Origin of the sequence: Cupriavidus sp. KK10, from assembly GCF_018223725.1 — a bacterium.
Lineage (GTDB): Bacteria > Pseudomonadota > Gammaproteobacteria > Burkholderiales > Burkholderiaceae > Cupriavidus > Cupriavidus necator.
Genome location: NZ_CP073677.1, coordinates 4,633,999 through 4,691,669 on the forward strand (window position 1 = coordinate 4,633,999; position 57,671 = coordinate 4,691,669).

The window sequence follows — 57,671 nt, forward strand, 5'->3', positions numbered from 1 at the left end:
GCAGCAGCTTCAAGACGCCAGCCGGCGAGCCCGGCGCAGGCCGCAGCAGGCTGTGGAATATCAGGGGGTGGGCGCCGGGGCGCGGCTGCGCCACGACTGGCGCGCCGGCAGCGAAGCCATGACCTCGGCGCGCTCTGCGTCGGTCATCTGCGCCCAGCGGCCGATCTCGACCGCAGTCCTGCCGCAGCCCTGGCAATACTTGCCAGCGAGGTCCATGCGGCAGATGTTCAGGCATGGATTGATGACGGAGAGGGGCGGGTTCATGGCTTGCAAGGTAAGTTGGACGACGGTGCGGCGGCAGGCGCTTGCGCCCGCTGCCGCACCGGTGCGCGCGTCAGGCCGCGCGCAGGGGCAGGTTCTTCTGGCCGGCCTTGCGGTTCGGCGCCATGCCGTGCGCGGCCAGGGTTTCGTCGGCGCTGTCGTACCAGGTGCCGATGCGGTAGATCTCGCGGGCTTCCTTGCCCGAGGCGATCTCGCGGCCCAGTTCCTTGGCCACGCGCACGCACTGCTCGATCTGCTGCACGGAAGTCATGCGGTTGCCGTGCTGGTCGATGATGGTGTCCTCGATGCCGCAGCGCGGGTGCAGGCCCATTGACATCGCCATCATGTTGAACGGAAGCACGTTCTTCAGCAGCGATTCCGCGGTCAGCGTGCAACCGTCCGGCGCGCGGTGCACGAAGTTGAAGAAGTTGAACGGGTTGGGACCGTCAAAGCCGCCGCCGATGCCGATCCAGGTCAGGTTCAACGGACCCTTGTAGTGGCCTGCGCGCACCATGCGCTCCAGCGTTTCCATGGCATGGATGCCGGTGAGCTGGAAGTGCGGCTGGATGCCTGCGTTGCTCAGGCGGCGCAGGTGCTCTTCCACCCAGCCCGGCCCGGCCGGCACCGTCATTTCGCGGTAGGCAGCCTGGTAGGCGGGATGCTCCAGCGAGGTACCCTTCAGGTATTCGGGGTATAGCAGCTCCATGATGTTCATCTGCGTGGTGTTGATCGCCACGGTCACCTGGTCCGGCTTCGGGTCCAGTTCAGCCAGCATGTGGCGGGTATCGTCCGACAGCCACTTGGCCGCCTGGCCGTCGTCTTCCGGCGCGAAGGAGATGGAGCCGCCCACCTGGATGATCATGTCCGGCACCGCGGCGCGCACGCCGGCGATCAGTTCGTTGAACTTGGACAGGCGCTTGGAGCCCTTGCCGTCCAGTTCGCGCACGTGTAGGTGCAGCACGGTGGCGCCGGCGTTGTAGCAATCCACGGCCTTTTGGATTTGATCTTCCATCGTCACCGGAATATCTTCCGGGAAATCCGCGGGCATCCACTCGGGGCCGTACGGCGCCACGGTGATGACCACCTTGTCCTGGTTTTCGGGGTGCAGGGAATCGTCGAGGAATTGCACAGTTGCTCCTGGTATGTTGTGGGCGGACCGCCTGGATTTCCGCCTGCCTGGCGGCACCTGACGGTCGCGTTTGCGGTATCAAGTTCAGTGGCTGAAGTATCGTGTATCGACACGCGGCGATTTGACGATCCGGGACGAACGATTTACATTTCGGGACAGTCAGGGAAAACACGATGTCCTACTACCTTCGCAGCGCCAGCCTCACCAATTATGTGGAAGTCGCCCGCGCGGTAGGGCTCGACCCGCACCAGCAACTGCGCGCGGCCAGGATCGGCCGCGACGTCCTGCTGGACCCCGATATCCGCATCCCGGCGGGGCTGGTGGGCCGCTTGCTGGATGCGTCGGCGCGCGCTTCGCAGGCGGACGACTTCGGCCTGCGCATGGCGGAGTTGCGCCAGTTCTCCAACCTCGGGCCGCTGGCCTTCGTGGTGCGCGAGCAGCCCACGCTGCGCCGGGCGCTGGAGTCCATGGTGCTTTACATGGGCCTGCAGAATGAGGCGCTCGCGATGCGCCTGGAAGAGGCCGAAGGCCTGGTGATGATCCGGCTGCAGATCCTGAGCGAGCAGCCCGGCACGCTGCGCCAGGCCACTGACCTGGCCGTCGGGGTGATGTACCGCATGCTCAGCCTGTTTCTCGGGCCGAGCTGGCGGCCGCGCAGCATCTGCTTCACGCATGCCGCGCCCGCCAGCCTGGCTACCTTGGCGCGCGTGTTCGGCATGCCGGCGTTGTTCAACCAGGACTTTGACGGCATCGTCTGCGTGGCATCGGACCTGGACGCCCCGCTGCCTTCCTATGACCCGGTGATGGCGGGGCAGGTGCAGCGTTATCTCGGCACCTTGCTCGCGCAGGCAAACAGCACCATGGCGGACAAGGTGCGCAAGCTGGTCTACGTGCTGCTGCCGGGCGGCATGTGCTCGGTTGATCGCGTGGCGCAGCATCTTGGCGTGGACCGCCGCACGGTACACCGGCGCCTGTTGCAGGAGGGCACCACGTATTCGCAGATCCTCAATGAGGCGCGCGCGGGGCTGGTGATCGGCTATATCGAAAACCCGGAGCGGCCGCTTTCGGAAGTGGCCACGCTGCTGGGATTTTCTTCGCTGAGTGCGTTTTCGCGCTGGTTCAGCGGGCAGTTCGGCTGCAGCGTGTCGAAGTGGCGCACGCAGCAGCAGGCGCAGGAGCGTGTGACGGACATCGCGGAGCCGGCGCAAGGACTGCTCTAGGCATCGATCCGCATTTCCATCGCGCACACGCTGTGACAGAATGCGCCGTCACCTTCTCTCCGGCATGCACTGCCTGCGCCCCGCGTGAACGGCCTATCCGCTACCGTCCCAATCTCTGTCGTCAATGGCTTCCTGGCCGGCGCCGATCCCATGGCGATCGCGCGGCTGGCCGAGTGCTCAGGCATTGCCGGTGAGTTGCTGGCCGAGCCGGCCGCACGCGTCACGCAGGAACAGTTTTCTACGCTGTACCGCCTGCTCGCCAAGGAGGCCGACGATGAGATGCCGGGCATCTTCAGCCGGCCGCTGCGCAATGGCACGCTCAAGTACCTGTGCCTGAGCTTGCTGGATGCGCCAAGGCTGGAGGTGGCGCTGCATCGCTTCGGCCAGTTCTTCCACCTGATCCTCGATGACTTCCGCATCGAGTCGCGGCGCGATGGTGGGTCAGGCTATGTGGAGCTGGTAGACAACCCGGCCGGCCCCGCCGTCAGCGTGCTGGGGCGGGAACTGATGCTGAAGCTCGTGCATGGCGTGGCGTCGTGGCTGATCCGCCAAAAGATCCCGCTGCAGGCAGTGGAGTTCCAGTTTCATCACTCGCCGCTGGCCGGCGACCATCTCTACCTGTTTCCCGGCCCGGTGCATTTCGGTTGCCGCCAAAACCGCATCGGCTTCGATGCGGCTTACCTGGACATGCCGGTGCGCCAGCGCAAGCCGGATCTGGAGAAGTTCCTGTCGCGCGCGCCCGAGGACTGGATCTTCGTTTCCTTTGCCGAGCAGATGAGCTCCCACCGGGTCAGGCAATACGTGGCCGAGTGCCTGCCGGTGTCGCCCACCATCGAGGCGGTGGCCCATGCGTTGCACTGTTCGGTGCGCACGCTGTGCCGGCGCCTGTCGGCGGAAGGCACTTCCTTCCAGGCGATCAAGGACGACGTGCGGCGCGATATCGCCATCCAGCGCCTGACGCGCTCCGAGGATCCCATCGCGGCCATTGCCTTCGATGTGGGCTTCGACAATCCCACCGCGTTCCATCGCGCCTTCCGCCACTGGACCGGCAGCACCCCCAACGCCTACCGGCGCGCGCTATAGGCCCGCCTGCACGGCTGGCAAAGCTGGACGGCGACTGACAAATCTGGCCACATTACCTGGCTCTTGCGACGCACGGCGGGTGCGCAGGGCTGCTGCCGCGCAAAGCGGCAGGATTTGTCAGTGAATGGGCAGGTTTGGGTATCAGCCTTTGTGCGTGCCGCTACTACGATCGGCACATAACGTTGCAGTGCCACCGGTTAGTGAATCGGATGCCGGCGCTGTGAACATCGCACAGAGGCCGAGAATGAGCTACACCGCACCTACCAAAGACATCCTGTTCGTCATCCGTGAACTGGCCGGACTGACAAAGATTGCCAGCCTGCCTGGCTATGAAGACGCCACCCCCGACACCGTCGAAGCCGTGATCGGCGAAGCCGCAAAGTTCCACGGCGAGGTGATCGCCCCCCTCAACGTTGCCGGCGACAAGCAACCCAGCAGCTGGCATGACGGCGAAGTCAGGACCACCCCCGGCTTCGCGGAAGGGTTCCGCCAGTTCGGCGAGGGCGGCTGGCAGGGCATCGTGCACCCGGTCGAGTTTGGTGGCCAGGGCCTGCCCAAGCTGGTCGGCACGCCGTGCATGGAAATGATGAACGCGGCCAACCTGTCGTTCGCGCTGTGCGCCATGCTGACCGACGGCGCGATCGAAGCGCTGCTCACCGCTGGCTCCGACGAGCTGAAGCAGCGCTTCCTGCCGCGCCTGATCGCCGGCGAGTGGACCGGCACCATGAACCTGACCGAGCCCCAGGCCGGTTCCGACCTGGCGCTGCTGCGCACGCGCGCCGAGCCGCAGGCTGACGGCAGCTACAAGGTCTTTGGCACCAAGATCTTCATCACCTACGGCGAGCACGACATGGCGGACAACATCGTCCACCTGGTGCTGGCGCGCACGCCGGGCGCGCCCGAGGGCGTGAAGGGCATCTCGCTGTTCGTGGTGCCGAAGTTCCTGGTCAACGACGACGGCTCGCTGGGGGCGCGCAATGACGTGCAGTGCGTGTCGATCGAACACAAGCTCGGCATCAAGGCCAGCCCGACCGCGGTGCTGCAGTTTGGCGACCATGGCGGTGCCATCGGTTACCTGGTCGGCGAGGAGAACCGCGGCCTGGAGTACATGTTCGTGATGATGAACGCAGCGCGCTTCGGCGTGGGCGTGCAGGGTATTGCCATCTCCGACCGTGCCTACCAGCAGGCGGTGGCCTATGCGAAGGATCGCGTGCAAAGCCGCCCGGTCGATGGCTCGTCGCGCGAGGCGGTGGCCATCATCCATCATCCCGACGTGCGCCGCATGCTGACCGAGATGCGCGCGCTGACTGAAGGCGCGCGAGCACTGTCGCTGGTGGCGGCTGCGTACTCGGATCTTGCCCACCACGCACCGGATGCCTATACGCGGGCGCAGTTCAAGTCAGCCTACGAGTTCCTGGTGCCCGTCATCAAGGGCTGGAGCACGGAGATGTCGCTGGACGTGACCAGCCTGGGCGTGCAGGTGCACGGCGGCATGGGCTTTATCGAGGAGACCGGTGCCGCCCAGCATTTCCGCGACGCCCGCATCCTGCCGATCTACGAGGGCACTACCGCCATCCAGGCCAACGACTTGGTGGGCCGCAAGACCGTCCGCGATGGCGGCCTGGCCGCGCGCGCCATCCTGGCCGAAGTCGACCAGACCATCGATGCGCTCAGGGACTGCGCCGGTAGCGGCGCGGATGCGGCATGCAGCGCCATGTTCGTGCAACTCGGCTACGCGCGCATGGCGCTGGGCCGGGCCGTCGACTTTGTGCTGGAGAACGCGGCCAAGGAGCCGAACGCGGTGTTTGGCGCAAGCGTGGCCTACCTCAAGCTGGCCGGCATCGTGCTGACGGGCTGGCAGATGGCGCGCGCGCTGGTCGTGGCGACGCACAAGCGCAGCGAGGACGAAGCGTTCTACGCCGCCAAGATCGCCACCGCTGAGTTCTTCGCCAAGCAGATCCTGCCGCGCGCCGCGGCGCTGGAAGCGGCCATTACCGGTGCGTCGGGCGAGGACGGTTTCCTGAACCTGGACGAATCCCGGTTTTGAAACCCAAACTGTGGCGCAACGCGGCACGGGCAAAAAGATCAATCAATGTAGGAGGCCGTATGGCAATCGAGAACTACCGCATGGCGACGCTCAACGCGTTCGTCGGCAAGGAACTGGGCGTGTCCGACTGGGTGGAAGTGGACCAGGCGCGCATCGACGCATTCGCGCAATGCACCAACGATAAGCAGTGGATCCACGTTGACGTGGAGCGTGCCGGCAAGGAAAGTCCGTTCGGCGGCACCATCGCCCACGGCTACCTGACGCTGTCGCTGGTGGCAGGCCAAATGCAAGAGATGGGCGTGATCCCGGCCGATGCCAGCGCCGCAGTCAACTACGGACTGGAAAAGACGCGCTTCCTGGCGCCGGTGAAGGCGGGCTCGCGCGTGCGCAATCGCGTCAGCCTGTTGGCTGCAGACAACAAGGGCGGCGGCCGCGTGCTGCTGCGCACGGAAAACACGATCGAGATCGAAGGCGAGGCCAAGCCCGCGCTGGTGGCGGAAGCCCTGGCGCTGCTGGTCGCCTGAAGCAATGAGCAAGACAGTAGTAGCAAGGAATAAGGCGGGAGACGCAGGATGACGAGGGTCAGCAGTACGAGAGAGCAGGGCAGCAAGGGCGGCAGGGCCGGCAGGGCGAAGGTCGTTATGGCCAAGATCGATAGCGCCAAGGTCGATAGGGACGATAGTGCGGATCAGGCTGCAGCCGTGAGCGCGGCCACCGCGGTGGCGTCCATCGAACGCATGCCGGACATGATGGCCGGCCCCAACCCCTTCGTGGGCCTGCGCCTGGAAGACCTGGTCAGCACTGCGCAGCAGATCGGCGCGCAGTGCCTGCAGGAGCCGGTGCTGGTGCTTGAGCAGCAGGCGCAGCTGGCGCAGGACCTGGTCAGCGTGCTGGACGGCTCGGCCCCGTTGCCGTCGGCGCGCGACCGGCGCTTTGGCGACCCGGTCTGGCAGGACAACCCGCTGTACCGCATGTCGCTGCAGGGCTACGAGACCTGGCGCAATTTCATCAGCGGCTTTGTCCGGCGCTCGGTCATGGACGAGCGCAGCAAGCACCGCGCGGAGTACTTCACCTCGCTGGTTGCCGATGCGCTGGCACCGACCAACACGCTGCTGGGCAACCCGGCGGCGCTCAGGAAAACTGTGGAGTCAGGCGGCATGAACCTGATCAGCGGGTTGACCAACCTGGTCACCGACACCCTGACCAACCGCGGCATGCCCGCCCAGGTGGACAAGGAAGCGTTCAGTGTTGGCAAGAACCTGGCCACCACGCCGGGCGTGGTGGTGTTCCGCAACGATGTGCTGGAACTGATCCAGTACACGCCGTCCACCGAGAAGGTGCACGCGCGGCCGCAGCTCATCGTGCCGCCGCAGGTCAACAAGTTCTACGTGTTCGACCTGGCGCAGGGCAAGAGCATGGTGGAGTACCTGCTGGCCCAGGAACTGCAGGTATTCATCGTGAGCTGGCGCAACCCCACGGCAGCGCATCGCGACTGGGACATGGATACCTATGTCCGTGCGCTGGTCGAAGCCATCCACGCCATCCGCGACATCACCGGCAGCCCTGACGTGAACCTGCACGGCGCCTGCTCGGGCGCCATGACGATGTCGGCGCTGATGGGCTACTGCGCCGCGAGCGGCGAGAAGCTGGTGCATGCGGCCACGCTGATGGTGTCGGTGTTCGGGCTGGATGCCCAGTCCCAGCTTGGCCTGTTCAGCACGCCCGAAGCCGTCACGGCCGCCCGGCAGGGCAGCCAGGCGCGCGGCGTGCTCGACGGCGAGGAGCTGGGTCGGGTCTTTGCCTGGTTGCGCCCCAATGACCTGGTGTGGAACTACTGGGTCAACAACTACCTGCTGGGCAATGCGCCGCCGGCCTTCGATGTCCTCTACTGGAACAACGACACCACGCGGCTGCCGGCCGGCCTGCATGGCCAGTTCCTCGACATGCTCACACTGAACCAGCTGGCCACGCCGCGCACGCTGCGCGTGCTGGGCCACGCCATCGACCTGTCCGAAGTCCAGTGCGACAAATACGTGCTGGCCGGCATGACCGACCACATCACGCCGTGGAAGGCCGTGTACCGCTCGGTGCGCGCCTTTGGCGGACGCACGGAGTTCGTGCTCAGCTCCAGCGGGCATGTCCAGAGCCTGATCAACCCGCCCGGCAACCCCAAGGCGAAGTTCTTCCGCAACGACGCCACCGAGGCGGACCCGGAGACCTGGCTGAAAGGCGCCACGGCCACCCAGGACTCGTGGTGGCAGCACTGGAGCCAGTGGCTGAAGAAGCGCTCCGGGCCGAAGTGCAACGCACCGGCCAGCCCCGGCAGCCTGCAATACGCGCCTTGCGGCGAGGCCCCTGGCCTTTACGTGTCTGAAGCGTAGTCCACCGGCCCCACGGGGCCATCGTTTTCTACAACCCAACCTGTCAGGAGAAATAAAGATGGAATCGACCAACACCGCGGGCACGTCGTCCGCACACACCGCCCCGCACAAGAAGCTGTTTGACTTCGTCAAGCAGAACCGCCTGGACCCGGCGGCTATCCTAGAATCGCGCCGCAAGGACATCGAGGCCCTGGCCGGCGTGAATATCGCGCTGCTGGCCGGCCTGCAGTCGCTGGTGCGCCAGCAGGGCGAATACCTCTGCGAGACCGCCGCCGACCTGCAGGCGCTGGCCCGTGGCGGCAAGGATGCCGACGGCCAGGCGGCCAAGGTCTCTGAAGTGCTGCCGCGCTCGCTGCACAAGGCCGTGAACGGCCTGCGCGGCCTGACCGACACCGTGTACAAGACCCAGGCCGACAGCATTGCCGCAGTAGGCCGGCGCATCGCCGAGAACGTCGAGGAAGTGAAGGGCATCCTGCGACCCAGGCAGTAAGCACCGGGGTGCACGGCCGCGATCGCAGCGATCGTGGCCGTGCCTTAGCGCCAACGACTCCAGGACAGCTTGATGACAATAAGCAATGCCGGCATCAGGGCCGGCCACATGCAGGTCCAGACTGTAGATCTGGACGGGCAGCAACTCAGGGTCGGCATCCGGCCCGGCAGCGGCGCGGGTCCGCCGCTGCTCATCTTCAACGGCATCGGCGCCAACCTCGAACTGATCGAGCCCTTCGTCGATGCGCTGGTGGGCGTGGAAGTCATCATCTTCGACGTTCCCGGCGCCGGCGGCTCCCCCGCGCCGCTGATGCCTTACCGCTTCTCCAACCTTTGCGTGCTTGCCGACAGGCTGCTGTCGCACCTTGGCTATGCGGGCCAGGTCGATACGCTCGGCGTGTCGTGGGGTGGTGCGCTCGCGCAGGAATTCGCGCGGCTCTATCCGCAGCGTTGCCGCCGCCTGGTGCTGGCGGCAACGTCGCCCGGCGTGCTCATGGTGCCGGGCAGGCTGTCGGTGCTGTCGAAGATGATCGGCGTGCGCCGCTACAGCGATCCGGAGTACCTGCGACGCGTTGGCGCCGACCTCTACGGCGGCGCCTTCCGCGACGATCCTGCACTGCTCGACGAACATGGACGGCACATGCAACCGCCACGGGGACGTGGCTACCTCTACCAGCTGCTGGCGGCCTGGGGCTGGAGCAGCCTGCCGTGGCTGGGCGCGGTCAGGCAGCCCACGCTGGTGATGCACGGCGCCGACGATCCCATCGTGCCGCTGGTCAATGCCAGGATCCTCGCCGCCCGCATCCCCAATGCGGAATTGCACGTACTCGACGACGGGCATCTCTTCCTCGTGACCGGCGCGGAGAACACCGCGCGCGTCGTCGGCGCCTTCCTGCGCCGCTAGACCCTTACTCAAGCCGCGGCACGTCCGCGGCTTTTTCTTGCTCCTCGAAACGAAAAAGAACGGCCGCGCGGGGGAATCCCCCGGGCGGCCGCAAACGAGCATATTGCCCGGTGTCGATCCGATGACCGGATCGCCTGGTCAGAACTTATGGCGAATGCCGACGGCGGCTCCGAACATATTGCTCTGGCCATTGCCCAGCGCGTAGCTGTTGCCCAGCGACAGGCTGTTGGCGTAGACCGTTGCCAGCGATTCCATCATCAGGCCGGCGTTCTTGGCGTAGGCGGTCGTCAGGTAGACGTCGGTGCGCTTGGAGAACGCATAGTTCGCCACGAAAGCGATCTGCCAGGGATTGGCGACGTTGGTATTGCCGAACAGGCTCTTGACGTCGTCGTAGTTGTATTCCAGCGTCAGGCCAATGGCTGACGTGACCTGGTAGTTGGCGCCGATCCAGTAGAAGTCATCACGCTGGATCACGACATCCGCCGCGTTCTTGTTCTGGCCCCAGCGGTAGCCGCCCATGATCTTGGCCGGCCCGATGCTGTAGCTGGCGCCCACCACGGCCTTCTTGGCAGTGCCATTGCTGGTGCCGATGGTCGGGTTCCACTGATCGTAGCCAGCGGTCACGCCAAACGGGCCGCCCTGGTACGCAACCGCGGCGCCATAGGCGGTATCGCGCCGGAACTGGCCGGGGACCTCGCCGTTGCCACCGATCGGCGTGGCGATGCCCACGGTGGCCGGCAAGGCCAGGCCCGTGCCAAACGACCAGTGCGCCAGCGCCGTGACCGGGCCGAACTTGCCGGTGTACTTGACCGTGTTGTCCTCACGGAAGTTCGGGCCAGACTGCAGCACCACCGGTTCGTATTGCGTGGCATAGGCCGTGGGCGAGAAATTGGCCAGTGCCTCGAACATCGACGTGTACTGGCGGCCCAGGCTGACCATGCCGATGCCGGGCTTCTGCACGCCCACGTACGCCTGGCGCCCGAACAGCCTGCCGCTTTGCTGCGAGGTGCCGCTGTCGACGTTGAAGCCGCTTTCCAGCACGAACAGCGCCTGCAGTCCGCCACCGAGGTCCTCGCTGCCGCGAAGGCCCCAGCGCGAGCCGGAGACGCCGCCGGAGTTCATGCGGTAGACGTCGTTGGCCGGGCCGCGGTTGAACTGGTTGGCGGCAGTCGGGACCGCGCCGACGTGATTGGCATACTCCACATTGATGTCCGCCACGCCGTACAGCGTAACGTTCGACTGGGCGAAGGCGCCCCCCGAACAGGCGAGCAGCGCGGCCGCGGCCATGCTCCTGAGCTTCATTGGTATTTCTCCTCTTTTCCTTTGGTTGCGATGCGGATGAATCCGTCTCTGTGAGTACTACGGGTACTGCAATCTCTGTGGCGGCGTTGCGCTACGCGAAGGCTATTGCCGCTCAGTTGGCGCGCAGCAGCTTTTCCAGCAACTCGGTCGCGCGCGGCCACGGGCCATATCCGGCCGCCGGGTTCAGGTGGCCGACTTCGCCGAGGTCGACCAGGCGGCTGCCCCAGTCGCTGGCCATCTGCGCGGCGCGCTCATAGCTGGCCAGCGGATCGTTGCGGCTGGCGGCGAGGAGGCTGGGGAAGGGCAGTTGTGCCCGGGGCACGGGCAGCCAGCCGTTCCCGGCCAGCGTGGCGTGGTCCGGATAGCCGGCCGGCATCGGCGTTTCAAGATCAGCAGGCGTGGCCAGCAGCGCGCCGCGGATCTTGCGGTGGTGCTGCGCGGCCCAATGCACGGTGATCATCACGCCGGCGCTATGCGCCACCAGCACCACCGGGCCGTCGATATCGGCCAGGGCAGCGTCCAGCGCGGTCACGCGGGCATCACGGCTGAGCTTGTCGTGCTCCAGCGGCGCCACCGAACGGGCGTTCGGCAGCTCGGCCTGCAGCAGGGTCTGCCAGTGTTCCGCCACGTGATCGCGCAGGCCGGGAACCATCAGGAAGGTGGTATCAGCGGGAAGGTTCATCAGTCGTCCAGGTAATCAGTCAGAAGATCAGGCCTTGTTCGGGTCTGCCTCACGCTGGTTTTCCAGGCGAAGCAGGTCGGCCATGTAGGTGCGGCGTCCCACCAGGAAGCACAGCGCGGCAAGCACGCCTGCCAGCGGGATCAGTTGAAGGGCGCCGAGCAGGCCAATGCGGTCGGCGATCAGGCCAGTGACAAAGGGTCCGGGCGCCAGGCCCAACAGGTTGTTTGCCAGCGTGAGCGTGGCAAAGGCGGTGGCATGGATGGCCGGATGGGTCAGGTTTGCAACCGCGGCACTGGCCGGGCCGGCCGTGCCACCGACAAACAGCATGCCGGCACCGATCAGCACCAGTTGCGCGGTGCCGGCGGGCAGGTAGAACGCAGTGAGCAGCAGCGCGCAGCAGGTCACGCTGTAGGCCACGGCCATCAGCCACTTGCGCCCGGGGGCGTGGCGAGCCGCCCAGTCCGTCAGCGCGCCGCACAGGACCATCCCTGCGCCACCCGCCAGTACGAATGCCGCGGCGGTCACGCCGGCACGGTCCGTCGCCATGCCGTAGTAGCGCGCCAGGAAGCTCGGCATCCAGGTGAGCAGGGCGCCCATGACCAGCAACTGCAGCGCACTGCCCACATACGCGCAGAGGATCGAACGCGCCGAAAAGAGGGCAGACAGCAGCGGGCGCAGTGAGACGCTCTCGCGCCGAGCGGCACTGTCCGATTCCTCGCCCAGCGCACGGCGTTGCGCCTGCAGGCGCGGCTCGGTAATGAAGAGACGATAGAACCCGACCAGCACAAGCCCGAAGATCGCCATGCCGGCAAAGGCCCAACGCCAGCCAAAGTGAGCGGACAGGGCACCCCCCGCCGCCATCCCCAGCACGGAGCCAAACGCCCCGCCAGCGATGAACGCCGAACTCAGGCTGGCACGCAGATGGCGCGGAAACACCGAAAGCACCACGGCAATGCCGACGCTGCCATAGGCCGCCTCACCAATCCCCACGCACAGCCGCGCCACGAACATCTGCCCGAAATTGTTGGCCAGCGCGCAGCCCAGCGTGGCCAGGCTCCACAGCGCCGCCATCAGGATCAAGCTCCTGACCCGGCCCCAGCGGTCAGCCAGGATGGACAGCGGAAACGTCAGCAGGCCAACCATCAAGGCCACGATCCCGCCCAGCGCACCGAGCTCGGTGTCGCTCAGCGACCATTCCACCTTCAGCAGCGGAAAGACGGCGTTGAGCACCTGCCGGGACATGTAGTCCGACAGCAACAAGCCAAAGCTCAGCGCAAAGACGAGCCAGGCGTAAGAACGCGACGAACTCGCACCGGCCGCGCCGGCTGAGATGGGGGAATGCGTGGTGGTTTGCCCGAGCATGAAAAGCCTTTTCCTGGATGCGCTTGACTGCGTCATGGCTACGCATGCAGGGGACAAAACCCTCCTTTCAAACGCTGGCCACAGTCCTGTCGCGACCGGCGAAGTATCTAGGATTGGCTATCAGCAGTTTGACTAGCGGGGACAACTTGTTTGCAATTTGGGACAGTCGGGGAAAACGAGGAGTGGGTTGGGCGGGGGGTGGCTCCGAAGATGAGGCGCGCGCGTTTGTAGCTACGCAATACCCCAATGCAAAGACGACCCGCGCGGGCGGCGGCACGCCACCGAAGAGTGGTAATCAATGGCGCCCGTGGTTGCAGGAACAAGTATGGACTAGAGCACTGAATGAACCCGTATGCCCAATCATTGCCGGGCGTGGCACCATCGTCACGTTCGATCAGGATCGGTAGATACGCGTTGGGCGACTCCAGGGAGCTTGGTGATATTTTTGTTATGCGCCATAACAATTTAACATAATATACATTCTGCGAAATTCGTTTGTTAGGCCCAAATAGTAATGTCGTACCCCTTACCAAAACTGGCCAGCTGTCGGCCTTCTTCCCGTGGCCACGCCCGTGACACCATAGACTGGCTGTTATATGCTCCAATCCACACTTGCCTCCCAGTCCGGCCAAACAAGAACAAGGCACCAGCCAAACCTGCATGTTCAAATTCATCGGGCGTTTTCGACAGCGGCTGCGCTACCTGGACCTGAGCCTGAAGGCCAGCCGGTCCGTCCGGATCCGAGTCGTCGAGCGGCCCGGCCTGTGGATGGACGCGCAGCAGCTCGAAGCCATGCTGGCCGAGATGCGCGGCATCGTCCAGCGGGGAATCGGCAAGGATCTCGATTACGGGGTGCTTTCCGGCGACCCTGAAAGACTGCGGCGGGCCGTGATCACGCTGCTTTATGACCGGGACAGCGGCCAGGCGATTGCGTTCAATGCGCTGTCGGTCATGCCGATCGAGATCAAGGGCCGGCCGGCTGAGGCGATTCACCTAGGGCTGGTGATGGTCGATCCGGGCTATCGCACGCAAGGACTGTCCTGGGTGCTGTACGGGCTGACCTGCATCCTGCTTTTCTTCCGCCGCGGCCTGCGCCCGATCTGGATCAGCAATGTGACCCAGGTGCCGGCCATTATTGGCAAGGTTGCCGAGGTCTTTGTCACGGCCTATCCCAATCCCTTTGAGCCGTCGCGGCGCAGCTTTGAACACCTGAGCGTGGCCCGCGAGATCATGAAATCGCATCGGCATGTCTTTGGGGTTGACCGGGCGGCGGGATTTGACGAAGCGCGCTTCGTGATTACCGATGCCTATACGGGCGGCTCGGACAATCTCAAGAAGACGTTCGACCAGGCGCCGAAGCATCGGGACGAGCGCGCCAACGAACTTTGCCAGCGGGAACTTGACTACCAGCGCGGCGACGATTTCCTGCAGATCGCCTGCCTGGACCTGGCCAGCGCACGGAAATACCTGTTACGGGAAGTGCCTCGGGACTCCCTGCCCGCCATCCTTTATCAGATTGCGTTCCTGGCTGTCGGGCGGATCGTCCTGCCATTGTTCCACTGGCTGAATCCGCGCGAGCCGATGGGAGTCCTGCGCGCAAGGAAAAGCCAATGATTCCACCCTTTTCATACGAGGAATTCACCACCCGCAACATCGGCTTCGTCACCGACGCGGAACAGCAGCAATTGCGCAGTGCACGGGTGCTGATCTGCGGTGTCGGCGGCATGGGCGGCGCCTGCCTGCAGGCGCTGGCACGGGTGGGCATTGGCGGCTTCGCGCTGGCGGACTTCGATGCGTTCGACGTGTCGAATCTGAGCCGCCAGGTGTTTGCCAGCCTGGATACCGTTGGCGTGAACAAGGTCGAGGCCACCGTGGCGCAGATCCGGCGCATCAACCCGGAACTTGCCATCGAGACCTTCGGCGCGGAGTGGACCGACAAGCTCGATGAACTGCTGAGCCGATACAAGATCGTGGTCAACGGCATGGATGACATGGCCGCGGGCATCGCGCTCTATCGCAAGGCGCGGGAGCATGGTGCGACCGTTATCGACGCCTATACCGCTCCCCTGCCCTCCGTCACGGTCGTCCGGCCGCAAGATCCCCGGCCCGAGGAGCGTCTTGCCTATCCCACGGCCGGCATGGACTGGAAGTCCCTGACGGCGGAGGTCAGGCAGGAATGCCTGGGCAAGGAACTGGAATATGTGATGGTCAACTCGAGTTCCGTCCGGCATGTGGAGCTTGGCATCGCTAAGGATCTGCTGACCGGCAAGCGCAAGCGCATGTCGTTTGCGCCGATGGTGATCACCACCGGCAATCTGATGGCGTTCGAAGCGATCAAGCTGGTGCTCGGCCGGCCGCAGCTGGCCGGTGTGCGCGGCTATTTCTTCAATCCCTGGAGCATGCGTGTCGAAACGCCGCGCAATGTGCTGACGGCATGGGCCGTGCGCGCGCTGGTACGGCGCTTCATGGCGAGGTTGATGCGAGATGAGGGCTGACGCGTGATTGACGCCCTGGCAAGCGATGTGGCCGTTACCTGGCTCGGCGCGGTGGGCTGCGGGCTCTACCTGCATTTCCTTTGGTCGCGGCGCGAGGCCGGGGCCGGCACGGGCCTGTTCCTGTTCGGGGTGCTGACGGCGCTGCTGGCAGTCCGGGGCTTTTCCTGGCTGTTTGGCGGTACGCTGCTGGCGCAGCTGGTGTTTGCGGCGGCAACCTTGCTGCCCATTGCCATGACCCTGTTTGCCGAGCACCTGGTGCGGCGCCACCACCCGTTGGGGCTGAAGCTGCTGGCGCTGGGCGTATCGGTGGTGTTCTTCGTCATCAATCTCTTTACCGATCTGTCGAACAATACGCCGCTGTTGCTGGCGTTCCTTGGGTGCTTCGCCGTGGTCACGGCAAGCAATGGCTGGTTCCTGCTGTGGCTGCGCGATGCCGAGCTGTCCGACAACGAGGAACGCCTGGCCCGGGCGGTGGTGGTGGTCGTGGCCCTGGCCGTCCCGCTCGCGGCCACAGACTTCCGCGAGGAGCTCGGCCATGTGCCGGTTCGCCTGGGGGCGCTTGGGGCGTTGGCATTCGTCTATGTGTTCCTGAAGCTGTCGGAATCGCAGCGGGTCGTGCGCGGGCTGCTCGCGCATATCGCAGCCGCCCTGCTCTTCGCCGTCGTGCTGGCCAGCGTGATGGCGCTGGCTTCGCGCGGGCCCGGCCCGGGCTTCGCCGAGGCTGGCCTGCGCGGCATGCCAGTTGCCATCGCCTGGGTGCTGCTGACCGCCATTTTTGTCCGCATTCGCGCCGTTTCACTGGCGGGCGATGGCAATGCCTTCTTGCGCTGGCTGCTCCATGCCCGGCTGGATACGCCAGAGGGTTTCCTGCATTCGCTCAGGCGCCTGCCGCAGACCGCAGACCATGTGGTGCTCGGCAACGCGGAGCTTGCTGATTACGCCCTGGGCGCGCTGTTCGACCTGGCAGGAAGACGGCGTGAGCCCGTGTCGATCGGCGACGCCCGCGCGTGGGCCAGGCTCCGGGAAGGCGATCGGGTCGAGGCAGCGGAGCAACTGGTAGACCTGCTCGAGCGCCACGAAATGACCCATGCCCTGCTGATCGCGCGCCAGCCCGCGCAGGTGGTGCTGCTGAACCTGCCGCAAGGCGCCAACGCGGCCATCGGCGAGCTGCGCGCGGCGGTGATCCTGCGGCTGGCGCGCCATCTCGGGCAGCGGGAGGCCGCATGACAACAGTGCTGCGTGAAGGCGATTTCGACGCGTTCTTCGAGGCGCCCTTCGCCTGCTATGGCCGTGATACCCATTTTGTCTCGCCGATGAAGGGGGATCTTGCGCGCGCGCTGGACCCGGCGAAGAACCCGCTGTTCCGGCAGTTTGCGCGCCGCACCTGGTTCACCGCCCATCGGGACGGACGGATCGTGGGCCGTATCCTGGCCCATATCCATGATGCATTCAATCAGCAATACGGCCAGAAGCGCGGCTACTTCGGCATGTTCGACTGCGTCGATGACGTGGAGGTCGCGCAAGCGCTGCTCGACGCGGCGGCGGGCTGGGTGAAGCACAACGGCTGTGACGAACTAGCTGGCAGTTTCAACCTGACGATCACGCAGATGATCGGCATCGTCACCGAGGGCTTCGAGCATCCGCCATACACCTACCAGGAATATACGCCGCCGCATATTGCCAGGCTGCTCCAGGCATGCGGCTTCGAGCCGTTCTTTCCGATGCGCACGTTCGAGCTCGACGTGCGCAGCTACGATCCGCAGCAGTTGATCGGGAGCAAGCAACGCGCGCTGCTGGATGATCCCGCCTGGCAATTCGAGCCGATCCGGCGGCGCGGCTTTGACCGGCGCCTGCTGGAAGCATGCGCTGTGCTGAACGATGGCTTTGCCAGCAACCCGATGTTCGTGCCGCTGACGGAGGAGGAATTCCTGTTTCCCTGCGCCGGCATGATGTGGATCATCGACGAGCGCCTGTCCTATACCGCTTATTTCAACGGGGAACCGATCGGGGTACTGCTGTGCGTGCCGGACCTCAATCCGTTTCTGCGCGCCACCGGCTTCCGCCTGAAGCTGTCCACGCTCTGGCATCTGATCAGGTTCCGCGCCAGCCGCAAGCGTGCGGCGATCATCTTTTTTTCCGTGCGCAGGGACTACCACAGCCGCGGCGTCAACGGCGTCATGCTGCACCATCTGCTCAAGGCGATGCGGGGTGCCGGATACTCGCATCTGGGCATCAGCTGGGTGTCGGACTCGAACGGCGCCAGCCTGAAGCAAATGGAGAAGATGGGGGCCACGGTACTGCATCAACTGCATCTCTTCAGGAAAGCCATCTAGCGATATGCTTACGCGCGATCAGCAACTCACCCTCGTTGCGCAGGCTGGCCGCGCTCCCAGCGCGCACAATATCCAGCCCGCTCGCTGGCGCTTTGCCGGCGACAAGGTTGAACTGTTTGAAGACCCTGCTCGATGGCTAGCCGTGGGCGACCCCACCGGGCGGGACAACCAGATCGCCCTGGGCATGGCCTGGGAAGGCATGGCCATCGCGCTGTCCACGCTTGGGTTGGGGCTTACGCAGCCAGAGGTCTCCGGCCTGCCCTACCCGCCCGCTACCCAGGGCCTGCGCCCGGCCGCATCTGGCCTGATCACATCAGGTGCGAGCCCGGATCCCCTTGACGCCTTCGTGGACGCACGCCGCGCCTATCGAGGCAAGTTTCTCCGTGCGACCCCGCCGCAGGTCAAGTCGTTGGGCGAATGCGCTGCGGCCCACGCGGAGTTCGTCACGCTGGCGAGCGAGAACAGCACGGCGCAAATCGCCAATTGGTATGACGACGCCGCGGCTGCGGGATTGAATGACTCACGGTTTGCGGAGGAGCTCCATCACTGGCTGCGCTTGTCACCGCACGATCCGGGCTGGCCGCGCGACGGGCTTTCGGCTGAATGCATGGCACTGTCGCGGTGGGAAGCCTGGGGTGCGTCGATTGCGCTGAGACCCCGTGTGGTCCGGCTGCTCTCGGCGCTTTCGCTGACCCGCCTGCTGACATCGGAAAGCGCAAAAGTGAAAAGCGCGGCCCGGATCGTCCTGATTCATGCCCCACCCGACGTCACGAGTTTTGACATCGGGCGCCGCTGGTACCGGTTCTGGCTGGCCATGACCGCCAGGGGCTTTGCCGGCGTGCCGATGTCGGCGCTGGCCGATTCACCTGGCCATGCCGCCATGCTTGCCGAAAGCCAGCGCTTGCCGCGCGGAAACCGGCTCGTGAACATCATGCGCTTTGGGCCGGTGCCGGTCCGGGGCATCCCGCGAAGCGCAAGACTCCCCGCCGCAGAGTTGGTGCAAGCATCCTGAACCAACGACGCTTGCGGCCCTTACCCGGGGCGCGGTCCTGGCTATGTGTGTTCGCGCACCTCGGCGAAAGCGCGGACGGGGAAAGCCGCCGCGTCTCGCGCCTTCAGGGGGATGGAAAAGAAGCGAAACGGCACGCCATGCAAGCGCGACAGTCCGGTGAGGTTCTCGACGATCAGGATGCCTCGTCCCAGCAACCGGGTATGGGCCGGGCGTTCCGGGTCCTGGGTGGAGTCGACGTTCGCGCAATCCACCCCGAACATGGAAATGCCCGCATCGCAGAGCCGGTCTATCACGTCGCGTGAGACAAACGGGTGCGATCGATAGATCTCCGTTCCCCAATGGCGATCCCAGTCGAAATTCACCAACACAGCCCGGCCTGCGAGGAGCTCGGGAAACTGCAGGTCATTCCACGCCAGTTGTTGCCCGGGGGTCGCGTGGCGGGCATCGATGACCACGCCGTCAAGCACCAGCCGGCTGAGATCGAGGGCAGCAATGTCTTCCGCGCCTTCGAAGCGGTGACGGGGCGCATCCAGCTTGGTGCCGACGGATGTCTGGAACGCCACCTCGGAAATCTCGAACGAGGCTTTGCCCTCGTAGTGCCAGCCTGATTGCGCATGCGTCATGAACGGCCGGATATGCGCGGTCAACTCGACCGCTTCACCGGTTTCGCGCTTGAAGAGGACGCCAGGCATCCCGTCGTGGAACACATGAGAGAGATCGACAATCATCTTCTGCGCTCCATCCTGGTTGCGCTGAGCTGATGCTACTGCCGGGCCTTCAGCCGGGTCAAGCTGACGAAGGGGGCATCGTAAGCCGTTCAGTCTGACCCGGGCAACGCACAAGGCTAAAGCAGCTTCAGGAATTCCAGCAGCGCATCCTTGTCGCTTTCGGCAAGGGTCGAGAACGCCTGTTCATGGCCGCGATTGTCGCGCCCCGCTGTCGCCGTGTCGTAGAGCACGGGTTTCGACCACGGCTGGTAGCTGCCCGGATAGGCCCAGGTGCCGTTCGCATCGAGCTTGCCGGCGATGCCCAGCTTGCCGTAGTCCAGTGCATGACCGCCGACCCAGAAGCGCCTGGGCCGCGCCTGCGGATGCATCAGATGCCAGAGCGTGGGCACGGAGCCGTTATGGAGGTACGGGGCCGTCGCCCACACGCCGGAGAGAATGGGCGCGACATAACCCCCGGTGTTTGCCGCGTCGATATGCTTGCCCAGCTCGGAGCGCGAGATGGCTTGCAGCAGGCCGGGATCGATCGCTTGCCAGCGCGTCGGGTCAGTACCGATATCCGCCTGTGCCACCAACCGGTTGGGGAAGCTTACAAGGCGCGGGCGCTCCGTGTCCTGGCTGTAGCTGCCGTGGCACTGGGCACAATGGGCATCAAAGACGGCGCGGCCGCGCGCGGCGCGGGGGCGGTCAATCGGGCCCGGAAACGGCGGCGGCGTGTAGCCCGCCATGAATCGCATGACGTCTTCCACCTGCGGAATGGCGCGGCCGGCGCGATCCGGCGGCATTCCCATGGTCGGCACGGTGAAGAAGGCCACGATATGCGCCAGCCGCCCGGCATCATCGGCGGCACCGGGCGCTACCGGCGCAAAGCGCGGCGCGCCCTTGCTGGTATAGACGCCGTCGTAGAGCAGCGATGAGCGCAGCCTGCGGTAGCCCAGTTCCGGAATCGAGGTGGAACCACTGGCGGCCGTGCCCGCTGAGAGCAGATGAAACTGGAACTTGAGTGCCGCGACGCCATTGGTGCTGCCAGCCGCGCCGTTGCTGAACGGCAGTGGCTCGTCACCGCTGGCTTCGAGTTCCGCCACCCGTTTCACCAGCCGCGGCCAGACGAATCTCCGGATGGTATCCAGTTCCTCCTTGCTGGTGTCGGGGTAAAGCTGGTGGATGGCTGAGAGGAGCGTTTCCGGATCGGATTTCACCCGCTTGACCGCCTGATAGACCGCGGCGACGAAGGCATCGAGGTTGAGCGAGGTATTCGGCAGCCCCAGCCAGACATCGTTGGTGGGATGCCCGTCCTTGCCGTAGGTGATGCCCGCATGACACGATGCACATCCCAGGTTGGACACCTCCAGGCGGATCTTCGGGATATCCCGGCCGATCATTCCGCTGACCACGCCCAGGGGCTTGTCGAACCTGGGCTGTTGCTGGCGCGGCCAGTTGCGGACCGCATCGGGATAGATAAAGCCGAACTCGTGCAGCGCCCGGCGCAAGGCGTCCTGGGTGACCGGAACGCCGGGGCCGCCGGCCAGCAGCAGCGCGGTCGTTGCCAGCTTCCACGGCAGCGCATTGGTTTCCAGTGTATCGGTGCTCAGGCCGCCGAAGTCATCGAAGACAAAGCGTGCCGCGCCGAGGTCGTCGGCTCGATCCCCGGCCCTGAAGTCCCGCATGACCGCGGATTCGCCTTCAGCATAGCCGCGCAGGAAATCGCATCCCGACAGCGAACCTAAGAGCAGACCGATCGCGAGCACGCGTCGTACAAGGGGCATCGTAGTCATCGTCCGACAGTGCGCGCCAGGGAATCCGGACCGCGCCGCGCTGATGGTAGCCGACGATCCATGCTGTCTCAAGCCAACCGCTGCAGCCAGGGCACCGCCCGGGTGGCGCCGCGGCGAACTGCCGGGGCAGCTTTACCCGGCGGGCGCCGTTACCATCACCACGTGCGCCTGCATCGGCACGGCCAGTGGACCCCCGCCGTAAGCCTTCAGGAATGCCTGTTCGCAGTGGTCGGTTGCCCGGCCGAGCGCATCCGGCCCGCGCCGCTCCAGGTCGGCGCGCAACGGCGTGCCCTGGCAGAATGCCACCGCCGGGATGCGGGCGGCGCTGGCGCGGCTGGTTGCCGCGACGGTTTCAAAGACCGGGGATGACTGGAATCCGCCCAGGCGTAGATCCTGCTCGATGGTGGCCTGGCTGTGGTAACCATGCGGGACGCGGGCCATGAACTCGGGCGGCGCGTCGGGAAACAGCGTGGCGAGTGCCCCGGTGACATCGCGGGCAAAGGCGTTGAATTCCAGCCGGTCCCAGACATTGAAGATCAGCGTGCCGCCCGGCACCAGCACGCGGCGGGCTTCGGCGAAGGCGCGGCCCTTGTCCGGGAAGAACATCACGCCAAACTGGCAGGCGACCATGTCGAAGCTGGCATCGGCAAACGGCAGCGCCATGGCGTCGGCCTCGCGCCACTGCACCGGGCGGCTGGTGCCGGCCTGCTCCGCCCGCGCCAGCATCGGCGCGTTGAGGTCGGTGGCAACGATCATGGTATCGGCCGGCAGCTGCCCGGCGATTTCCCGGGTCAGCACGCCGGTGCCGGCGGCCAGTTCCAGCACCCGCCGGGGGTGCAGCGCGGCGATGCGGGCAGCCATGTCGGCAGCGTATGGCGCAAAGATCATCGGCACCATCAAGGCCTCATAGACTTCGGGAATCGCGCCCGCGAAGACTTTGTCCGAGTGTTGCAAGTCCATGAAACCCCCTGCCCTGGCGTGGAAGTTGCCGGCATCGCCTGACTGGGTGTAGGACACATTGCGGAGAAAGTAAACCGTGGCGGCCAGAACGTCTTATGCCCGGGAGGCTGCTTCCTTCAGCTGGTCACTGGCAGAAGTCAGCATGCGCAGTGTCTCTTCGAACACCGGCAGCGCGTCCTCGCGGCCTGGCGCGTCCTGCGGCATGCCATCCCGGTCGGCCGTGACGCCGCGGATGAGTTGATCGAGGAACCCGGGCCGGGTCATCTCGGTGCGCTGCAGCAGCATGTGCAGCAGGTAGCAGCAGGCACCAAGGCGCGGATCTTGCGGGGTTGGCATGGCTTGGTCTCCTTTGGGTTGGTCGGGTTTGCGCGTCGCGGCCCTAATCGCGGATGCGCGGCATCCAGCCGCTGCCGCGCGTGCGCGGATCCACCGGCAGCTGGCGCTGCAGCGCGGCCTTGGCCAGCATGTGGGCGCTGATCGGCGCGGTCAGGAACAGGAAGGCGGTCACCAGCAGCTCATGCAGGCTGGCATCGCCCCGGAAGCTGAAGTACGCCACCGAGGCCAGCACCACCCCGCCCACGCCCAGCGTGGTCGACTTGGTCGGCCCATGCAGCCGCATGAAGAAGTCCGGCAGCCGGAACAGCCCGATCGCCCCGACCAGCATGAACACGCTGCCCACCAGCAGCAGCGCGCACACGATGAATTCCGCAACAGGATGCAGCATCTGGCGCTCCCTAGTATTCGATGATGTCGCCGCGCTGCAGGTACTTGGACAGCGCCACGGTGCCGACGAAGCCCATCACCGCGATCAGCAGCGCGGCCTCGAAGAACAGTGCCGAATCCAGGCTGATGCCGAGCACCACGATCAGCGCGATGGCGTTGATATTCAGCGTGTCCAGCGCCACGATGCGGTCCGGCAGGCTGGGTCCGCGCAGCAGCCGCGCCAGGGTCAGCAGGAAGGCGAGGCCCAGGATCACCAGGCAGACCGGTATCACGATGGCAAGCATTGGAAGATCTCCTTGAGCGGGGTTTCATAGCGCGACTTGATGAGCTCGACCAGCGCGGCCTCTTCCTCAAGGTCCAGCACGTGCACGAGCAAGGCGCGGCGGTCATCGCTCAGCTCTGCGCACAGCGTGCCGGGGCTGAGCGAGACGATGCTGATCAGTGCGGTGGTGGCGAGTTCGTGCTCGACATCGAGCGGCACCACGATAAAGGCGGGGCGCAGGCGCGCGGTGGGGCCCAGCACCATGATGGCCACTTCCACGTTGGCTTTCACGATATCGAACAGCACATGGATGCTGAGCCGCAGGATCAGGTCGGGCCGCGACAGGCGGAACGCGCCCAGCACCAGCCAGCGGTCGGCCAGCCGGCCGATGGCCCAGCCCAGCAGTGCCCCCAGCAGCCAGTGCCCGGGGGCCAGGCTGTTGGTCAGCAGCAGCCACATGATCATCAGGATCAGGCTCAGCCAGGGATGGGGAAGCAGGCGCTGCAGCATGGCTTACCCCGGCTGCCCGGGCAGCACTGCCCGGAGATAGGCGGCGCGGTCCAGCAGCTGCGCCGCCGCGTCGGCCACATAGTCGCTGACCGGCCGCGCGCATACCGTCAGCGCGACATTGCCCGCCAGCAGCAGTGCGCAGCAGGCCAGCTTGCGCGCGTCGGGCCGCACGCGCACGCGTGCCGCGCCGGGATGGTCTTCGTCGAGGTATTCATCCCCTTCCGGCACGCGCTCCGCATCATGCGGCAGCCGCCACAGCAGCCGCGTGCCGGTGCGGGACACGGCAATCAGCAGCAGCAGGCCCGACACCAGCACCGCGGGCCACAGCGCCGGCACCCACGGCGCCGGGGTCGCGCGCAGGACCATGAGCTTGCCGAGGAAGCCCGACAGCGGCGGCAGCCCCACCGCTGCCACCACGCCCACCAGGTACAGCAGCCCGGCCAGCCGCGAGGCACTGACCGGGGGCCCGTCCTCGCGCGCCGGCTCCGGCTCCAGCGCGTCGGCCAGCAGGAACAGCGCGGCGGTACACAGCGTGGTGCTGAGCAGGTAGAACATCGCCGCGGCCCAGCCGGCTTGCGTCTGCATCGATACGCAGGCGGCCAGCAACCCGACCGATGTCACCACCAGGTAGCTGGTCATCGCGCGCAGCGTGCCGGCAGCGACCGCGCCCAGCGCGCCGACCGCCAGCGTGACCAGCGCCAGCACGAACACCCAGTCATGCAGGAATGGCCCCAGCAGCCCCTGCGGGCCGCCGAAGATCAGCGCATCGCAACGCAGCATCGCGTAGATGCCGACCTTGGTCATGATGGCAAACAGCGCTGCAACCGGGCCGGTGGCGCTGGCGTAGGCGCGCGGCAGCCAGAAATACAGCGGGAACAACGCCGCCTTCAGCGCAAAGACCAGCATCAGCATGGCGCCGGCAGCCACCGCCAGCGGCAGGTCCTGGGCCGGCAGGCCGGCCAGGCGCAGGCCGAGGTGCGCCATGTTCAGCGTGCCCGACAGCCCGTACAGCACGCCGACCGCCACCAGGAAGAACGACGACGCCACCAGGTTCAGGATCACATAGTGCAGCCCGGCGCCGATGCGCGCCCGCCCTGCCCCATGCACCAGCAGTGCATAGGACGCGATCAGCAGGATCTCGAAGAAGACGAACAGGTTGAACAGGTCGCCCGCCAGGAAGGCGCCGTTCAGGCCCATCAGCTGGAACTGGAACAGCGCATGGAAATGCCGGCCCTGCCGGGCGGTGCCCTCTCCCGCCGCCGCCAGCGCGGCGACGGCCAGCACCACGGTCAGGGCCAGCATCATCGCGCCGGTGCGGTCCATCTGCAGCACGATGCCGAACGGGGCGGACCAGTTGCCCATCGCATAGACCGCAATCTCGCCGGTAGCCGCCTGGCGCAGCAGGTGCACCGCCACTGGCGCCAGCAAGAGCGTGGCCACGGCGCAGACGATGCGCTGCGCGCGCAGCCGCTGGGCCGGCATCGCGGTCAACAGCGCACCGGCAAACATGGGGATCAGGATGGGCAGCAGCACGGCGTGGTTCATGGCCGCGGCTCCTGATTGCCGCCATCGGGATCGCGCCCCTCCGGCTGGCCGGCGGCGTCGACATGGTCGCTGCCGGTCAGCCCCAGCGAGCGCAGCGCCAGCACCACCGCGAACGCCGTCATGCCGAACGCGATCACGATGGCGGTCAGCACCAGCGCCTGGGGCAAAGGGTCGGCGTAGCTGGCGCCCGCCACGATCACCGGCGGCCGGCCGATCGACAGGCGCCCCATGCCCAGCAGGAACAGGCTGACCGCATACGACAGCAGCGTCAGCCCCAGCACCACGGTGAAGACGCGCTCGCGCAGCAGCAGGTAGATGCCGCCCGCGGCCAGGATGCCGATGGTGATGGCGTAGAGCGCGGCCATCAGGCGTCCTCCGCGGCCTGTGCCGGCGGCAGGTTGCGCACACCCAGGTGCGATACGATCACCAGCGTGGTTCCCGTCACAGTGCAGAAGACTCCCAGGTCAAAGATCATCGCCGTGGCCAGCTCCACCTCGCCGATGCCAGGTATGTGGAAATGCCCGAAGGCAGTGGTCAGGAACGGATAGCCGAAGGCCAGGCTGCCCAGCCCGGTCAGGCCCGCCAGCAGGATGCCCGCGCCGGCAATGGCGCGATAGTCCGGCGCAATGCGCGCTTCGGTCCAGCGCACGCCGCTGGCAACGTACTGCAGCAGCAGCGCCACCGAGGTGATTAGCGCCGCGACAAAGCCGCCGCCCGGCAGGTTGTGCCCGCGCAGCAGGATATAGACCGCCACCAGCAGCGTCAGCGGCAGCATCAGCCGCGCCAGCATGGCCAGCAGCAGCGGATGCGCCTGGCTGGTCCACGGCAGGCCATCGGGCGCTGCCGACGGCGTGTCCAGCCGCATGCCCTTGAGCAGCGCCTGCACCGCCAGCCCTGCGATCAGCAGCACGCAGATCTCGCCCATGGTGTCGAAGCCCCGGAAATCCACCAGCAGCACGTTGACCACGTTGTGCCCGCCGCCGCCCGGCACGGACTGGTCGATGTAGAAGGCAGACACCGGGTCATAGGGCCGCGTCATCACGGCGTAGGCCGCCATCGCCAGCAAGGTGCCGCCGCCAAGCGCCAGCACCAAATCCCGCCCGCGGCGCGCCGCCCCGGCGCGCTCCGGCGTCTCGCGCGGCAGGTAGAACAGCGCCAGCACCAGCAGCAGGATCGTCACCACCTCCACCGAGATCTGCGTCAGCGCCAGGTCCGGTGCGGAGAACCGCAGGAATGCCATCGACACCATCAACCCGCAGCCGCCCAGCAGCACCAGCGCGAACAGCCGCTGGCGGTGCGTCACCACCACGCCCACCGCGCACAGCCCGAGCAGCGCCAGCGTGGCGGCGCCGATCAGGTCGATGGCGCCCGCCGGCACGCTGCCACCGAGCCATTCCAGGTCAGCCAGGAAGTATGCCGGCACGGCCAGCAGCGCCAGCAGCATCCAGGCGACATAGGTCTGCAGCGAGCCGTTCTCCAGCCAGCGCGTGACGGCCGCGGCAAAGCGTTCCAGCGCATGCATGCCATGCTCGAATGACTGGCGCGCGCTCAGGTGGCTGATCGCGTGTTGCAGGCGCCGCAGCGCGTCGCGGCGCAGGAAGAACAGCGCCGCGCCCCCGCCCATCGACACCAGGCTCATCAGCAGCGGCAGGTTGACCCCGTGCCACAGGTTCAGGCTGTACTCCGGCAGGGGCGCGCGCAGCGTGGCCAGCGAAGCCGCCGCCAGCAGGTCGCCCACCGTATAGGCCGGCACCAGACCGACCACCAGGCAGATCACCACCAGGAACTCCACCGGCACCTTCATGAAGCGCGGCGGCTCGTGCGGCGGGTAGTGGGGCACGTCGGGCTGCCGGGCGCCGAAGAACACGCCGTAGATAAAGCGCAGCGAATAGGCCATCGTCAGCGCCCCCGCCAGCGTCGCCGCGGTCGGGATCACCCAGTTGAAGTCGCCCAGCAGGCCCTGCGCCAGGGTCTCGCCGAAGAACATTTCCTTGCTGAGGAAGCCGTTGAACAACGGCACCCCCGCCATCGACAGCGATGCCACGATCGCCAGCACCGCGGTGTGCGGCATATAGCGCGCCAGCCCGTGCAGGCGGTCCAGGTCGCGCGTGCCGGTTTCATGGTCGATGATGCCGGCCGCCATGAACAGCGACGCCTTGAACACCGCGTGGTTGATGATATGGAAGATGGCCGCCACCGTGCTGAGCTGGGTATCGAGCCCGAACAGCAGCGTGATCAGGCCCAGGTGGCTGATGGTGGAATAAGCCAGCAGCCCTTTCAGGTCCCGCTGCAGCAGCGCCAGGCCAGCGCCTACGATCAGCGTGGCCAGCCCCGTCATGCTGACCAGGTAGAACCAGCTGTTGGTGCCGTCCAGCACCGGATAGAGCCGCGCCAGCAGGAACACGCCGGCCTTGACCATGGTGGCCGAGTGCAGGTAAGCCGAGACCGGCGTGGGCGCTGCCATGGCATGGGGCAGCCAGAAGCTGAACGGGAACTGCGCTGACTTGGTGAAGACCGCCAGCAGGACCAGCACCAGCATCGGCAGGTATAGCGGGTGGTGCTGCACCTTGCCGGCCTGCGCGAGCACCTCGGACAGCTCGAAGCTGCCGCAGATATGGCCCAGCAGCAGCACCCCAGCCAGCAGCGCCAGCCCGCCGCCGCCCGTGACCGCCAGCGCCATGCGCGCGCCCTGGCGCGCATCGGTGCGCCATGACCAGAAGCCGATCAGCAGGAACGAGAGGATGCTGGTCAGCTCCCAGAACACCACCAGCAACAGCAGGTTGCCGGCCAGCACCACGCCCAGCATGGCCGCCATGAACAGCAGCAGCAGGCAGAAGAAGCGCACCGCGGATTCATTGCGCGCGAGGTAGTAGCGCGCGTACAGGATCACCAGCAGGCCCACGCCCAGCACCAGCAGCGCAAACAGGAACGACAGGCCATCCAGCCGCAGCGACAGGTCCAGCCCGAGCTGCGGCAGCCACGCCACGCGCCAGTCCAGCGCATGTCCCGGCGGTTCGAAGACCGCGCCGCGCAGGCTCAGCAGCAGCACCAGCGCTGCCAGCGGCAAACCGATGACGACAGGCGCCAGCAAGCGCGCGGTCCGCATGCCGATCAACCACGCCAGCGCCGCGGCCAGCAGGGGCAGCGCGATCAGCAGCACCAGCGCCATGCGCCCCCCTCAGCCGTTGCCCGGGATCACGGCCGGCCTGTGCCGGCCGTCGATGCGCCGGGCGGCAAGCCGGGCCGATGGTGCTTGTCTTGCAAATGGGGCGGTGGTCATGGGCCAGGTCCTCTATGCGGGCAGTCTTGCCCCCTACTTTCCGGATTCTGCCGGCATTGCGCAAGTCATGCTTGCCTTATTACGCGGCGCACGAAAGAATTCATCGCTTTGCTGGAAGAATCTGAATACGCGCGGCGATGGCGCGTGCTGCGCAGCAGCGAGGGCGCGTAGTACCCGTACCCTTCGACAATGCATGGCTGACAGGACACCCATGAAGCGGCCTTTGTTCCTTGCGATGGCAGTGATACTCGCGTTTGCCGCGGCCGTCTTGCCGATTGCGGCCAGCATGCGCGTGGCCGAAGAGGAGGTCGCCCGGCGCGAGGTGGCGCAACTGCAGATGTTTGCCAATGCTGCCGTCGCCCGCATGGAGATGGTCATGGCAGACGCCACTGGCGCGCTGCACGAAATGGAAGGCCTGCCCGACGCGCCCTGCTCCGACGGCAACCTGGCCAGCCTGCGGCGCATCACCTTCACCTTCCACCACCTGCGCGATACCGGGCGCTATGCCGGCAATTACCGCTTGTGCTCGGCACTGCTGGGCGACGTCTTCCGGCGGCATATGACATTGCCCGAGCCGGACTGGCGCGACACTCAGGGCTTCGAATACTGGTTCGACCTCGACAACCCGTTTGGCGCGCCCGGCCCTTCCATGCTGGTAGGGCGCCACGGCCATTACGTATCGGTCGACCCCAAGTCATTCGTCGACATCGTCGAGCTCGATGGCCGGTACATAGGCGCAGTCAATACTGCCACGGGCGTCTTCATCGCCACCACCACCGGCTCCGACGTGGCGCAGATGGCGCGCGAATACCAGCGCAATGCCAACGGCGCCGACGAACTCGACAATCCCGGCAGTTCCGTGCGCCGTTCCCCTCGGATTCCGTTCGCGGCCGTGGCCCTGGCACCGCCCACCGGGCTGCTGGCCACCTGGCCGATGCTGGTAGGCTCTTTCGTCGTGGCGGGGCTGGCGATCGGCGTGCTGCTGGCCGCGCTGGTGTTTCGCGCCATGTCGCGCCGCCTGACCATGGAGGGCGCGCTGCGCAACGCCGTGCGCCGCCGCCGGCTGGAGGTGCACTACCAGCCGATCGTCGCGCTGGAAGATGGCCGCTGCGTGGGCGCGGAGGCGCTGCTGCGCTGGAAGCGCGACGGCCAGCCGGTGCCGCCCGACCTGCTGATCACGCTGGCGGAGCAGACCGGGCTGATGCCGCAGATCACTGACCACGTGCTCGACCGCGCCATCGCGGAGCTGGGCCCGCTGCTGCGCGCCAGGCCCGGCTTCTATGTGTCGATCAATGTTTGCGCGGACGATGTCAGCTCGCCGCGTTTTCTCGACGTGCTTACCGCGCGCCTGCAGGGCACCGGGATCGCGCCCCGGCAGATCCGCATCGAGATCACTGAACGCAGCTTCCTGCACGCCGAGACCGCGCTCGAAGTGATCCAGGCCTTCCGCGATGCCGGGCATCCGATCTACATCGACGACTTCGGCACCGGCTACTCCAGCCTGTCCTACCTGCAGGTATTCAAGGTCGATGTGTTGAAGATCGACAAGTCCTTCATCGACACCATCGGCCGCGAGGCAGCATCCAGCACCGTGGCGCCGCACATCATCGCCATGGCCGAGGCGCTGGGCTTCGAGGTCGTGGCCGAGGGCATCGAGCATGAAGACCAGGCGCGCTTCCTGCGCGAGCGCGGCGCGCAGTTCGGCCAGGGGTGGCTGTATTCACGCGCCTTGCCGGCAGACGGCCTGCAGGCGTACCTGGCATCCCGGCGTGCCCCTGAGCGGTGACGCGCCGCGAGACGACGGCAGTGCATCCCTGATGCTTGCCGAACGCTTCCTCGCCGATGGCACCTCGCGGCGATAATCCCCGCGTGCCCGGGCCGGTTGTAATATGCCTGTTCCAGCTTATCGCCATCACGCCTGCGCGCGCCGAAGCCGGCACGCGCAGCCATCTTCAGGAGACGCCCGTCCAATGAGCGAAGCGCTTTGTCTTGCCAGCGCCGCCGAGCTGCAGCAGCGCATCCGGCGCAAGGAAATCTCGCCGGTGGAACTGACCGCCGCGGTGCTGGCGCGCGCCGAGCGGCTGCAGCCGGTGCTGAACTGCTTTATCACGCTGTGCGCGGACGAGGCCATGGCCGCGGCGCGCGCGGCGGAAGCGGAAGTGATGTCCGGCCGGCCGCTGCCCCCGCTGCATGGCATTCCTTTCACCGCCAAGGACATCGTCAACACGCGCGGCGTGCGCACCACCTTTGGCGCCGTGCCGATGCGAGACAACGTGCCGGCCGAAGACGCCGTGGCGGTGGCGCGGCTGCGCGCGCAGGGGGCGATCCTGGTCGGCAAGACCACCACGCCGGAATTCGGCTCCAAATGCCTGACCGATTCGCCGCTATTCGGGCGCACCCGCAATGCCTGGCACGCCGCACGCACCAGTGGCGGCTCCAGCGGCGGCGCCGCGGTGGCGGTGGCCAGCGGCATCGCGCCGCTGGCGGTGGCAACCGATGGCGGCGGCTCCACGCGCATTCCTGCCGCCTGCAATGGCGTGGTGGGCATCAAGCAGAGCCAGGGGGTGATTCCGCACAGCCAGGCGCAGGATCTGTTCGGCAACCAGACCTACGTGACGCCGACCACGCGCACGGTGGCCGACACCGGCCTGATGCTGCAGGCCATGGCCGGCGAGCATGTGTGCGACCCGTGGTCGATCGGCGTGCCCGCCGCCGACTACGTGGCCGCCGCGCAGCCGCAGGGCGACTTGCGTGGCCGGCGCATCCTGTATTGCCTGGCGCCGCCGGGCCGCCCAGTGTCGGCGGACGTGGCGCGCGCGTTCGAGGCCAGCCTGGACAAGCTGCGCGCGCTAGGCGCCGAACTGGTGCCGTTCGGCGGCGAAGGGTTCGACGTCGAACCCATCTGGCGTGCGATCAACCACACGGTCTGGCGCACGCGCTTTGCGCCGATCGTGGCGCAGCACCGCGAGGCGCTGAGCCCGACCTTCGTGCGCCAGGTGGAATCGGCCGCCGCCTTCACCGCCGTGGAATACCAGCAGGCGATGTTCGAGCGCTCGCAGCTGTTCCTGCGCGTGCAGGCGCTGCTGGGGCGCGCCGACCTGCTCGCCATGCCCACCATCACACGCACCGCACTGCCACTGGAGCAAGACCTGTTCGGCCAGATCGAAATCGATGGCCAGGACTATCCCGATGTGCGCGCGAACTGGTTCCCCTGGACCATGCCGTTCAATATGACGGGACATCCGGCCATCAGCCTGCCCTGCGGCTTTGGCAGCGACGGGCTGCCGATCGGGCTGCAGCTGGTCGGGCAGTTCCGCGGTGACGCGCAGCTGCTGCGTGCGGCGGCCTTGTACGAATCGGTCCATGACCTCACGGGCCAGTGGCCCACCCTGCCCTGACACCCTCTCAACATCGTTCCCTGACTGCCATGACTCATCAAGTCCGATTGACGCGCCGGCTGCTGGCCATGACCGCTGTCGCCGCCGCCACCTTCGCCATGACCGCGCCGGCCGGCGCGGCCGATGCCGAGCCGATGCATATCATTGTCGGCTACGCCCCGGGCGGCGCCGCCGACAGCCTGGCGCGCCTGTATGCCGAGCAACTGCGCCAGGACGGCCACGGCACGGTGGTGGTCGAAAACCGCCCCGGAGCCTCGGCGCGCCTGGCGCTCGACTACGTGAAGCGTGCCAGGCCCGATGGCAAGACCGTGTTCATCGGCCCCTCGCCCCTGTTCACCATCTTTCCGCTGACCTACAAGAAGCTGTCATACGACGCCGACAAGGATCTGGTGCCCGCGGCGGTGCTGACCGATGTGCCGACCGCGGTCGCGACCGGCGTGCAGCAGCCTTACCAGAACATGAAGGAATACGTGAGCTGGGCCAGGCGCAACCCGGGCGGCGCCAGCCTGGGCCTGGCCACCATCGGCAGCGCCGGCCACCTGGGCACGGTGGCACTGGGCAAGGCCGAAGGCATCGCCATCACGCCCGCGCCGTATCGCGGCGCGTCGCCGATGCTGGTGGATGTGGTCAGCGGCAATGTGTCGATCGGCTGGGATGCCGTAGCCAGCATGATGCCGCTGTACAAGGGCGGCAAGCTGCGCTTCCTTGGGGTGAGCGGTACGCGCCGCGCCAAGGCGCTGCCCGAAGTGCCCACCATGAAGGAACAGGGCTTCAGCCAGTATGACCACGCCACCAGCTGGTACGGCGTGTTCGTGCCTGCTGGCACGCAGCCTGACGTGGTGGCGCAGGTGGAAAAGATGTTCCTCGCCGCCTCGGCCAACGCCGCCACCGTGGCCAAGCTGGAAGCGCTGGGCCTGGAAGTGGTGGCGCGCCCCGGCCAGGAAGGCCGCCGCCGCATCCAGCTGGAACGCGCCGCGTGGAAGCCGATCGTGGAGGCGACCGGCTTCCAGGCCGAGGACTGAGGCCCGGCCCAGCCCTCAGGGCTTGGGCCGCACCGCGTCAGCGGTTCCCTGGATAAAGGCCTTGATCTTCTCGACGTCGTCCGGCGTCAGCTTGCCGGTAAAGTCCGGCATGCCGCGCGCCATCGCCGGCCCCTTGAAGACCACCTTGTCCAGGTTCTCGATATAGGCCGCATCAATATAGCCCAGGTTAGGGATATTGCCGCCGCGGTCCACGCCGGGCACGCCGTGGCACAGGGCGCAGTTGCTGACGTACAGGCCGGTGCCCGCCTTGACCTGCGCCGGGTCATATTTCACGCCCTGCAGCAGCCTGGCGGCGCGGTACTCGGCAAAGGCCGGCAGCGGCGCCTTGCCGCCGAGGGCGAAGGTGTAGACCGTGCCCGGCCCCTGCCGGTTGGTGGCGCGCTGGGCCTGCCCGTAGACCCCGCCCCAACCCACTGCCACCGACACATACTGCTTGCCGTTCAACTCGAAGCTGACCGGCGCCGCCACCACGCCGGTGCCGGTGGGCGACTCCCACAGCTTGTCGCCGCTGCGCGCGTCATAGGCGACAAAGCGGCCGTCGGCGGTGCCCTGGAACACCAGGTTGCCGGCGGTGGTCAGCGTGCCGCCGTTCCACGGCGACACATGCTCCTGCGTCCACGCCGCCTTCTGCTGCACCGGATCCCAGGCGATCAGCCGGCCAAAGGGCTTGCTCTTGGGCGGCTCGGCGTTCAGGAACTTGGCGGTGTTCCAGCCCACGTTGCCATGCGGGGTGCCGGGCTTGCCTTCATTGAAGTTCCAGGTCTTGTCGTCCATCAGGTTGATCGGCACGTTCTGCGCCGGCAGGTAGACCAGCCCGGTCTGCGGGTTGAACGACATCGGATGCCAGTTGTGCGCGCCGTACGGCCCGGGGACCGAGTCATAGGGCTTGTCGGTGGCGCGCGCCTCGGGTCGCTCGATGGGGCGGCCATTGGCGTCATAGCCGGTGGCCCAGTTCACGTCGACAAAGTTCTTTGCCGAGATGAACTTGCCGTTGGTGCGGTCGATGACGAAGAAGAAGCCGTTCTTGGGCGCGTGCAGGATGACCTTGCGCATCTGCCCGTCGAGCTTCAGGTCGGCCAGGATCATCGGCTGCGCCGAGGTGTAGTCCCAGTTGTCGCCCGGGGTCTCCTGGTAGTGCCAGACATACTTGCCGGTATCCGGGTTGAGCGCGACGATCGAGGCCAGGTACAGGTTGTCGCCGCCGGCCGGACTGCGCTTGCTGTGCGACCACGGCGCGCCGTTGCCGGTGCCCACGTACATCAGGTTCAGTTCGGGGTCGAAGGCCAGCGTGTCCCAGGCCGTGCCGCCGCCGCCCGCCTCCCAGTACTTGCCGCTGGGGTCCCAGGTCTTGGCCGCCGCGGCCATCGACTCATCCTCGAACGGCCTGGAGGGGTCGCCCGGCACCGTGAACCAGCGCCACTTCTGCTCGCCGGTGCCGGCGTCATAGGCGGTGATGTAGCCGCGCACGCCGTATTCGGCGCCGCCGTTGCCGATGATGACCTTGCCCTTGAACACGCGCGGCGCGCCGGTGATGGTGTACGAGTACTTGCGGTCGATGATGGTGTCCTTCTCCCACTGCTTGCGGCCACTGGCGGCATCCAGCGCGATCAGCCGGCCATCGTAGGCGGCCACGAACACCTTGCCCTGGTACAGCGCCACGCCGCGGTTGACCACGTCGCAGCAGCCGCGATAGCCGAGCGAGCGGTCCACCTTGGGGTCGAAAGTCCAGAGCCGCTTGCCGGTGCGCGCATCGACCGCATGCACCACGCTCCATGACGCGGTGACGTACATCACGCCGTCCACCACCAGCGGGGTTGCCTCCACGCCGCGGGTCGACTCCAGGTTGTAGGTCCACACCAGGCCCAGGTCGCGCACGTTCGCGGCATCGATCTGCCTGAGCCGGCTGAAGCGGGTCTCGGCATAGTCCAGGCCATGGCTGGGCCAGTCGCGGGCGGTGCTGGCGTTGGCACTGATGAAGGCGCCGTCAACCTTGGCTGCCGCATTGCGCGGCGCCGCGGCGCCGGCGGGCAAGACCTGCACCACCAGCGCCAGGGCCGCTGCCAGGAGGCCTGTGGCGCGCCTCATGGTGCGGCGGGTGTGCATTGCAACATCGGGGGCAACGGGGTCCGTCGCCTGCTTCAACGCATGGCTCATGTCGTCTCCTGTAGAGCATTCTTGTTGGAATTCGGGACTGCAGGATTACGGAACTGCGCGATGCCGGTCGGTGGCCGGGGCCTATAGATAATCGGTGAGCGATTCGATTATGGGTACAGGGATTACCCGCGGAAAGTCGTGCAGCCGGCGCAAGGCGGCTGGCGTCCCGAGCCTGTCGGGCGATATGTGCCGGATATTACTGATGAAGAAATGAATATTGGACGGTGTAGGCACGCCTCGCTTAGCCTTGGCGCCAAGGCAGGCAGCCAGCCAGCCAGCCAGCCCACATCCCCGTATCCGGAGACACCACCATGAGCAACTTCCTTCTCTACGAGCAGCAGGACCACATCGTCACGCTGACGATGAACGAGCCCGAGCGCCGCAACCCGCTGACCGGCAATACCGCCGTGGCGGAGTTCCTGGCCGCGATCGACCGCATCCACGGCGACCGCAGCGTGCGCGCGGTGGTCATCACCGGCGCGGGCACGGCGTTCTCGTCGGGCGGCAATATCAAGGACATGGAACGCCAGGCCTCCGGCGCAGTGCCGGGCATGGAAATCCGCCAGGACTACCGCTGCGGCATCCAGCGGCTGCCGCTGGCGCTGTTCAACCTGGAAGTGCCGGTCATCGCCGCGGTCAATGGCGCGGCCATGGGCGCGGGGCTGGACCTGGCCTGCATGTGCGACATCCGCATTGCCTCGGAGCGCGCGCAGTTTGCCGAGTCCTTCGTCAAGCTCGGCATCATCCCCGGCGATGGCGGCGCGTGGCTGCTGCCGCGCGTGATCGGCCTGTCGCGGGCGGCCGAGATGACCTTCACCGGCCAGCCGATCGATGCCAGGCTGGCGCTGGAATGGAACCTGGTGTCGCGCGTGGTCGCGCCCGAGGCGCTGCTGCCCACGGCATATGAGCTGGCCGGCCGCATCGCCGCCAACCCGCCGCACGCGGTGCGACTGGCCAAGCGCCTGATGCGCGAGGCCATGCATACCCGCCTGGATACGCTGCTGGAACTGTCCGCCGGCTTCCAGGCGCTGTCGCACCAGACTGCCGACCACCGTGAGGCGGTGCAAGCGTTCCTGGATAAGCGCACGCCGGTTTTCACGGGGAACTGAGCTGCAGCAGCCAGGCAGACTGCTGTGCCGCTCAGCCTGCCACGCCCAGCGCTCCCTCTACATTGCGCACCAGGCTCACCAGGCGCGGGCCGATGTCCTCCTCCATCTGCTTGCTCTGCTGGCTGAACACCGGCACCGAGGCGGCAAAGATCCACGCCTCGCCGTCGCGGCGGGTGCGCATCGGTACGGCAACCGATTCCACCTCGCGGTGCAGGTCGCGGTGGCCGCGGCAGAAGCCGTGTTCTTGTAGGTCGCTGGCGGCGTCAGCCAGGCGCTCCTGCAGCCAGTCAGCGCGCTGCGGATCGGCGGCGCGGAGCTGGGCGAGATAGGCCTCGCGCTCGGCCTCGCTCAACAGCATCAGGTAGCCGCGTCCGGACCCTGTGCGCGAGACCGACACGCGCGTGCCGACCTCGGGCCGGAACACATGGCTGCCCACGCCCTGGGCGATCTCGACGTAGGTCAGCGCATTGCCGCTGCCGACGATCAGCTCGACCTGCCCGGCGATATGGTCGGCCAGCTCCTGCATGGCCGGTCGCGCCAGCTGGCGGATCGTCATGCGTGCCAGCGCGGGCGCGGCCAGGTTGATCAGCCCGACCCCGGGCACGTAGCGCGACAGGCGCTCTGAATAATGCAGCAGGCCCAGCTCGCACAGGGTATCGAGCAGCCGGAACAGGGTCGGCTTGGCCAGGCCGGTGCGCTCCATCAGCTCGCGGCTGCTCAACTCCTGCACCGTTGGGGAAAAGCAGTTGAGGATCGAAATGCCACGCGCCAGCGCGCTGACAAGGCGCGCTTCGCCGTCGGCATCGGCGGGCGGCGGGGCCAGGGAGCCGTGTGGTGCATTCGTCATGTTATTGCCTGAATTCAAGGTTTTTTGATACGAGCGTCTCAAAACCCGGATGTTGCCCTTCGTTTTTTCCAAAGTCAAACCGGGTTATTTGGGTTTACACGACGCTTTTCCGAAGACAGAATCCCAATTCATCGTATTGGACGATCACATTTCGGTACGGACGTCTCAATATCCCAGCCACGACTCGCAACGCTCAGCTTTTTCAGGAGACACCCCATGCAACAAGCCGTCATCGTCGACGCCATCCGCAGCCCGATGGGCCGCTCCAAGCCAAGCTCGGCCTTCACCGAACTCCATGCCACCGAGTTGCTGGCGCAGGTGCTCAAGGGCCTGGTCGAGCGCAACAAGCTGGACCCGGGTTTGGTCGACGACGTCATCACCGGCTGCGTGACCCAGGCGGGCGAGCAGTCCGCCGGCCCGGGCCGGGTGGCGTGGCTGGCGGCAGGCTTTCCTGACCACGTGCCGGCCACCACCATCGACCGCAAGTGCGGCTCCAGCCAGCAGGCGGTGCATTTCGCCGCGCAGGGCATCATGGCCGGCGCCTATGACATCGTCATCGCCTGCGGCATCGAGTCGATGAGCCGCGTGCCGATGGGCTCGGCCCGCATCGGCCAGAACCCGTACGGCCCGTCGATGGAAGCGCGCTATGCGCCGGGGCTGGTCTCGCAGGGTGTCGCGGCCGAGCTGGTGGCCGCCAAGTACGAACTGTCGCGCCACGACATGGACAGCTACTCGGCCCACTCGCACGAGCTGGCCGCAGCCGCGCGCGAAAGCGGCGCCTTCCGCCGCGAGATCCTGGGCATCAGCACGCCCAACGGGCTGGTCGAGCAGGATGAAACCATCCGCCCGGGCACCTCGGTGGAGAAACTGGGCACGCTGCAGGCCTCGTTCCGCAACGACGAACTCAGCGCGCGCTTCCCGCAAATCGGCTGGAACGTGACCGCGGGCAATGCCTCGCAGATCAGTGACGGCGCCTCCGCCATGCTGCTGATGAGCGAGTCGATGGCGCAGCGCCTGGGCCTGAAGCCGCGTGCGCGCTTTGTCGCTTTCGACGTGTGCGGCGACGATCCGGTCATGATGCTGACCGCCCCGATCCCCGCCAGCCAGCGCGCGATCAAGAAGAGCGGCCTGAAGCTCGACCAGATCGACCACTACGAGATCAACGAAGCCTTTGCCTGCGTGCCGCTGGCCTGGCAGCGCGCGCTCGGCGCCGACCCGGCACGCCTGAACCCGCGCGGCGGCGCCATTGCGCTGGGCCATCCGCTGGGTGCCTCCGGCGTGCGGCTGATGACCACCATGCTGCATGCACTGGAAGACAGCGGCCAGCGCTATGGCCTGCAGTCGATGTGCGAGGCCGGCGGCATGGCCAACGCCACCATCATCGAGCGCCTGTAAGCGGCGCCTCCTACCGAACAACGTATCCAGTCAAGGAGACAAAGCATGAAACTGACCAATATGTCCGCCGTCGTGACCGGCGGCGCTTCCGGCCTGGGCCTGGCCTGCGTGCGGCGCCTGGTGGAACGCGGCGTCGACGTCGTGATCGCCGACCTGTCGGAAGAGCGCGGCAATGCCGCCGTCGACGAGTTCGGCGGCAAGGTCCGCTTCCTCAAGGCCGACGTGACCGACACCGACCAGATGAACGCCGTCTATGACGCCGCCGAAGCCATTGCCCCGCTGCGCGCGCTGATCCATTGCGCCGGCCTGGGCGGCCCGGTGCGCGTGGTCGAGAAGGACGGCTCGCCGGGGTCGCTGGAAAAATACGAGTCGATCGTGCGCATCAACCTGATCGGCACCTTCAACGCGCTGCGCCTGGGTGCCGCGCGCATGGCCAAGAACGAACTGATCGACGGTGAGCGCGGCGCGTGCGTGCTGACCGCGTCGGTGGCCGCCTACGAAGGCCAGATCGGCCAGATCCCTTATGCATCGGCCAAGGCCGGTATCGTCGGCATGACCCTGGTGGCCGCACGCGACCTGGCACAGCGCGCGATCCGCGTCTGCACCATCGCCCCGGGGCTGTTCGACACCCCGCTGCTGGCCAAGCTGCCGGAGAACGTGCGCGCCTCGCTCGGCGCCATGGTGCCGCACCCGCCCCGCCTGGGCGCACCGGATGAATACGCGTCCACCGCGCTGCACATCCTGGAGAACCCCATGCTCAACGGCGAAACCATCCGCCTAGACGGCGCCATCCGCATGGCACCGCGCTGAGCTGTGCGCTGCACCGATACCGACTTCTGACAAGGAAACCGCATGAGCGACACGCTGCAACTGGAAACCCACGGCAATACGCTGCTGATCACCATGAACCGGCCCCAGGCGAAAAATGCCATGGACTTCGAGACCGCGACCGCGCTGGCCGCCGCCATCGACCAGCTGGAAAGCCGCGACGACCTGAGCGTGGCCATCCTGACCGGCGCGGGCGGCACCTTCTGCTCGGGCATGGACCTGAAGGGCTTCCTGGAAGGCAAGCGCCCCAGCCTGCCTGGCCGCGGCTTTGGCGGGCTGACCGAGAAGCCGCCGCGCAAGGTGCTGATCGCCGCGGTGGAAGGCTATGCGCTGGCCGGCGGCTTCGAGCTGGCGCTGGCGTGCGACCTGATCGTGTCGTCGAAGGCGGCCAAGTTCGGCCTGCCTGAAGTCAAGCGGGGGCTGGTGGCCGGCGCCGGCGGCCTGATGCGCCTGCCGCGCCGCGTGCCGTACCACATCGCCATGGAATACGCGCTGACCGGCAATATGCTGGGCGCCGAGCAGGCTCACGCCTATGGGCTGATCAACCGCCTGACCGAAGCGGGCCAGGCGCTGGCAGGCGCGCTGGCGCTGGCCGACGAGATCGGCGCCAACGGCCCGCTGGCGGTTGCGGTCAGCAAGCAGATCGTGGCCGAGTCCGCCGACTGGAGCGCCGAGGAGATGTTCGAGCGCCAGCGCCCGCTGCTGGCGCCGGTGTTCACCTCGGCCGATGCCCGCGAGGGTGCCGCCGCATTCGCCGAGAAGCGCAAGCCGGTGTGGACGGGCAAGTGATGGCGCACGCCAGGCGGAGGGCATCGATGTCATCCGTCCTGCGCTAGTGGACTACAGAACGGCCGGCCGCAAGCCGGCCGTTCGCACATTCCAAGCAGCACGCAGACCAGAACATGGAGGAGACCCATGAAACACAAGCTGCCAGAATCGCTGTTCAACACGTCCGCGGCCCTGCTGCTGGCAACCGCCGCCGCCATGCTGCCGCTGGCGGCCAGCGCCGCGGCCTGGCCTGAGCGCCCCATCACCATCATCGTGCCCGGCGCGCCGGGGGGCACCACCGATATTCCGACACGGCTGGTGGCGCAGAAGCTGTCGGCCATCCTGGGCCAGCCGGTGGTGGTCGACAACAAGCCCGGCAGCGGCGGCATCATTGGCACGCAGGCCTTCATGCGCGCGGCGCCGGACGGCTACACGCTGCTGGTCGGCAATACCGGCTCGCACGCGATCAACTACAGCGCCTACAAGCAGTTGTCCTACCAGCCGCAGGATTTCCTGCCGCTGACGGACCTGATCTCGTTTGCCAACGTGCTGGTGGTCGGCGCGCAGTCGCCGGTACGCAGCGTGGCCGAGCTGATGGCGCAGCTCAAGCAGTCCCCGGGCAAATATTCCTATGCTTCGGCCGGCATCGGGCAGACCACGCACCTGACGGCGGAGCTATTCCGGCTGCGCACGGGCACCGAAGTGATTCACGTGCCGTACAAGGGGTCGACACCAGCCACGACCTCCGTGCTGGCGGGCGAAACCACCTTCATGTTCGACAACCTGACGCAGGCGCTGCCGCAAATCCGCGCCGGCAAGCTGCGCGCGCTTGCGGTGACCAGCGCCGAGCGCCTGCCGGCCCTGCCGGACGTGCCGACGATGGCGCAGGCCGGCGTGAAGGATTTCGTGGTAATGGGCTGGCTGGGCTTCTTTGCGCCGGCCAAGACCCCGCCGGCCGTTGCCGCCACCCTGCAGGAAGCGCTGGGCAAGGCCATGCGCGACCCCGAGGTGGTGGCCAGGTTCCGCGACATGGGCGGCATTCCGGGCGGCGAACCGCAGCCGAAGTTCGCCGCGCTGGTCAGCGGCGACATCAAGCGCTGGGGCGAGACCATCCGGGCATCCAAGGTCAGCCTGGACTAGCCAGGCGCGGGGCCGCCTTCGGCAAAGCGGAAGGCGGACCCGCCCAAAGCCAAATTGACACGGTGGGACCCGGGGCATACCCTCGCCCTACCCTGCGGTATATTCAGCGCACGCTTAAATGTAAAGACATGGAAAGCGCCCCGGGGCTCACAACGATAACGACAACGACGAGACCACACCGTGCCCACCCCCACCGCGCCTTCCCGCTACGAAGCCCTGCGCCCGGCCTTGCCGATCCTGATCGGCGCCTCCTTGATGCTCAGCCTGGCCATGGGCCTGCGCCAGAGCCTTGGCATCTTCATGCCGCCGCTGACGCGGGACCTCGGCATCTCGGTATCGGATTTCACCATCGCCATCGCGGTACAGAACCTGGCGTGGGGCCTGCTGCAGCCGCTGGCCGGGGCCTGGGCCACGCGGATCGGCTTCCGGCCGCTGATGCTGGCCGGCTCGCTGCTCTATGTGACCGGACTGGTGCTGCTGGCGACCGCGCACAGCATGGTCGGCGTCACGCTGCGCGCGGGCGTGGCCATTGGCGCATCGATGGCCTGCACCGGCAGCGCCCTGGCGATGGCGGTGGCGGCGCGGCCGGTGTCGGCGGCGCTGCGCAGCACGGTGCTGGGGCTGGTGTCTGGCGCGGGCTCGCTGGGTGCGCTGCTGGCGGCGCCGATCGGGCAGATGGTGACGCAGGCCTACGGCTGGCGCACCGGGCTGGCAGCGTTCGTGCTGCTGGCGCTGGTGATGCTGCCCGCGGCGTGGTTTGCCGGGCGCGTGGACCGGCTGCCGCTGGTGTCGCCCGCAGGGCGCGGCCAGGACAGCGCGCGTGAAGCGCTGGGCACCGCGCTGCGGCATGCGCCGTTCGTGGTGATGGCGCTGGCGTATTTCGTCTGCGGCATGCAACTGGTGTTCCTGACCACGCACCTGCCGTCGTATCTGGACGTATGCGGCATGGACCCGATGCTCAGCGCGCAGGCGTTGGGCGTGATCGGCGGCTTCAACGTGCTGGGCAGCATCTTCTTCGGCTGGGCCGGCGGCCGCTTCAACAAGCTGATGCTGCTGGGCGGCATCTATACGATTCGCTCGCTGGCGCTGACCTGGTACTTCTCGTCGGCGCCCACGCCGCAAAGCACGCTGGTGTTCGCCGCGGTGATGGGCTTCCTGTGGCTGGGCGTGGCGCCGCTGGTATCGGGCTGGATCGCCGAGACCTTCGGCCTGCGCTGGCAGGCCATGCTGGGCGGCGTGGCGTTCTTCAGCCACCAGATCGGCAGCTTTCTCGGCGCCTTCGGCGGTGGGCTGGTCTACGACGCGCTGGGTTCCTACACCGTGGCGTGGCAGGTCGGCGTGACCCTGGGGCTGGCCGCGGGTCTGGCGCAAATTGCATTTGCCGTGGCCACGCGGCGGCAGCCGCCGCTGATGGCCACGTCCTGAAACACTGTGCCGGGCCGCCCCGAACGGGGGATGCGGAGGGCGCGCTTAGCACCTAGCATGGATCCTGAGTGGTCCGGTCTTGGATCCTCAGGCCTTTTCAAGCCCGCCCCGCGCGGGTCTTTTTATGGTGCTTCGCTGAATTGGGTGGCACGCGCGCCAAGCCCTTCCCCGGCCCATACCAATATGCGCCCCCCGCCGGCGCCACAGACAGCCCCCAACACGTACAATCTCGGCTTTCCTTCCCGTCCCACCCGCTGCCATGACCACCCTCGGAACGCCTCTCTCCCCCTCTGCCACCAAAGTGATGCTGCTCGGCTCCGGCGAGCTGGGCAAGGAAGTGCTGATTGCACTGCAGCGCCTGGGTGTGGAAACCATCGCCGTCGACCGCTATGACAATGCACCCGGCCAGCAGGTAGCCCACCACGCGCGCACCATCGCCATGAGCGACCCGGACCAGCTCAAGGCGCTGATCGAGGCGGAAAAGCCGCACCTGGTCGTGCCCGAGATCGAGGCCATCGCCACGCCCATGCTCGAAACCTTGGAAGCCGCCGGCACCGTGCGCGTGATCCCCACCGCCCGCGCCGCGCGCCTGACCATGGACCGCGAAGGCATCCGCCGCCTGGCCGCCGAATCGCTCGGCCTGCCGACCAGCCCGTACAAGTTCTGCGATTCGCTGGATGAACTGCAGGCTGCCATCGACGGCGGCATCGGCTACCCGTGCGTGGTCAAGCCGGTGATGAGCAGCTCCGGCAAGGGCCAGAGCAAGATCGACGGTCCCGATGGCGTCAAGGCGGCCTGGGACTACGCAATGGCCGGCGGCCGCGTCAGCCACGGCCGCGTGATCGTGGAAGGCTTTATCGATTTCGACTACGAGATCACGCTGCTGACCGTGCGCGCCATGGGCGCCAGCGGCCAGGTGGAAACGCAGTTCTGCGCCCCGATTGGCCACGTCCAGGTCAGCGGCGACTACGTCGAGAGCTGGCAGCCGCAGCCGATGCACCCCGCCGCGCTGGAAACCGCCCAGCGCATTGCGCAGGCGGTCACGGCAGACTTGGGCGGCATGGGCCTGTTCGGCGTGGAGCTGTTCGTCAAGGGTGAGCAGGTCTGGTTCAGCGAGGTCAGCCCGCGTCCGCACGACACCGGCATGGTCACCATGGCCACGCAATGGCAGAACGAGTTCGAACTGCATGCCCGCGCCATCCTGGGCCTGCCGGTCGACACCACGCTGCGCAGCCCCGGCGCCAGCGCCGTGATCTACGGCGGCGTGGATGCCCAGGGGGTGGTCTTCGATGGCGTGGACCAGGCACTAAGCGTGCCTCAGACCGAGGTGCGCCTGTTCGGCAAGCCCGAGAGCTTCATCAAGCGCCGCATGGGTGTGGCGCTGGCCTACGCGGACGATGTCGACACCGCCCGCACCCGCGCCAAGGAAGCCGCCAGCCGCGTGCGTCCGCGCGCGGTCGGCTGAGCGTCAGGCGCAGCTCAGATCGGATGGCTGCCCGCGGCGGCGCCGTGGGCAGGGGCATGATGGACGGTGGCCTGTGCCGCCGCCACCTGCGCCGCGGCCAGCACCGGCGAGATGCGCACGCCGGTCAGATCCGCGCCTGACGGCGCCTGGTACAGGCGCAGGCCCAGCTCGGGCAGGATCGCCAGCAGGTGGTCGAAGACATCGCCCTGGATGCGCTCATAGTCCATCCACGCAGTCAGCGCGGTAAAGCAGTAGATCTCCACCGGGATGCCCTGCGAATCGGGCTCCATCATGCGCACGTTCAGCAGCAGGTCGTGGTGGATCTCCGGGTGCGCCTTCAGGTAGGCAATGCCATAGGCGCGGAAGGTGCCGACATTGGTCAGCCGGCGCCGGTTGACCGGGTCATTGCCGGCGGCAATCAGCAGGCGGTTGGCCTCGTCGACCTCGGCCTGCTTCTCCTCCAGGTAGTCGTGCAGCAGCCGGAAGCGCATCAGCGCCTGCACTTCCCGGTCCTCCAGAAAGCGCACGCTGCCCGCATCCAGCCGCAACGTGCGCTTGATGCGCCGCGCGCCGGATTCGAACATCTGCCGGTAGTTGCGGTAGCTCTCGGAGAACAGCTTGTAGGTCGGCACCGTGGTCACGGTGTTGTCCCAGTTCTGCACCTTGACCGTATGCAGGGCGATGTCCTTGACGTAGCCGTCGGCATTGCACTGGGGCATCTCGATCCAGTCGCCGATGCGCAGCATGTCGTTCGAGGTCAGCTGGGTACTGGCCACCAGCGACAACAGCGTGTCCTTGAACACCAGCAGCAGCACCGCCGACAGCGCACCCAGGCCGGACAGCATCCACAGCGGCGAGCGGTTGATCAGGATCGACAGCACCAGCACCGAGCACACCAGCCCCAGCCCGAGCCGCCCCACCTGGATATAGCCCTTGATCGAGCGCGTCTGTGCCTCGCGGCTGCTGGCGTATACGTCCTGCCAGGCGCTCAGCACGCCGCCTAGCATCAGGAAAAAGCAGATCCACAGGCCGGCATGGGCCAGGCGCTCGATGGCCAGCGCATAGCGGCCCATGTGCGGCACTTCGCCAATGCCGACGGTGATCACCGCGAACCCGACCGCATAGCCGAAGCGCCGATAGGCACGATAACGCGTCAGCGCCTTGCTCCAGGGGGCCTTGCCCCATACCGTCAGCAAGCGATGGGCGATACGCGACATCACGTGGCCGAACAGCCACTGAGCCACCACGGCGATCAGCACCAGCACCAGCAGGTACGAGGCAATCTGGGCCCATGGATGGGCTGGAATACGTTGCTGGAACAGCGCCAGCAGGACATCGAAACTCATGGAGGGGCGACTTTATAGCCAGTGGCTTGGCCAGATAGTGTACAGAACGTGTCCGCCACACCCCGAATCCGAAACGGATTCCCCCCAAGGTCCTACGCCGGCAGCAGCTTCAGCCCGCCAATCCCGACAAAGATCAGCCCGATCAACACCAGCCGCATCGGCGCCGCGCTTTCGCCCAGGAACAGGATGCCGATCACCGTCACCCCGATCGCCCCGATCCCGGTCCAGATTGCGTAAGCCGTCCCGACCGGCAAGTGCCGCAGCGCCGCGCTGAGCAGGAAGATACTGGCCAGCGCCGCCCCGATGCCCAGTGCTGTCGGCCCGGGCCGCGTCCAGCCGTCGGTATGTTTGAGCGCCAGCGCCATCACGATCTCGATCAGGCCCGCCAGCACCAGCAGCATCCACGCCATTGCCATGTCTTTCATCCAGGTGTGCCGCCCGACACCCATTGCCGGGCACGCGACGCCACTGTAGGCTGTGCAGATCAGCACGAAAACTGGCGAATTCTGCAAAGGGGCTATGCAAACATGCAGGAAGCAGACTGGGACGACCTGAAGTATTTCCTTGCCGTGGGCCAGTCCGGCTCGCTCGCAGGCGCCGCGCGCGCCCTGCACGTCAACCATTCCACAGTCCTGCGCCGGCTGGCGCGGCTGGAAGAGACCCTGGGCACCCTGCTGTTCGAACGCCATGCCACCGGCTACGCCATGACCGCCGCAGGCGAGGCCCTGGCGCACCGGCTGGCCGGCGTCGGCGAGCAGATCGATGCTGCCCAGCGCCAGCTGTCCGGCCTCGACAGCCAGCTGAGCGGGCCATTGCGCGTGACCACGACCGACACGCTGCTGGGTGGACTGCTGATGCCCTTGTTTGCAGAATTCCGGTCGATGCACCCGCGCATCCAGCTGCAGATCGTCATCAACAACAGCTTCCTGAGCCTGAGCCGGCGCGAGGCCGATGTGGCGATCCGGCCGGCGAATGCGCCGCCGGAGTACCTGGTGGGCCGCCGTATCGGGCGGCTGCAGACGGCGCCGTATGCGGCACGGCGCTACCTGCAGCAACTCGGCCTGCCAACGGAAGCCGACCATCCGCGGCTGGCGGACTGGTCGGCCTATGACTGGGTCGTGCCGGACGATGCGCTATCCCACCTTGCCCAGGCGCGCTGGATACGCGATCACGTGCCGGAACCCCGCCGCGCCGTCAGTGCCGACAGCCTGGTGGCCATGGCGGATGCCGTACGGCACGGCATGGGCGCCGGCATGCTGCTGTGCCTGCTGGCCGGGGCTAACCCAGACCTGGTGCGGCTGGCGCCAGTCGATGAAGCCATGGATACCGATTTGTGGGTGCTGACGCATCCGGATCTCAGGCACAGCGCGCGCGTGCGGGTGTTGGGCGATTTCCTGTATGAGCGGCTGAGACAAGGGGAATGGGTGGCGGGCTGAAGACTTGCCCCCGGTTCAGGCCGCCGCCGCATACATCTCCATCAGCTGCTCATCCGCATACCCCCAGTCAGCGGCATTCTCGAACGCCACCACCGTCTCGTCGCTGTGGCGCAGGTCGATCAGTTCGGTGGGGACGGGCCTGGACTGCGATACGGAATAGAACGCCATCACCTTCGGCCGCAGCGGATCGGCCTCGTTCTGCGCGCAGACCACCGCCAGCCGGTTCGAACGCAGCCGCAGCACGGTGCCGAGCGGATAGATGCCGACGGTGCGGGTGAAGGCCTTGAACACGCGCCGGTCGAACAGCGTGTCGACACGCACGGCCATGTATTCCATGGCGCGGGCCGGCGACCACGGCCGGTGGCCCGGGCGGCTGGAAGTGAGCGAATCATAGGCATCGCAGATCGCGCCGATCTTGGCGTGCACGCTCAGTTCGTTCCCCGCCAGGCCGTAGGGGAAGCCGCGCCCGTCCACGCGTTCGTGATGGTGGACGCAGACATCGAGCGGGATGTTCGAATAGAGCCGGGCCTCGTTCAGGATGCGGTAGCCAGCCGATGGATGCCGGCGGTAGATCTCCTCTTCCTCGGGCGTGCGTTCGCTGGCCTTGTGGACCGGGGCCGCGGGCAGCGTCAGCTTGCCGATGTCGTGGACCAGGCCGGCCAGGCCGAGTTCGCGCACCTCGTCGTCGGGCAGGCCCAGCGTGCGGCCGACGGCGATCATCAGCGCGCAGACGGCGAAGGCGTGCAGGTAGTTGTCGTCGCCACGCGCCTTGAGCCGCGCCAGCGCCAGCAACGCCTGCCCATGGCGCGACAGCGAGCGCGAGGCGGAATCGACCAGCAGCAGCGCGCCGCTGACCTCCAGCGCCCGGCCCATGCGGATGTCGGCGAACATCGAGCCGATCACGGCCTTGCCGGATTGCAGCAGCTCGCGCGCGCGGACGATCTCGGCATCAAGCGTGGCGGCGGGTGGCGGCACGGTGGCCGGATCCATGGGGTCGGGTGTCGACTCCGGGGCCGGGACGGGTCCGGGTATTTCCGGCGTGTCCGGCGCCGGTACGTTGCGGCCCTTCAGGATATCGATCCAGACCTCCTGCACCCCTGCCGACTGTATCTGCCGGACCTGGTCCTCAGTGGCGACCAGGAACTTTGCGCGCCAGAACGGATGGTTGATCCACGGGCCGCCAAGCCTGGCGACAAACATCCCGACCTGCAGTTGTTCCGACCGTATGCGTCTCAACATGCGTTACCCCCTCGGATGATGGTTTTCTTGTTGTCGATCCGTTTATCGGCGGCCGCCGGCAGGACTTTAGCCCCCATTGCGGGGAGGAACCGTGCCGCCCGCCCTTGTCAAGCGCCGCCCGAATGCCCGGACGGCGTCCTCGGGCATTGCCGGGGGGCGGTACCGCCGGCGCTACAATGGCCTGCCCAGTGCTCACAGACGCCAGCCAGTCGCCCCCGTTCACCCATGTCCGGAACGTACACGCTAGTCGGCATCGCCCGTGCCAAGACCCACCGCCGCGAGGCGCTGGTATCCCAGCTCACCACGCTGCGCTCGCGCGGGCTGACCGAGCCCGGCTGCCTGGACTACCACGTCGGGCAAGACGCCGAGGATGCGCGGGTCTTTGTGATCTACATGGTCTGGGACTCCAAGCGCGCGCTCGAATCGCACCTGAACCGGCCCTATATGCGCGATTTCCACGCCTCGCGCGCGGATTTCGTCGAAGGCGATTTCAGTTTCCGCTGGCTCAACGCCGCCTGATCCGCCTGGCCACGGGCAATCCCGGTCACTTCTGGCCGTCCCCCTGCTTGTCATTCCCGCCGCCCCGATCTATCACTCAATGTGACGCCCGGAGCGGGCACGGCAGGAGTGCACCATGGAAGTCAGGGATGGATTTGCCGGCACCATCGGCCACACCCCGCTGATCCGGCTGGCCGGCCTGAGCGCCGAAACCGGCTGCGATATCTACGGCAAGGCGGAATTCCTCAATCCAGGCGGCTCGGTCAAGGACCGCGCGGCACTCTACATCATCCGTGATGCCGAACGGCGCGGGCTGCTGACGCCCGGCGGCACGGTCATCGAAGGCACCGCCGGCAATACCGGCATCGGCCTGGCCCACCTGTGCGCGGCGCGTGGCTACCGCTGCATCGTCGTGATACCTGACACGCAGTCGCCCGAGAAAATGGAGCGGCTGCGCATGCTCGGCGCCGAGGTCCGCGCGGTGCCCGCCAAGCCTTACGCCGATCCGGACAACTACCAGAAGATTGCCGGCCGGCTGGCCGACCAGACCGACAACGCGATCTGGGCCAACCAGTTCGACAACCTGGCCAACCGCCAGGCCCACTACGAGACCACCGGGCCCGAGATCTGGCACGCCACCGGCGGGCACATCGATGCCTTCACCTGCTCCACCGGCACCGGCGGCTCGCTGGCCGGCATCGCGCGCTGCCTGAAAGAGCACAAGCCCGGCGTGCGCATCGTGCTGGCCGACCCGCACGGCAGCGGCCTGTACCACTTCGTCAAGCACCGCGAGGTCAAGGTCGAAGGCAGCTCGATCACCGAAGGCATCGGCTCCAGCCGGGTGACCGCCAACCTGCAGGACACGCCCATCGACGACGCGGTGCGCATCGACGACCAGACCTGCGTGGACATGGTCTACCGCCTGCTGCGCGAGGAGGGCTTGTTCGTGGGCGGGTCGTCGGGAATCAACGTCGGCGCCGCGGTGGCGCTGGCGCGCGAGATGGGGCCGGGCCATACCATCGTCACGCTGCTATGTGACCGCGGCGACCTGTACATGGCACGGCTGTTCAATGAAGCCTGGCTGGAGGGCAAGGGGCTGCAGCCGATTCCGTTCCGGCGTGCCGGCCCCGCCGTGTAAATGCCTGCGCGGCTCACGCCGCCTTGAGCCGCCGCCACAGCGTGGTCGGGCTGATGCCAAGGATATGGCAGGCCGCGGCTCGGTCGCCGCCGCACTCGGCCAGCACGCGCCGGATATGCTCGACTTCGCTGGACTGCTTCACGCCAGCCAGGGAACGGCGCGGGCGTGTTGCCGGCGCGGCGTGCTCAGCGTCGGCCTCGGCCGGCGCCAGCATGCCATCGCCAAACAGCTCCGGCACGGCTGCCTGCAGCTCGCGCTGCAGCGCGTCGCTGTCCAGCCGGCGCCCGGCCACCAGCACGGCGATCCGTTCGGTCACGTTTTCCAGCTCGCGGATATTGCCCGGCCAGCGGTAGCGCGCCAGCCGCGCGCGGGCCGCGGCGGGCAGGCGCTGCGGCCGGTCCATGCCCAGGCGCTCCTGGGCGCGCCGGTACAGCAGCTCGGCCAACTCCTGCAGGTCTTCGGAGCGGTCGCGCAGCGGCGGCATCTCGATGCGCAGGATATTGAGGCGGTAGTACAGGTCCTGCCGGAATGAGCCATCGCGCACCATCGCGGCCAGGTCGCGGTGAGTGGCGCCGATCACGCGCACGTTGACCGGTACGGCGTCGAGGCCGCCGATCGGCAGCACCTGCTTTTCCTGCAGCACGCGCAGCAGGCGCGTCTGCAGCGCGGACGGCATGTCGCCCACCTCGTCGAGGAACAGCGTGCCGTTGTGGGCCGACTCGAACAGGCCGGCCTTGCCGCCACGGCGCGCACCGGTGAAGGCGCCCTCTTCATAGCCGAACAGCTCGCTCTCCAGCAGCGCCTCGGGGAAGGCCGCGCAATTGACCGCCACGAACGGGAACGCGCGGCGCGGGCTGGCGTCGTGCATGCCCTGCGCCAGCACCTCCTTGCCGGTGCCGCTCTCGCCGCCGATCAGCACGGTGGAATCCACCGCCGCGTAGCGCCGCGCCAGTTCGCGCAGCTCGGTCATGGCCGCGGAGGTGCCGGCCAGGTCGTCCAGGCTGTAGCGCACCCCGGCCGGCCGCGTGCGGGCGCGCGAGCGCAGGTTGCGGTCCACGCGCTGGATCGCGCTGGCGTCCTGGATGGTCAGCACGGCGCCGGTGGTGCCGGCTTCGCCGATGATGGGGATGCGGTTGACCACCACCATCTTGTCGCCGAGCTTGTGGATCGCTTCCAGTTCCTTGTCACCGCTCTGCATCACGCCTTCGAGCGCCAGGTTTGGCGCCAGCGTCTGCAGCTTGCGCCCGACCGCGGCGGCGACGGAAGTGCCGAGAAAGCGCTCCATCGCCGGGTTGAACGACTGGATGCGCCCTTCGGCATCCACCGCCGCCACGCCCTCGTTCAGGTGCGCCAGGATGGTGTTGACGTAGTCGCGCCGGGTGGCCTCGATGCGGCGCAGGCGCGCGGCCTCGATCGCGTCTTCCAGCGCCATGCGCACCGAGTTGCCGGAGTACAGGAACACGCCGGTCAGGCCATAGCGGTCGGCCAGGTCGGTCACCAGGCCGGGGCCGACCACGACCTGGATGCCCTCCTGCTTGAGCGCCTTTACGCGTGCGACGGCATCGTCCTCGGTCAGGTAGGTATAGGCCGGGACCAACAGCGAGAACGCGCGCACGAATTCATCCACCTCGGCATACGTCGACGCGTGCGTGACCAGCGCCACCCGCGGCGAGATGCGCCGCGCGGTGGCTAACGCGCTCATCACGTCAAAGCCCGTGACCTTGACCAGCACCACCGGCACATCCACGTGCTGGCGCAGGTAGGCGCCGTTGGAGCCGCCCGCCACCACCACGTCGAGCCGGCCCTCGCGCGCCTCGCGCGCCACGGCGCTGGCGGCGGCCTCGAAACCCTTGCCGACGATGCGGAATTCGGCCCGGTCGGCGTAGGCCGGAATCAGGTCGGCGAAGGCGCGTGCCAGGCGGCTGATGCCGATGGCCCAGATGCGCGGACGGGCTTGCGTGGAAACGGGAGGAGCCATGGTGCAATGCGGAAAGAATGCGTGGTGAAACCCGGGACGAACAGGCGTACAGTGCTGGCACATTGTCCGCCACGCAGCCCGGGATTTCAACTTTGAATTCCAAACTTGTGATTTTGAAATTCAATTGTGCTGAAAAGATGACATGAAATCGGCGGCGAGGCCAGCCGCCCTGCCCGCCAGCCCAGCGCTGACAAAGGCTGGCGGATTTCCCGCGGGCCCGCCCAAGGGCTTGGCACACCCCTTGCAGTATTAGGCCCGTCCTGTTCACCAACGCATACGCCATGACCTACTCCGCTTCCGACCTCGCGCGCTCCGCTGGCGCCCGCTTCCGCCAGGCGCTTGCCGACGAGCATCCGCTGCAGGTAGTCGGCACCATCAATGCCAACCACGCCCTGCTGGCCAAGCGCGCCGGCTACCGGGCCATCTACCTGTCGGGCGGCGGCGTTGCGGCCGGCTCGCTGGGCCTGCCGGACCTGGGCATCTCGAACCTGGACGACGTGCTGACCGATATCCGCCGCATCACCGACGTGTGCGACACGCCGCTGCTGGTGGACGTCGACACCGGCTTCGGCGCCTCGGCCTTCAACGTGGCCCGCACCACCAAGTCGCTGATCAAGTTTGGCGCGGCGGCCATGCATATCGAAGACCAGGTCGGCGCCAAGCGCTGCGGCCACCGCCCCAACAAGGAAATCGTCACGCAGGGTGAAATGGTCGACCGCATCAGGGCCGCCGTCGACGCCCGCACCGACGAGAATTTCGTCATCATGGCCCGCACCGACGCGCTCGCCGTCGAAGGCCTGGACAAGGCCATCGAGCGCGCCGTCGCGTGCGTGGAAGCCGGCGCCGACGCCATCTTCCCGGAAGCCATGACCGACCTGGCCATGTACCGCAAGTTTGTCGATGCGGTGAAGGTGCCGGTGCTGGCCAATATCACCGAATTCGGCGCCACTCCGCTGTTCACCACCGAGGAACTCGGCGGCGCCGGCGTGTCGATGGTGCTGTACCCGCTGTCGGCCTTCCGCGCCATGAACAAGGCGGCGGAGAACGTCTACGCGGCCATCCGCCGCGACGGCACGCAGAAGAACGTGGTCGATACCATGCAGACCCGCGCCGAGCTCTACGAGAGCATCGGCTACCATGACTTCGAGCAGAAGCTGGACGCGCTCTTCGCACAAGGCAAGGGCAAGTAAGTAAGACTCACGCGCGGCCGGGCTTTGTCCCGGCCGCTTGCACGACAACAGACAGGCAATACCAGGCATCACACAAAGGAGACCCAGATGTCCGAAGCGCAACCGCTCGTCACTCCCAAGCCCAAGAAATCCGTCGCCCTGTCGGGCGTGACCGCCGGCAATACCGCGCTGTGCACCGTCGGCCGCACCGGCAACGACCTGCACTACCGCGGCTACGACATCCTCGACATCGCCGAGACCTGCGAGTTCGAGGAGATCGCCCACCTGCTGGTGCACGGCAAGCTGCCGACCAAATCCGAACTGGCCGCCTACAAGGCCAAGCTCAAGAGCCTGCGCGGCCTGCCCGCCAATGTGAAGGCCGCGCTCGAATGGGTGCCCGCCAGCGCCCACCCGATGGACGTGATGCGCACCGGCGTGTCGGTGCTGGGCACCGTGCTGCCGGAGAAGGAAGACCACAACACCCCGGGCGCGCGCGACATCGCCGACCGCCTGATGGCCAGCCTGGGCTCGATGCTGCTGTACTGGTATCACTACAGCCACAACGGCCGCCGTATCGAGGTGGAAACCGACGATGACTCCATCGGCGGCCATTTCCTGCACCTGCTGCACGGCGAGAAGCCGTCGGCACTGTGGGAGCGCGCCATGAACACCTCGCTGAACCTGTACGCCGAGCACGAGTTCAACGCCTCGACCTTCGCCGCCCGCGTGATCGCCGGCACGGGTTCGGACATGTATTCGTCGATCAGCGGCGCCATCGGCGCGCTGCGCGGCCCCAAGCACGGCGGCGCCAACGAGGTCGCGTTCGAGATCCAGAAGCGCTACGACAACCCGGATGAGGCCCAGGCCGACATCACCCGCCGCGTCGAGAACAAGGAAGTCGTGATCGGCTTCGGCCACCCGGTGTACACCATCAGCGACCCGCGCAACCAGGTGATCAAGGACGTGGCGAAGAGGCTGTCGAAGGACGCCGGCTCGATGAAGATGTTCGACATCGCCGAGCGCCTGGAAACGGTGATGGGAGACATCAAGAAGATGTTCCCGAACCTGGACTGGTTCAGCGCGGTGAGCTACCACATGATGGGCGTGCCGACGGCGATGTTCACGCCGCTGTTTGTGATCGCGCGCACCTCGGGCTGGGCCGCGCACATCATCGAGCAGCGTATCGACAACAAGATCATCCGCCCGAGTGCCAACTACACCGGCCCGGAGAACCTGAAGTTCGTGCCGCTGAAGGATCGCAAGTAAGACCGGCTGCCGGTTTGCTCCGCGTCGGGTTGCATTGATCCGGGCCTGCGGGCAAGGGGGTAGTTGGTCGCTGACATGGGACCACTACCCCTTTTTCATACCTATATTGATTTCCCTACACCATGAATTCTGCAAACCGCAAACCGCTACCGGGCACCAAGCTGGATTACTTTGACGCGCGCGCCGCGGTCGAGGCAATCCAGCCGGGTGCCTACGACAAGCTGCCGTACACGTCGCGCGTGCTGGCAGAAAACCTGGTGCGCCGCTGCGATCCCGCCACGCTGACGGATTCGCTGAAGCAGCTGATCGGGCGCAAGCGCGACCTCGATTTCCCGTGGTTCCCGGCGCGCGTGGTGTGCCATGACATCCTGGGCCAGACCGCGCTGGTGGACCTGGCCGGCCTGCGCGACGCCATTGCCGACCAGGGCGGCGACCCCGCCAAGGTCAACCCGGTGGTGCCGGTGCAACTGATCGTCGATCACTCGCTGGCGGTGGAGTGCGGCGGCTTCGATCCCGATGCCTTCGCCAAGAACCGCGCCATCGAAGACCGCCGCAACGAAGACCGCTTCCATTTCATCGACTGGACCAAGCAGGCGTTCAAGAACGTCGATGTGATCCCGCCGGGCAACGGCATCATGCACCAGATCAACCTGGAGAAGATGTCGCCGGTGATCCACGCTGATAGTGGCGTGGCCTACCCCGATACCTGCGTCGGCACCGACAGCCACACCCCGCACGTGGATGCGCTGGGCGTGATCGCCATCGGCGTGGGCGGCCTGGAAGCCGAGAACGTGATGCTCGGCCGCGCCTCGTGGATGCGCCTGCCCGATATCGTCGGCGTGGAGCTGACCGGCAAGCGCCAGCCCGGCATTACCGCCACCGACATCGTGCTGGCCCTGACTGAATTCCTGCGCAAGGAAAAAGTTGTCGGCGCCTATCTGGAGTTCCGTGGCGAAGGCGCCTCTAGCCTGACGCTCGGCGACCGTGCGACTATTTCCAACATGGCCCCGGAATATGGCGCCACTGCCGCGATGTTCTTCATCGACGAGCAGACCATTGACTACCTGCGCCTGACCGGCCGCACCGACGAGCAGCTCAAGCTGGTCGAAACGTACGCCAAGACTGCCGGCCTGTGGGCGGATTCGCTGAAGAACGCCGAGTACGAGCGCGTGCTGAAGTTCGACCTGTCGAGCGTGGTGCGCAATATGGCCGGCCCGTCCAACCCGCACAAGCGCCTGCCGACCTCCGCGCTGGCCGAGCGCGGCATCGCCGTCGACCTGGACAAGGCCCGCGCGCAGGAAGCCGAAGGCCTGATGCCGGACGGCGCCGTGATCATCGCCGCCATCACCAGCTGCACCAACACCAGCAACCCGCGTAATGTGATTGCCGCCGCGCTGCTGGCGCGCAACGCCAATGCGCGCGGCCTGGCGCGCAAGCCGTGGGTCAAGTCGTCGCTGGCGCCCGGCTCCAAGGCGGTCGAACTGTACCTGGAAGAAGCGAACCTGCTGCCGGACCTGGAGAAGCTCGGCTTCGGCATCGTCGCCTTTGCCTGCACCACGTGCAACGGCATGTCGGGCGCCTTGGATCCCAAGATCCAGCAGGAAATCATCGACCGCGACCTGTACGCCACGGCAGTGCTGTCCGGCAACCGCAATTTCGACGGCCGCATCCACCCGTACGCCAAGCAGGCCTTCCTTGCCTCGCCGCCGCTGGTGGTGGCCTATGCCATCGCTGGCACCATCCGCTTCGATATCGAAAAGGACGTGCTGGGCACGGACCAGGCCGGCAAGCCGGTGTACCTGAAGGACATCTGGCCGAGCGACGAAGAGATCGACGCGATCGTGGCAAAGAGCGTCAAGCCCGAGCAGTTCCGCAAGGTCTACGAGCCGATGTTCGCCATCACCGCGGCCAGCGGCGAGTCCGTCAGCCCGCTGTACGACTGGCGCCCGCAGAGCACCTATATCCGCCGTCCGCCCTACTGGGAAGGCGCGCTGGCCGGCGAGCGTACGCTCAAGGCGCTGCGTCCGCTGGCGGTGCTGGGCGACAACATCACCACCGACCACCTGTCGCCGTCCAACGCCATCATGCTTAACAGCGCCGCGGGTGAATACCTGGCCAAGATGGGCCTGCCGGAAGAGGACTTCAACTCGTACGCGACCCACCGCGGCGACCACCTGACCGCGCAGCGCGCCACCTTTGCCAACCCGACCCTGATCAATGAAATGGCCGTGGTCGACGGCCAGGTCAAGAAGGGTTCGCTGGCGCGCATCGAGCCGGAAGGCAAGGTCGTGCGCATGTGGGAGGCCATCGAGACCTACATGGACCGTAAGCAGCCGCTGATCATCATCGCCGGCGCGGACTATGGCCAGGGCTCGTCGCGCGACTGGGCCGCCAAGGGCGTGCGCCTGGCTGGCGTCGAGGTCATCGTCGCCGAGGGCTTCGAGCGCATCCACCGCACCAACCTGATCGGCATGGGCGTGCTGCCGCTGGAGTTCAAGCCGGGCGTGAACCGCCTGACGCTGGGCCTGGACGGCACCGAGACCTATGACGTGATCGGCGAGCGCCAGCCGCGCGCCACGTTGACGCTGGTGGTGAACCGCAAGAACGGCGAGCGCGTCGAGGTGCCGGTGACCTGTCGCCTCGACAGCGACGAGGAAGTGTCGATCTACGAAGCCGGCGGCGTGCTGCAGCGCTTCGCGCAGGACTTCCTTGAGTCGACCCGTTCGGCTGCATAAGCTGTGACATGGGCCCGGGCGGCATAGATGCCGCCCGGGCCAACCAGGACAATGATTTCCATGGCTCACGTACCCCAGATCAAGATTCCCGCCACCTATATCCGTGGCGGCACCAGCAAAGGCGTGTTCTTCCGCCTGCAGGATTTGCCGGAAACGGCACAAGTGCCCGGCCCGGCGCGCGACGCGCTGCTGATGCGCGTGATCGGCAGTCCCGACCCCTATGGCAAGCAGATCGACGGCATGGGCGCGGCCACGTCCAGCACCAGCAAGACGGTGATCGTGTCCAAGAGCAGCCGGCCCGACCACGATGTCGACTACCTGTTCGGCCAGGTCTCGATCGACCAGCCCTTTGTCGACTGGAGCGGCAACTGCGGCAACCTGTCGGCAGCGGTCGGTCCCTTTGCCATCAGCGCCGGCCTGGTCGATGCCAGCCGCATCCCGCGCAACGGCGTGGCCGTGGTGCGCATCTGGCAGGCCAATATCGGCAAGACCATCATCGGCCATGTGCCCGTCACCAACGGCGAAGTGCAGGAAACCGGCGATTTCGAGCTGGATGGCGTGACCTTCCCGGCCGCCGAAGTGCAGCTTGAGTTCATGGACCCGGCCGCCGAGGAAGAAGGCGCCGGCGGCGCGATGTTCCCCACCGGCAACGTGGTCGACGACCTCGAAGTGCCGGGCGTGGGCACGCTCAAGGCCACCATGATCAACGCCGGCATCCCGACCATCTTCGTCAACGCCGAGAGCATCGGCTACACCGGCACCGAGCTGCAGGACGCCATCAACAGCGACACCAAGGCGCTGGCGATGTTCGAGA

The 57,671-nt window shown here is 66.8% G+C and carries 50 protein-coding genes (1 of these 50 running past the window's edge); 29 read left to right on the plus strand and 21 right to left on the minus strand.

Annotated elements, in window-relative coordinates; genetic code table 11:
* Nucleotides 1-60: 60 nt before the first annotated feature.
* Nucleotides 61-264, minus strand: coding sequence for a DUF1289 domain-containing protein (locus KB879_RS21590; RefSeq protein WP_013956807.1), 204 nt, complete (start codon nt 262-264; stop codon nt 61-63).
* Between the two features lie 70 nt (nt 265-334).
* Complete coding sequence (locus KB879_RS21595; protein WP_013956808.1) at nt 335-1,390, minus strand: 3-keto-5-aminohexanoate cleavage protein; 1,056 nt, start codon at nt 1,388-1,390, stop codon at nt 335-337.
* Between the two features lie 173 nt (nt 1,391-1,563).
* On the opposite strand from KB879_RS21595, the gene KB879_RS21600 reads away from it, so the two are divergent.
* The 7 genes from KB879_RS21600 to phaZ all read left to right on the plus strand — a co-directional run bounded on the left by KB879_RS21600 (nt 1,564) and on the right by phaZ (nt 9,514).
* Nucleotides 1,564-2,610: an AraC family transcriptional regulator gene (locus KB879_RS21600; protein ID WP_211979744.1), complete on the plus strand. Its 1,047-nt coding sequence runs from the start codon at nt 1,564-1,566 to the stop codon at nt 2,608-2,610.
* Nucleotides 2,611-2,694: 84 nt separating this feature from the next.
* A complete protein-coding gene (locus KB879_RS21605; protein ID WP_013956810.1) occupies nt 2,695-3,693 on the plus strand; it encodes an AraC family transcriptional regulator in 999 nt (332 codons plus the stop codon).
* 244 nt (nt 3,694-3,937) lie between these two features.
* The gene (locus KB879_RS21610) at nt 3,938-5,740 is read left to right on the plus strand and encodes an acyl-CoA dehydrogenase (RefSeq protein WP_211979745.1); all 1,803 of its coding nucleotides are present in this window, start codon (nt 3,938-3,940) and stop codon (nt 5,738-5,740) included.
* 59 nt (nt 5,741-5,799) lie between these two features.
* Complete coding sequence (locus KB879_RS21615) at nt 5,800-6,264, plus strand: MaoC family dehydratase (RefSeq protein WP_013956812.1); 465 nt, start codon at nt 5,800-5,802, stop codon at nt 6,262-6,264.
* 225 nt (nt 6,265-6,489) lie between these two features.
* Nucleotides 6,490-8,121 carry an alpha/beta fold hydrolase gene (locus KB879_RS21620; RefSeq protein ID WP_153955811.1) on the plus strand — a complete coding sequence of 544 codons (1,632 nt, stop codon included), beginning with the start codon at nt 6,490-6,492 and terminating at the stop codon, nt 8,119-8,121.
* Nucleotides 8,122-8,179: 58 nt separating this feature from the next.
* A complete protein-coding gene (locus tag KB879_RS21625) occupies nt 8,180-8,611 on the plus strand; it encodes a phasin family protein (RefSeq protein WP_153955801.1) in 432 nt (143 codons plus the stop codon).
* Between the two features lie 72 nt (nt 8,612-8,683).
* Nucleotides 8,684-9,514 carry a poly(3-hydroxyalkanoate) depolymerase gene (gene phaZ / locus KB879_RS21630; protein WP_153955802.1) on the plus strand — a complete coding sequence of 277 codons (831 nt, stop codon included), beginning with the start codon at nt 8,684-8,686 and terminating at the stop codon, nt 9,512-9,514.
* A 138-nt stretch (nt 9,515-9,652) separates the two neighbouring features.
* Here phaZ and KB879_RS21635 read toward each other — a convergent pair whose 3' ends face one another.
* From KB879_RS21635 to KB879_RS21645, 3 genes are all read right to left on the minus strand, one after another.
* Nucleotides 9,653-10,816 (minus strand): porin, encoded by a 1,164-nt coding sequence (locus tag KB879_RS21635; RefSeq protein ID WP_013956816.1) that lies wholly within the window; start codon nt 10,814-10,816, stop codon nt 9,653-9,655.
* A gap of 112 nt (nt 10,817-10,928) precedes the next feature.
* Entirely contained in the window at nt 10,929-11,498 is a 570-nt protein-coding gene (locus tag KB879_RS21640; protein ID WP_013956817.1) for an alpha/beta hydrolase, read from the minus strand.
* 27 nt (nt 11,499-11,525) lie between these two features.
* On the minus strand, nt 11,526-12,860 hold the full coding sequence (locus KB879_RS21645; RefSeq protein WP_211979746.1) for an MFS transporter: 1,335 nt from the start codon (nt 12,858-12,860) through the stop codon (nt 11,526-11,528).
* Nucleotides 12,861-13,520: 660 nt separating this feature from the next.
* Here KB879_RS21645 and KB879_RS21650 point away from each other — a divergent pair.
* The 5 genes from KB879_RS21650 to KB879_RS21670 are packed head-to-tail and all read left to right on the plus strand — an operon-like array spanning nt 13,521 to nt 18,700.
* Nucleotides 13,521-14,474 carry a hypothetical protein gene (locus KB879_RS21650; RefSeq protein ID WP_153956267.1) on the plus strand — a complete coding sequence of 318 codons (954 nt, stop codon included), beginning with the start codon at nt 13,521-13,523 and terminating at the stop codon, nt 14,472-14,474.
* Nucleotides 14,471-15,355: a ThiF family adenylyltransferase gene (locus KB879_RS21655; RefSeq protein WP_211979747.1), complete on the plus strand. Its 885-nt coding sequence runs from the start codon at nt 14,471-14,473 to the stop codon at nt 15,353-15,355. Before KB879_RS21650 ends, KB879_RS21655 begins: the two co-directional genes overlap by 4 nt.
* 3 nt (nt 15,356-15,358) lie before the next feature.
* Nucleotides 15,359-16,582 (plus strand): hypothetical protein, encoded by a 1,224-nt coding sequence (locus tag KB879_RS21660; protein WP_013956821.1) that lies wholly within the window; start codon nt 15,359-15,361, stop codon nt 16,580-16,582.
* Nucleotides 16,579-17,688 (plus strand): GNAT family N-acetyltransferase, encoded by a 1,110-nt coding sequence (locus KB879_RS21665; protein WP_013956822.1) that lies wholly within the window; start codon nt 16,579-16,581, stop codon nt 17,686-17,688. Before KB879_RS21660 ends, KB879_RS21665 begins: the two co-directional genes overlap by 4 nt.
* Before the next feature lie 4 nt (nt 17,689-17,692).
* Nucleotides 17,693-18,700 carry a hypothetical protein gene (locus tag KB879_RS21670; protein ID WP_153956265.1) on the plus strand — a complete coding sequence of 336 codons (1,008 nt, stop codon included), beginning with the start codon at nt 17,693-17,695 and terminating at the stop codon, nt 18,698-18,700.
* Nucleotides 18,701-18,741: 41 nt separating this feature from the next.
* Here KB879_RS21670 and KB879_RS21675 read toward each other — a convergent pair whose 3' ends face one another.
* The 10 genes from KB879_RS21675 to KB879_RS21720 form a co-directional block, all read right to left on the minus strand.
* Entirely contained in the window at nt 18,742-19,428 is a 687-nt protein-coding gene (locus tag KB879_RS21675; protein ID WP_211979748.1) for a cyclase family protein, read from the minus strand.
* A 116-nt stretch (nt 19,429-19,544) separates the two neighbouring features.
* The gene (locus KB879_RS21680; RefSeq protein ID WP_211979749.1) at nt 19,545-21,191 is read right to left on the minus strand and encodes a hypothetical protein; all 1,647 of its coding nucleotides are present in this window, start codon (nt 21,189-21,191) and stop codon (nt 19,545-19,547) included.
* 141 nt (nt 21,192-21,332) lie between these two features.
* Nucleotides 21,333-22,160 (minus strand): class I SAM-dependent methyltransferase, encoded by an 828-nt coding sequence (locus tag KB879_RS21685; RefSeq protein WP_153956262.1) that lies wholly within the window; start codon nt 22,158-22,160, stop codon nt 21,333-21,335.
* A 93-nt stretch (nt 22,161-22,253) separates the two neighbouring features.
* Nucleotides 22,254-22,496 carry a hypothetical protein gene (locus KB879_RS21690; protein WP_013956827.1) on the minus strand — a complete coding sequence of 81 codons (243 nt, stop codon included), beginning with the start codon at nt 22,494-22,496 and terminating at the stop codon, nt 22,254-22,256.
* A 43-nt stretch (nt 22,497-22,539) separates the two neighbouring features.
* Entirely contained in the window at nt 22,540-22,884 is a 345-nt protein-coding gene (locus KB879_RS21695) for a Na+/H+ antiporter subunit G (protein WP_013956828.1), read from the minus strand.
* A 10-nt stretch (nt 22,885-22,894) separates the two neighbouring features.
* Nucleotides 22,895-23,167, minus strand: coding sequence for a K+/H+ antiporter subunit F (locus KB879_RS21700; RefSeq protein WP_013956829.1), 273 nt, complete (start codon nt 23,165-23,167; stop codon nt 22,895-22,897).
* A complete protein-coding gene (locus tag KB879_RS21705) occupies nt 23,152-23,655 on the minus strand; it encodes a Na+/H+ antiporter subunit E (RefSeq protein WP_010812079.1) in 504 nt (167 codons plus the stop codon). Before KB879_RS21705 ends, KB879_RS21700 begins: the two co-directional genes overlap by 16 nt.
* Before the next feature lie 3 nt (nt 23,656-23,658).
* Nucleotides 23,659-25,200, minus strand: coding sequence for a monovalent cation/H+ antiporter subunit D (locus KB879_RS21710; RefSeq protein WP_153956260.1), 1,542 nt, complete (start codon nt 25,198-25,200; stop codon nt 23,659-23,661).
* Nucleotides 25,197-25,565, minus strand: coding sequence for a Na+/H+ antiporter subunit C (locus tag KB879_RS21715; protein ID WP_013956831.1), 369 nt, complete (start codon nt 25,563-25,565; stop codon nt 25,197-25,199). Before KB879_RS21715 ends, KB879_RS21710 begins: the two co-directional genes overlap by 4 nt.
* Nucleotides 25,565-28,369, minus strand: a complete 2,805-nt coding sequence (locus KB879_RS21720; RefSeq protein ID WP_211979750.1) for a monovalent cation/H+ antiporter subunit A — start codon at nt 28,367-28,369, stop codon at nt 25,565-25,567. Before KB879_RS21720 ends, KB879_RS21715 begins: the two co-directional genes overlap by 1 nt.
* Nucleotides 28,370-28,691: 322 nt before the next feature.
* Here KB879_RS21720 and KB879_RS21725 point away from each other — a divergent pair, with 322 nt between their 5' ends.
* From KB879_RS21725 to KB879_RS21735, 3 genes are all read left to right on the plus strand, one after another.
* Nucleotides 28,692-30,266 (plus strand): EAL domain-containing protein, encoded by a 1,575-nt coding sequence (locus KB879_RS21725; RefSeq protein WP_211979751.1) that lies wholly within the window; start codon nt 28,692-28,694, stop codon nt 30,264-30,266.
* 184 nt (nt 30,267-30,450) lie between these two features.
* Nucleotides 30,451-31,878, plus strand: coding sequence for an amidase (locus KB879_RS21730; protein ID WP_153956257.1), 1,428 nt, complete (start codon nt 30,451-30,453; stop codon nt 31,876-31,878).
* Nucleotides 31,879-31,946: 68 nt separating this feature from the next.
* Nucleotides 31,947-32,900 carry a tripartite tricarboxylate transporter substrate binding protein gene (locus KB879_RS21735; RefSeq protein WP_114135356.1) on the plus strand — a complete coding sequence of 318 codons (954 nt, stop codon included), beginning with the start codon at nt 31,947-31,949 and terminating at the stop codon, nt 32,898-32,900.
* Between the two features lie 15 nt (nt 32,901-32,915).
* Here KB879_RS21735 and KB879_RS21740 read toward each other — a convergent pair whose 3' ends face one another.
* A complete protein-coding gene (locus KB879_RS21740) occupies nt 32,916-35,075 on the minus strand; it encodes a PQQ-dependent dehydrogenase, methanol/ethanol family (protein WP_013956836.1) in 2,160 nt (719 codons plus the stop codon).
* Nucleotides 35,076-35,386: 311 nt separating this feature from the next.
* Between KB879_RS21740 and KB879_RS21745 the strand changes: the two genes are divergently transcribed.
* Nucleotides 35,387-36,184, plus strand: coding sequence for a crotonase/enoyl-CoA hydratase family protein (locus KB879_RS21745; protein WP_010812087.1), 798 nt, complete (start codon nt 35,387-35,389; stop codon nt 36,182-36,184).
* A 31-nt stretch (nt 36,185-36,215) separates the two neighbouring features.
* On the opposite strand, the gene KB879_RS21750 is transcribed toward KB879_RS21745, so the two are convergent.
* Nucleotides 36,216-37,031: an IclR family transcriptional regulator gene (locus KB879_RS21750; RefSeq protein WP_211979752.1), complete on the minus strand. Its 816-nt coding sequence runs from the start codon at nt 37,029-37,031 to the stop codon at nt 36,216-36,218.
* A 216-nt stretch (nt 37,032-37,247) separates the two neighbouring features.
* On the opposite strand from KB879_RS21750, the gene KB879_RS21755 reads away from it, so the two are divergent.
* From KB879_RS21755 to purT, 6 genes are all read left to right on the plus strand, one after another.
* Nucleotides 37,248-38,426, plus strand: a complete 1,179-nt coding sequence (locus KB879_RS21755; RefSeq protein WP_211979753.1) for a thiolase family protein — start codon at nt 37,248-37,250, stop codon at nt 38,424-38,426.
* 45 nt (nt 38,427-38,471) lie between these two features.
* Entirely contained in the window at nt 38,472-39,236 is a 765-nt protein-coding gene (locus KB879_RS21760; protein ID WP_013956840.1) for an SDR family NAD(P)-dependent oxidoreductase, read from the plus strand.
* Nucleotides 39,237-39,278: 42 nt separating this feature from the next.
* A complete protein-coding gene (locus tag KB879_RS21765; protein ID WP_153956254.1) occupies nt 39,279-40,043 on the plus strand; it encodes a crotonase/enoyl-CoA hydratase family protein in 765 nt (254 codons plus the stop codon).
* Between the two features lie 126 nt (nt 40,044-40,169).
* Nucleotides 40,170-41,162, plus strand: a complete 993-nt coding sequence (locus tag KB879_RS21770) for a tripartite tricarboxylate transporter substrate binding protein (RefSeq protein WP_211979754.1) — start codon at nt 40,170-40,172, stop codon at nt 41,160-41,162.
* A gap of 180 nt (nt 41,163-41,342) precedes the next feature.
* Complete coding sequence (locus tag KB879_RS21775; protein ID WP_211979755.1) at nt 41,343-42,587, plus strand: MFS transporter; 1,245 nt, start codon at nt 41,343-41,345, stop codon at nt 42,585-42,587.
* Nucleotides 42,588-42,846: 259 nt separating this feature from the next.
* Entirely contained in the window at nt 42,847-44,052 is a 1,206-nt protein-coding gene (purT, locus tag KB879_RS21780) for a formate-dependent phosphoribosylglycinamide formyltransferase (RefSeq protein ID WP_080569540.1), read from the plus strand.
* 14 nt (nt 44,053-44,066) lie between these two features.
* On the opposite strand, the gene KB879_RS21785 is transcribed toward purT, so the two are convergent.
* Together KB879_RS21785 and KB879_RS21790 are read right to left on the minus strand one after the other, a co-directional pair.
* On the minus strand, nt 44,067-45,398 hold the full coding sequence (locus tag KB879_RS21785; protein ID WP_013956845.1) for a mechanosensitive ion channel family protein: 1,332 nt from the start codon (nt 45,396-45,398) through the stop codon (nt 44,067-44,069).
* 92 nt (nt 45,399-45,490) lie between these two features.
* Nucleotides 45,491-45,808 (minus strand): multidrug efflux SMR transporter, encoded by a 318-nt coding sequence (locus KB879_RS21790; protein ID WP_018313582.1) that lies wholly within the window; start codon nt 45,806-45,808, stop codon nt 45,491-45,493.
* Nucleotides 45,809-45,925: 117 nt separating this feature from the next.
* Here KB879_RS21790 and KB879_RS21795 point away from each other — a divergent pair, with 117 nt between their 5' ends.
* The gene (locus tag KB879_RS21795) at nt 45,926-46,834 is read left to right on the plus strand and encodes a LysR family transcriptional regulator (RefSeq protein WP_153956253.1); all 909 of its coding nucleotides are present in this window, start codon (nt 45,926-45,928) and stop codon (nt 46,832-46,834) included.
* A 15-nt stretch (nt 46,835-46,849) separates the two neighbouring features.
* On the opposite strand, the gene KB879_RS21800 is transcribed toward KB879_RS21795, so the two are convergent.
* Nucleotides 46,850-48,073, minus strand: coding sequence for an HD-GYP domain-containing protein (locus tag KB879_RS21800; protein WP_013956848.1), 1,224 nt, complete (start codon nt 48,071-48,073; stop codon nt 46,850-46,852).
* A gap of 225 nt (nt 48,074-48,298) precedes the next feature.
* On the opposite strand from KB879_RS21800, the gene KB879_RS21805 reads away from it, so the two are divergent.
* Both KB879_RS21805 and KB879_RS21810 read left to right on the plus strand, forming a co-directional pair.
* Nucleotides 48,299-48,592, plus strand: coding sequence for a putative quinol monooxygenase (locus KB879_RS21805; protein ID WP_010812104.1), 294 nt, complete (start codon nt 48,299-48,301; stop codon nt 48,590-48,592).
* Between the two features lie 115 nt (nt 48,593-48,707).
* On the plus strand, nt 48,708-49,709 hold the full coding sequence (locus KB879_RS21810) for a cysteine synthase A (protein WP_211979756.1): 1,002 nt from the start codon (nt 48,708-48,710) through the stop codon (nt 49,707-49,709).
* A gap of 13 nt (nt 49,710-49,722) precedes the next feature.
* Here the strand turns inward: KB879_RS21810 and prpR are convergent, their stop codons facing one another.
* Nucleotides 49,723-51,687 (minus strand): propionate catabolism operon regulatory protein PrpR, encoded by a 1,965-nt coding sequence (gene prpR, locus KB879_RS21815; RefSeq protein WP_211979757.1) that lies wholly within the window; start codon nt 51,685-51,687, stop codon nt 49,723-49,725.
* A gap of 281 nt (nt 51,688-51,968) precedes the next feature.
* Here prpR and prpB point away from each other — a divergent pair, with 281 nt between their 5' ends.
* The 4 genes from prpB to prpF all read left to right on the plus strand — a co-directional run.
* Nucleotides 51,969-52,877, plus strand: a complete 909-nt coding sequence (prpB, locus tag KB879_RS21820; protein WP_013956854.1) for a methylisocitrate lyase — start codon at nt 51,969-51,971, stop codon at nt 52,875-52,877.
* A gap of 87 nt (nt 52,878-52,964) precedes the next feature.
* Nucleotides 52,965-54,122, plus strand: coding sequence for a 2-methylcitrate synthase (gene prpC, locus KB879_RS21825; protein WP_013956855.1), 1,158 nt, complete (start codon nt 52,965-52,967; stop codon nt 54,120-54,122).
* Between the two features lie 122 nt (nt 54,123-54,244).
* Complete coding sequence (gene acnD / locus KB879_RS21830) at nt 54,245-56,857, plus strand: Fe/S-dependent 2-methylisocitrate dehydratase AcnD (RefSeq protein ID WP_153955943.1); 2,613 nt, start codon at nt 54,245-54,247, stop codon at nt 56,855-56,857.
* 60 nt (nt 56,858-56,917) lie between these two features.
* On the plus strand, nt 56,918-57,671 hold the 5' portion of the coding sequence (gene prpF, locus KB879_RS21835; protein ID WP_013956857.1) for a 2-methylaconitate cis-trans isomerase PrpF. Its footprint extends 437 nt past the window's final position; the window shows 754 of its 1,191 coding nt (coding positions 1-754); its start codon is at nt 56,918-56,920; its stop codon lies beyond the right edge, outside the window.

Coding starts and splice junctions, on each gene's coding strand:
- KB879_RS21590 (WP_013956807.1), bottom strand. CDS start 264: ATGAACCCGCCCCTCTCCGTCATCAATCCATGCCTGAACATCTGCCGC.
- KB879_RS21600 (WP_211979744.1), top strand. CDS start 1,564: ATGTCCTACTACCTTCGCAGCGCCAGCCTCACCAATTATGTGGAAGTC.
- KB879_RS21610 (WP_211979745.1), top strand. CDS start 3,938: ATGAGCTACACCGCACCTACCAAAGACATCCTGTTCGTCATCCGTGAA.
- KB879_RS21615 (WP_013956812.1), top strand. CDS start 5,800: ATGGCAATCGAGAACTACCGCATGGCGACGCTCAACGCGTTCGTCGGC.
- KB879_RS21620 (WP_153955811.1), top strand. CDS start 6,490: ATGGCCGGCCCCAACCCCTTCGTGGGCCTGCGCCTGGAAGACCTGGTC.
- KB879_RS21625 (WP_153955801.1), top strand. CDS start 8,180: ATGGAATCGACCAACACCGCGGGCACGTCGTCCGCACACACCGCCCCG.
- phaZ (WP_153955802.1), top strand. CDS start 8,684: ATGACAATAAGCAATGCCGGCATCAGGGCCGGCCACATGCAGGTCCAG.
- KB879_RS21635 (WP_013956816.1), bottom strand. CDS start 10,816: ATGAAGCTCAGGAGCATGGCCGCGGCCGCGCTGCTCGCCTGTTCGGGG.
- KB879_RS21640 (WP_013956817.1), bottom strand. CDS start 11,498: ATGAACCTTCCCGCTGATACCACCTTCCTGATGGTTCCCGGCCTGCGC.
- KB879_RS21645 (WP_211979746.1), bottom strand. CDS start 12,860: ATGCTCGGGCAAACCACCACGCATTCCCCCATCTCAGCCGGCGCGGCC.
- KB879_RS21650 (WP_153956267.1), top strand. CDS start 13,521: ATGTTCAAATTCATCGGGCGTTTTCGACAGCGGCTGCGCTACCTGGAC.
- KB879_RS21655 (WP_211979747.1), top strand. CDS start 14,471: ATGATTCCACCCTTTTCATACGAGGAATTCACCACCCGCAACATCGGC.
- KB879_RS21665 (WP_013956822.1), top strand. CDS start 16,579: ATGACAACAGTGCTGCGTGAAGGCGATTTCGACGCGTTCTTCGAGGCG.
- KB879_RS21670 (WP_153956265.1), top strand. CDS start 17,693: ATGCTTACGCGCGATCAGCAACTCACCCTCGTTGCGCAGGCTGGCCGC.
- KB879_RS21675 (WP_211979748.1), bottom strand. CDS start 19,428: ATGATTGTCGATCTCTCTCATGTGTTCCACGACGGGATGCCTGGCGTC.
- KB879_RS21680 (WP_211979749.1), bottom strand. CDS start 21,191: ATGCCCCTTGTACGACGCGTGCTCGCGATCGGTCTGCTCTTAGGTTCG.
- KB879_RS21685 (WP_153956262.1), bottom strand. CDS start 22,160: ATGGACTTGCAACACTCGGACAAAGTCTTCGCGGGCGCGATTCCCGAA.
- KB879_RS21690 (WP_013956827.1), bottom strand. CDS start 22,496: ATGCCAACCCCGCAAGATCCGCGCCTTGGTGCCTGCTGCTACCTGCTG.
- KB879_RS21695 (WP_013956828.1), bottom strand. CDS start 22,884: ATGCTGCATCCTGTTGCGGAATTCATCGTGTGCGCGCTGCTGCTGGTG.
- KB879_RS21700 (WP_013956829.1), bottom strand. CDS start 23,167: ATGCTTGCCATCGTGATACCGGTCTGCCTGGTGATCCTGGGCCTCGCC.
- KB879_RS21705 (WP_010812079.1), bottom strand. CDS start 23,655: ATGCTGCAGCGCCTGCTTCCCCATCCCTGGCTGAGCCTGATCCTGATG.
- KB879_RS21710 (WP_153956260.1), bottom strand. CDS start 25,200: ATGAACCACGCCGTGCTGCTGCCCATCCTGATCCCCATGTTTGCCGGT.
- KB879_RS21715 (WP_013956831.1), bottom strand. CDS start 25,565: ATGGCCGCGCTCTACGCCATCACCATCGGCATCCTGGCCGCGGGCGGC.
- KB879_RS21720 (WP_211979750.1), bottom strand. CDS start 28,369: ATGGCGCTGGTGCTGCTGATCGCGCTGCCCCTGCTGGCCGCGGCGCTG.
- KB879_RS21725 (WP_211979751.1), top strand. CDS start 28,692: ATGAAGCGGCCTTTGTTCCTTGCGATGGCAGTGATACTCGCGTTTGCC.
- KB879_RS21730 (WP_153956257.1), top strand. CDS start 30,451: ATGAGCGAAGCGCTTTGTCTTGCCAGCGCCGCCGAGCTGCAGCAGCGC.
- KB879_RS21735 (WP_114135356.1), top strand. CDS start 31,947: ATGACCGCTGTCGCCGCCGCCACCTTCGCCATGACCGCGCCGGCCGGC.
- KB879_RS21740 (WP_013956836.1), bottom strand. CDS start 35,075: ATGAGCCATGCGTTGAAGCAGGCGACGGACCCCGTTGCCCCCGATGTT.
- KB879_RS21745 (WP_010812087.1), top strand. CDS start 35,387: ATGAGCAACTTCCTTCTCTACGAGCAGCAGGACCACATCGTCACGCTG.
- KB879_RS21750 (WP_211979752.1), bottom strand. CDS start 37,031: ATGACGAATGCACCACACGGCTCCCTGGCCCCGCCGCCCGCCGATGCC.
- KB879_RS21755 (WP_211979753.1), top strand. CDS start 37,248: ATGCAACAAGCCGTCATCGTCGACGCCATCCGCAGCCCGATGGGCCGC.
- KB879_RS21760 (WP_013956840.1), top strand. CDS start 38,472: ATGAAACTGACCAATATGTCCGCCGTCGTGACCGGCGGCGCTTCCGGC.
- KB879_RS21765 (WP_153956254.1), top strand. CDS start 39,279: ATGAGCGACACGCTGCAACTGGAAACCCACGGCAATACGCTGCTGATC.
- KB879_RS21770 (WP_211979754.1), top strand. CDS start 40,170: ATGAAACACAAGCTGCCAGAATCGCTGTTCAACACGTCCGCGGCCCTG.
- purT (WP_080569540.1), top strand. CDS start 42,847: ATGACCACCCTCGGAACGCCTCTCTCCCCCTCTGCCACCAAAGTGATG.
- KB879_RS21785 (WP_013956845.1), bottom strand. CDS start 45,398: ATGAGTTTCGATGTCCTGCTGGCGCTGTTCCAGCAACGTATTCCAGCC.
- KB879_RS21790 (WP_018313582.1), bottom strand. CDS start 45,808: ATGGCGTGGATGCTGCTGGTGCTGGCGGGCCTGATCGAGATCGTGATG.
- KB879_RS21795 (WP_153956253.1), top strand. CDS start 45,926: ATGCAGGAAGCAGACTGGGACGACCTGAAGTATTTCCTTGCCGTGGGC.
- KB879_RS21800 (WP_013956848.1), bottom strand. CDS start 48,073: ATGTTGAGACGCATACGGTCGGAACAACTGCAGGTCGGGATGTTTGTC.
- KB879_RS21805 (WP_010812104.1), top strand. CDS start 48,299: ATGTCCGGAACGTACACGCTAGTCGGCATCGCCCGTGCCAAGACCCAC.
- KB879_RS21810 (WP_211979756.1), top strand. CDS start 48,708: ATGGAAGTCAGGGATGGATTTGCCGGCACCATCGGCCACACCCCGCTG.
- prpR (WP_211979757.1), bottom strand. CDS start 51,687: ATGGCTCCTCCCGTTTCCACGCAAGCCCGTCCGCGCATCTGGGCCATC.
- prpB (WP_013956854.1), top strand. CDS start 51,969: ATGACCTACTCCGCTTCCGACCTCGCGCGCTCCGCTGGCGCCCGCTTC.
- prpC (WP_013956855.1), top strand. CDS start 52,965: ATGTCCGAAGCGCAACCGCTCGTCACTCCCAAGCCCAAGAAATCCGTC.
- acnD (WP_153955943.1), top strand. CDS start 54,245: ATGAATTCTGCAAACCGCAAACCGCTACCGGGCACCAAGCTGGATTAC.